At 47.8% G+C, this 57,671-nt stretch carries 46 protein-coding genes and 1 pseudogene (1 of these 47 only partly in view); 29 read left to right on the forward strand and 18 right to left on the reverse strand.

Translation table 11 applies throughout. The features are described from left to right. Window positions 1-520, reverse strand: partial view of a Fic family protein gene (locus MJ595_RS08475; protein ID WP_263082022.1) — the beginning only. The gene continues 563 nt to the left of window position 1, outside the view; the window shows 520 of its 1,083 coding nt (coding positions 1-520); the start codon lies at window positions 518-520; its stop codon lies off the left edge, out of view. Between the two features lie 454 nt (window positions 521-974). On the opposite strand from MJ595_RS08475, the gene MJ595_RS08480 reads away from it, so the two are divergent. The 6 genes from MJ595_RS08480 (at window position 975) to glgX (ending at window position 10,777) form a co-directional block, all read left to right on the forward strand. Then, window positions 975-1,268, forward strand: a complete 294-nt coding sequence (locus MJ595_RS08480) for a hypothetical protein (protein ID WP_263082023.1) — start codon at window positions 975-977, stop codon at window positions 1,266-1,268. A 311-nt stretch (window positions 1,269-1,579) separates the two neighbouring features. Beyond that, window positions 1,580-3,223, forward strand: coding sequence for a phosphoglucomutase (alpha-D-glucose-1,6-bisphosphate-dependent) (gene pgm, locus MJ595_RS08485; RefSeq protein WP_263082024.1), 1,644 nt, complete (start codon window positions 1,580-1,582; stop codon window positions 3,221-3,223). Window positions 3,224-3,415: 192 nt separating this feature from the next. After that, window positions 3,416-4,639, forward strand: coding sequence for a glucose-1-phosphate adenylyltransferase (gene glgC, locus MJ595_RS08490; protein ID WP_263082025.1), 1,224 nt, complete (start codon window positions 3,416-3,418; stop codon window positions 4,637-4,639). Continuing rightward, window positions 4,629-6,077 (forward strand): glycogen synthase GlgA, encoded by a 1,449-nt coding sequence (gene glgA / locus MJ595_RS08495; RefSeq protein ID WP_263082026.1) that lies wholly within the window; start codon window positions 4,629-4,631, stop codon window positions 6,075-6,077. The genes glgC and glgA overlap by 11 nt, the downstream gene beginning before the upstream one ends. Before the next feature lie 160 nt (window positions 6,078-6,237). Then, a complete protein-coding gene (gene glgB / locus MJ595_RS08500) occupies window positions 6,238-8,451 on the forward strand; it encodes a 1,4-alpha-glucan branching protein GlgB (protein WP_263082027.1) in 2,214 nt (737 codons plus the stop codon). 139 nt (window positions 8,452-8,590) lie between these two features. After that, window positions 8,591-10,777, forward strand: coding sequence for a glycogen debranching protein GlgX (gene glgX, locus MJ595_RS08505; RefSeq protein ID WP_263082028.1), 2,187 nt, complete (start codon window positions 8,591-8,593; stop codon window positions 10,775-10,777). A gap of 262 nt (window positions 10,778-11,039) precedes the next feature. On the opposite strand, the gene dtd is transcribed toward glgX, so the two are convergent. Both dtd and pip read right to left on the reverse strand, forming a co-directional pair. After that, on the reverse strand, window positions 11,040-11,477 hold the full coding sequence (gene dtd / locus MJ595_RS08510) for a D-aminoacyl-tRNA deacylase (RefSeq protein ID WP_263082029.1): 438 nt from the start codon (window positions 11,475-11,477) through the stop codon (window positions 11,040-11,042). Window positions 11,478-11,571: 94 nt separating this feature from the next. Next, on the reverse strand, window positions 11,572-12,528 hold the full coding sequence (gene pip, locus MJ595_RS08515) for a prolyl aminopeptidase (RefSeq protein ID WP_263082030.1): 957 nt from the start codon (window positions 12,526-12,528) through the stop codon (window positions 11,572-11,574). A gap of 616 nt (window positions 12,529-13,144) precedes the next feature. On the opposite strand from pip, the gene MJ595_RS08520 reads away from it, so the two are divergent. Continuing rightward, a complete protein-coding gene (locus tag MJ595_RS08520) occupies window positions 13,145-14,125 on the forward strand; it encodes an oxidoreductase (protein WP_263082031.1) in 981 nt (326 codons plus the stop codon). A gap of 34 nt (window positions 14,126-14,159) precedes the next feature. Here MJ595_RS08520 and MJ595_RS08525 read toward each other — a convergent pair whose 3' ends face one another. Next, entirely contained in the window at window positions 14,160-15,101 is a 942-nt protein-coding gene (locus tag MJ595_RS08525; protein ID WP_263082032.1) for a LysR family transcriptional regulator, read from the reverse strand. A 69-nt stretch (window positions 15,102-15,170) separates the two neighbouring features. Continuing rightward, the gene (typA, locus tag MJ595_RS08530; protein WP_263322476.1) at window positions 15,171-16,985 is read right to left on the reverse strand and encodes a translational GTPase TypA; all 1,815 of its coding nucleotides are present in this window, start codon (window positions 16,983-16,985) and stop codon (window positions 15,171-15,173) included. 439 nt (window positions 16,986-17,424) lie between these two features. Between typA and msbA the strand changes: the two genes are divergently transcribed. Next, window positions 17,425-19,203 (forward strand): lipid A export permease/ATP-binding protein MsbA, encoded by a 1,779-nt coding sequence (msbA, locus tag MJ595_RS08535; protein WP_263082033.1) that lies wholly within the window; start codon window positions 17,425-17,427, stop codon window positions 19,201-19,203. A gap of 35 nt (window positions 19,204-19,238) precedes the next feature. Further along, on the forward strand, window positions 19,239-20,705 hold the full coding sequence (gene hldE, locus MJ595_RS08540) for a bifunctional D-glycero-beta-D-manno-heptose-7-phosphate kinase/D-glycero-beta-D-manno-heptose 1-phosphate adenylyltransferase HldE (protein ID WP_263082034.1): 1,467 nt from the start codon (window positions 19,239-19,241) through the stop codon (window positions 20,703-20,705). 42 nt (window positions 20,706-20,747) lie between these two features. On the opposite strand, the gene MJ595_RS08545 is transcribed toward hldE, so the two are convergent. From MJ595_RS08545 to MJ595_RS08555, 3 genes are all read right to left on the reverse strand, one after another. Continuing rightward, on the reverse strand, window positions 20,748-21,536 hold the full coding sequence (locus tag MJ595_RS08545) for an aldo/keto reductase (RefSeq protein ID WP_263082035.1): 789 nt from the start codon (window positions 21,534-21,536) through the stop codon (window positions 20,748-20,750). 7 nt (window positions 21,537-21,543) lie between these two features. Then, complete coding sequence (locus MJ595_RS08550; RefSeq protein WP_263082036.1) at window positions 21,544-22,782, reverse strand: FAD-dependent oxidoreductase; 1,239 nt, start codon at window positions 22,780-22,782, stop codon at window positions 21,544-21,546. 72 nt (window positions 22,783-22,854) lie between these two features. After that, window positions 22,855-23,802, reverse strand: coding sequence for a CNNM domain-containing protein (locus MJ595_RS08555; RefSeq protein WP_263082037.1), 948 nt, complete (start codon window positions 23,800-23,802; stop codon window positions 22,855-22,857). 306 nt (window positions 23,803-24,108) lie between these two features. Here MJ595_RS08555 and waaA point away from each other — a divergent pair, with 306 nt between their 5' ends. Next, complete coding sequence (gene waaA / locus MJ595_RS08560; RefSeq protein ID WP_263082038.1) at window positions 24,109-25,389, forward strand: lipid IV(A) 3-deoxy-D-manno-octulosonic acid transferase; 1,281 nt, start codon at window positions 24,109-24,111, stop codon at window positions 25,387-25,389. Between the two features lie 51 nt (window positions 25,390-25,440). On the opposite strand, the gene MJ595_RS08565 is transcribed toward waaA, so the two are convergent. Then, a complete protein-coding gene (locus tag MJ595_RS08565) occupies window positions 25,441-26,820 on the reverse strand; it encodes a TolC family outer membrane protein (RefSeq protein ID WP_263082039.1) in 1,380 nt (459 codons plus the stop codon). A 275-nt stretch (window positions 26,821-27,095) separates the two neighbouring features. Here MJ595_RS08565 and MJ595_RS08570 point away from each other — a divergent pair, with 275 nt between their 5' ends. The 3 genes from MJ595_RS08570 to MJ595_RS08580 all read left to right on the forward strand — a co-directional run bounded on the left by MJ595_RS08570 (window position 27,096) and on the right by MJ595_RS08580 (window position 28,931). Further along, window positions 27,096-27,557, forward strand: coding sequence for a DUF1249 domain-containing protein (locus tag MJ595_RS08570; protein WP_263082040.1), 462 nt, complete (start codon window positions 27,096-27,098; stop codon window positions 27,555-27,557). 282 nt (window positions 27,558-27,839) lie between these two features. Next, the gene (cpdA, locus tag MJ595_RS08575) at window positions 27,840-28,622 is read left to right on the forward strand and encodes a 3',5'-cyclic-AMP phosphodiesterase (RefSeq protein WP_263082041.1); all 783 of its coding nucleotides are present in this window, start codon (window positions 27,840-27,842) and stop codon (window positions 28,620-28,622) included. 96 nt (window positions 28,623-28,718) lie between these two features. Beyond that, complete coding sequence (locus MJ595_RS08580) at window positions 28,719-28,931, forward strand: hypothetical protein (protein ID WP_263082042.1); 213 nt, start codon at window positions 28,719-28,721, stop codon at window positions 28,929-28,931. Window positions 28,932-29,002: 71 nt separating this feature from the next. On the opposite strand, the gene MJ595_RS08585 is transcribed toward MJ595_RS08580, so the two are convergent. The 6 genes from MJ595_RS08585 to lgt form a co-directional block, all read right to left on the reverse strand. Next, window positions 29,003-29,767, reverse strand: coding sequence for an alpha/beta fold hydrolase (locus MJ595_RS08585; protein ID WP_263082043.1), 765 nt, complete (start codon window positions 29,765-29,767; stop codon window positions 29,003-29,005). Window positions 29,768-29,894: 127 nt separating this feature from the next. Next, window positions 29,895-30,677, reverse strand: a complete 783-nt coding sequence (locus MJ595_RS08590; RefSeq protein ID WP_263082044.1) for a hypothetical protein — start codon at window positions 30,675-30,677, stop codon at window positions 29,895-29,897. Between the two features lie 210 nt (window positions 30,678-30,887). Beyond that, window positions 30,888-32,141: an ISL3 family transposase gene (locus MJ595_RS08595; RefSeq protein ID WP_263082045.1), complete on the reverse strand. Its 1,254-nt coding sequence runs from the start codon at window positions 32,139-32,141 to the stop codon at window positions 30,888-30,890. A 98-nt stretch (window positions 32,142-32,239) separates the two neighbouring features. Continuing rightward, complete coding sequence (locus MJ595_RS08600) at window positions 32,240-32,626, reverse strand: hypothetical protein (RefSeq protein WP_263082046.1); 387 nt, start codon at window positions 32,624-32,626, stop codon at window positions 32,240-32,242. 219 nt (window positions 32,627-32,845) lie between these two features. Beyond that, a complete protein-coding gene (locus MJ595_RS08605; RefSeq protein WP_263082047.1) occupies window positions 32,846-33,679 on the reverse strand; it encodes a thymidylate synthase in 834 nt (277 codons plus the stop codon). A 48-nt stretch (window positions 33,680-33,727) separates the two neighbouring features. Then, the gene (lgt, locus tag MJ595_RS08610) at window positions 33,728-34,570 is read right to left on the reverse strand and encodes a prolipoprotein diacylglyceryl transferase (RefSeq protein WP_263082048.1); all 843 of its coding nucleotides are present in this window, start codon (window positions 34,568-34,570) and stop codon (window positions 33,728-33,730) included. Between the two features lie 393 nt (window positions 34,571-34,963). Between lgt and MJ595_RS08615 the strand changes: the two genes are divergently transcribed. From MJ595_RS08615 to MJ595_RS08645, 7 genes and pseudogenes are all read left to right on the forward strand, one after another. After that, window positions 34,964-36,886 carry a PrkA family serine protein kinase gene (locus MJ595_RS08615; protein WP_263082049.1) on the forward strand — a complete coding sequence of 641 codons (1,923 nt, stop codon included), beginning with the start codon at window positions 34,964-34,966 and terminating at the stop codon, window positions 36,884-36,886. Window positions 36,887-36,981: 95 nt separating this feature from the next. Beyond that, complete coding sequence (locus tag MJ595_RS08620) at window positions 36,982-38,265, forward strand: YeaH/YhbH family protein (protein ID WP_263082050.1); 1,284 nt, start codon at window positions 36,982-36,984, stop codon at window positions 38,263-38,265. Continuing rightward, on the forward strand, window positions 38,258-39,778 hold the full coding sequence (locus MJ595_RS08625; protein ID WP_263082051.1) for a SpoVR family protein: 1,521 nt from the start codon (window positions 38,258-38,260) through the stop codon (window positions 39,776-39,778). Before MJ595_RS08620 ends, MJ595_RS08625 begins: the two co-directional genes overlap by 8 nt. A gap of 49 nt (window positions 39,779-39,827) precedes the next feature. After that, on the forward strand, window positions 39,828-40,496 hold the full coding sequence (locus MJ595_RS08630; protein ID WP_263082052.1) for a hypothetical protein: 669 nt from the start codon (window positions 39,828-39,830) through the stop codon (window positions 40,494-40,496). A 96-nt stretch (window positions 40,497-40,592) separates the two neighbouring features. Continuing rightward, on the forward strand, window positions 40,593-41,894 hold the full coding sequence (locus tag MJ595_RS08635; RefSeq protein ID WP_263082053.1) for a GMC family oxidoreductase N-terminal domain-containing protein: 1,302 nt from the start codon (window positions 40,593-40,595) through the stop codon (window positions 41,892-41,894). Window positions 41,895-42,164: 270 nt separating this feature from the next. Continuing rightward, a pseudogene (locus MJ595_RS08640) lies at window positions 42,165-42,353 on the forward strand (cold-shock protein); the annotation flags it as partial. A 306-nt stretch (window positions 42,354-42,659) separates the two neighbouring features. After that, window positions 42,660-43,199, forward strand: a complete 540-nt coding sequence (locus MJ595_RS08645) for a DUF2726 domain-containing protein (RefSeq protein ID WP_263322477.1) — start codon at window positions 42,660-42,662, stop codon at window positions 43,197-43,199. A 332-nt stretch (window positions 43,200-43,531) separates the two neighbouring features. Here the strand turns inward: MJ595_RS08645 and argS are convergent, their stop codons facing one another. Further along, complete coding sequence (gene argS / locus MJ595_RS08650) at window positions 43,532-45,274, reverse strand: arginine--tRNA ligase (RefSeq protein WP_263082054.1); 1,743 nt, start codon at window positions 45,272-45,274, stop codon at window positions 43,532-43,534. A 373-nt stretch (window positions 45,275-45,647) separates the two neighbouring features. On the opposite strand from argS, the gene MJ595_RS08655 reads away from it, so the two are divergent. The 4 genes from MJ595_RS08655 to MJ595_RS08670 all read left to right on the forward strand — a co-directional run bounded on the left by MJ595_RS08655 (window position 45,648) and on the right by MJ595_RS08670 (window position 48,802). After that, window positions 45,648-46,241: an SPOR domain-containing protein gene (locus MJ595_RS08655; RefSeq protein WP_263082055.1), complete on the forward strand. Its 594-nt coding sequence runs from the start codon at window positions 45,648-45,650 to the stop codon at window positions 46,239-46,241. A 109-nt stretch (window positions 46,242-46,350) separates the two neighbouring features. After that, window positions 46,351-46,893 (forward strand): ATP-dependent protease subunit HslV, encoded by a 543-nt coding sequence (gene hslV, locus MJ595_RS08660; protein ID WP_263082056.1) that lies wholly within the window; start codon window positions 46,351-46,353, stop codon window positions 46,891-46,893. A gap of 106 nt (window positions 46,894-46,999) precedes the next feature. After that, on the forward strand, window positions 47,000-48,337 hold the full coding sequence (hslU, locus tag MJ595_RS08665) for an HslU--HslV peptidase ATPase subunit (protein WP_263082057.1): 1,338 nt from the start codon (window positions 47,000-47,002) through the stop codon (window positions 48,335-48,337). An 87-nt stretch (window positions 48,338-48,424) separates the two neighbouring features. Continuing rightward, on the forward strand, window positions 48,425-48,802 hold the full coding sequence (locus tag MJ595_RS08670) for a DUF971 domain-containing protein (protein ID WP_263082059.1): 378 nt from the start codon (window positions 48,425-48,427) through the stop codon (window positions 48,800-48,802). Between the two features lie 187 nt (window positions 48,803-48,989). On the opposite strand, the gene MJ595_RS08675 is transcribed toward MJ595_RS08670, so the two are convergent. Then, on the reverse strand, window positions 48,990-49,361 hold the full coding sequence (locus MJ595_RS08675) for a hypothetical protein (RefSeq protein WP_263082060.1): 372 nt from the start codon (window positions 49,359-49,361) through the stop codon (window positions 48,990-48,992). A 250-nt stretch (window positions 49,362-49,611) separates the two neighbouring features. On the opposite strand from MJ595_RS08675, the gene MJ595_RS08680 reads away from it, so the two are divergent. Together MJ595_RS08680 and MJ595_RS08685 are read left to right on the forward strand one after the other, a co-directional pair. Next, entirely contained in the window at window positions 49,612-50,892 is a 1,281-nt protein-coding gene (locus tag MJ595_RS08680) for an L-serine ammonia-lyase, iron-sulfur-dependent, subunit alpha (RefSeq protein WP_263082061.1), read from the forward strand. 18 nt (window positions 50,893-50,910) lie between these two features. Further along, complete coding sequence (locus MJ595_RS08685) at window positions 50,911-51,567, forward strand: PAS domain-containing protein (RefSeq protein WP_263082062.1); 657 nt, start codon at window positions 50,911-50,913, stop codon at window positions 51,565-51,567. Window positions 51,568-51,695: 128 nt separating this feature from the next. Here the strand turns inward: MJ595_RS08685 and MJ595_RS08690 are convergent, their stop codons facing one another. Beyond that, window positions 51,696-54,341, reverse strand: coding sequence for an Eco57I restriction-modification methylase domain-containing protein (locus tag MJ595_RS08690; protein ID WP_263082063.1), 2,646 nt, complete (start codon window positions 54,339-54,341; stop codon window positions 51,696-51,698). Window positions 54,342-54,457: 116 nt separating this feature from the next. On the opposite strand from MJ595_RS08690, the gene ubiE reads away from it, so the two are divergent. The 3 genes from ubiE to ubiB all read left to right on the forward strand — a co-directional run bounded on the left by ubiE (window position 54,458) and on the right by ubiB (window position 57,529). After that, complete coding sequence (gene ubiE / locus MJ595_RS08695) at window positions 54,458-55,219, forward strand: bifunctional demethylmenaquinone methyltransferase/2-methoxy-6-polyprenyl-1,4-benzoquinol methylase UbiE (RefSeq protein ID WP_263082064.1); 762 nt, start codon at window positions 54,458-54,460, stop codon at window positions 55,217-55,219. Beyond that, window positions 55,216-55,863, forward strand: coding sequence for a hypothetical protein (locus tag MJ595_RS08700; RefSeq protein ID WP_263082065.1), 648 nt, complete (start codon window positions 55,216-55,218; stop codon window positions 55,861-55,863). The genes ubiE and MJ595_RS08700 overlap by 4 nt, the downstream gene beginning before the upstream one ends. Before the next feature lie 73 nt (window positions 55,864-55,936). Further along, window positions 55,937-57,529, forward strand: coding sequence for a ubiquinone biosynthesis regulatory protein kinase UbiB (gene ubiB, locus MJ595_RS08705; protein ID WP_263082066.1), 1,593 nt, complete (start codon window positions 55,937-55,939; stop codon window positions 57,527-57,529). Window positions 57,530-57,671 lie beyond the last annotated feature (142 nt).

A 57,671-nucleotide genomic window follows, 5' to 3' on the forward strand; every position in this document is an offset into this window, starting at 1 on the left:
ACAAATTGCTGTCATTAATGTAAGTCACCAGGTTGGCCATGAGTGACTCAACTATTTCCGGGGTTTGTGGCGGGGTATAGATCACTTCGCCAGTATGCATATTCTTGAGTTCAGTACCGGGCAGCTTGCGGAAACCTGCCCGGTTCTCTTCCAGTGCCTGCTGCATATCGAGGATATCCTGAAGCCTGAGCAACCCTGTTGCTTTGACTGTTTTAAACCCGAGGTTAAGGGCTGCAACGTAGCTTTTGACCTCTTTGGCACCGAGACTGTAGGTGCTGCCTGCAATATTGTCATCCCTGAACAGTTCATCATGGGTGGTGACGATATTTTCCACTTCAGAACTGTCTTTTGCCTCTTGCAGAGCCAATGTGCTGACCAGGATGGCTTCATTGGGAATGGAGCGCACAATGCCTTTCAGTTCTGCAAGGTGACGATGGGCCCTGGCCAGCTGTTTCAAGACAGCCTGTGTTTCCAGTTGTGTCTCCTGATCCACAGGAAGGTGGGTTGGCTGATAGGTCACTGGCTCTCCAGATAGCTATGCGTTAGTGGTGTTTTCTGTACATGTCAGCACGATATGTATAGAAAATGAGGTTTTTCTATATCTATTCATATCAACATGTATAAAAAAACATTGTTTTCTATACATGTTTTATCAAAGTATACAAAATTGCCCTCTTTTGTGTATATATCATCTCCATGGACTTCCCTGTACCGGCTGCAAGACAACGCTATACCGAGAGCAGGCCCGTACTCACGGAAAAGCTGTCCATAATATCCTTAATTGCCATGGGAACGATTTTGTCCCTGTTGGTATAAAGGGGGGGCTGGACGGCAATCATATCCCTGTCAAAATGAATGGCATGCCCCTGGCCCGAACGGGTCTTTGCATAACCGTTTTTCCCTGCCAGTCATCTGTCAAAATTTCACTTTCTAAATAGATCGCCATAGACGTTGTAGATGAAACGGTGGGATTCATGGGCAACAATCAGATCGAAATAGCGCACATCGAATTGATCCATAATGTTCATCATGCCGGGGTAGGTGGCAATGAGTATGCGGGAGTTGTCCTGGTATTTTTAATCCGTTCTGCCTACCACATAAATGGGATCATTAATAAACTCGTTGTAAGCATTACGAACCTGTTTGCGCAATGCTTTCCGGTCGCACAGGAACAGTACCCGCTTGGCCCTGCGGGCATCCAGCAGCAGTTTGGCAAGGGTAAAAACCTGCACAGAATGTCTGGATACTTCATTTTTTGGGTAGGATAATTTTTTCTGCTTAGCCGGGAAAATATGAAACTGTTGATCAATACTATCTGGTATCCCGAGGGCTATCAGGATTTTATTATTCCGGAGAAGTGATTTCTTAAATAGGGGTGGATTCAGGTAAAACGCCCTAGTATATACACATATCACTGCTTTATAAATCCGTATTTTTAATCGGTGATTTGCTTATAAATAGGCGGTATTTTATAGATCTACTGACGTGTAGTCCATTACTTTCCTGACATGTTCTGATCGTGTCTGTGATAATCGCTCCCGTTTGTTGTTAACCTTTGTGCTTGTTCTGGGGATAACCTATGCATCCGCTTGCCGGTCAGCCTGCGACCGATGACCTTCTTGTTAATATTCCACGTCTGGTCAGCGATTACTACACTGTAAGTCCTGAGCCGGAAAATGATGCTCATAAGGTGGCATTTGGTACTTCAGGGCATCGGGGAAGCTCATTCAGATCAACATTTAATGAAACCCATATTCTGGCCATTAGCCAGGCAATTTGCGACTATCGGCACAAGCAGGGCATTACCGGTCCCCTTTATGTGGGTATGGATACCCATGCGCTGTCTGAGCCTGCCTTGATCAGTGCTGTAGAGGTATTTGCCGCCAATGGTGTGGACGTTGTGATTCAGCAAGGCAGAGGTTATACACCCACACCTGTAATTTCCCATGCCATTGTCAGCTATAACCGGGCTAATAGCCGCAAAGCGGATGGTGTGGTGATTACACCGTCCCATAACCCGCCTGAAGATGGCGGTTTTAAATATAACCCTCCCCATGGTGGGCCTGCCGGGACAGAGGTTACCCGGTGGATTGAGCAGCGGGCTAATGACTTGATTGCTGATCGGCTGGCTGCGGTGAAAAGAACAACATTTGCCAGGGCCATGGCGTCAGGAGCTGTTAAGGAATATGACTATATCACCCCCTATGTTCATGATCTGGAGCAGGTGGTGGATATGGCGGCTATTCGTGAAGCCGGATTGAAAATTGGTGTGGATCCGCTGGGTGGTTCCGGTCTGCACTACTGGGAACCCATCGCTGAACACTACGGCTTAAACCTGGAAATGGTTAGCCGGAAAATTGATCCAACGTTTTCTTTTATGCATGTGGATAAGGATGGCAAGATCCGTATGGACTGCTCTTCCGCCTGTGCCATGGCTGGCTTAATCAAGCTCAAGGATCAGTTTGATATTGCCTTTGGTAATGACCCTGACTTTGATCGTCATGGCATTGTTACCCGACAGTTTGGGCTGCTGAACCCTAATCATTATCTGGCGGTTGCCATTGATTACCTCTATCGCCACCGTAAGGGTTGGCCGACACAGGCTCGGATCGGCAAAACCCTGGTATCCAGTGGCATGATTGATCGTGTAGCGGGAGGACTTGGACGACAGATCGCTGAAGTACCCGTGGGCTTCAAATGGTTTGTGGATGGCCTGGCCACAGGTGAGATGGCCTTTGGTGGTGAAGAGAGTGCCGGGGCAGCCTTCCTGCGCAGGGATGGTAAAACCTGGTGTACTGATAAAGACGGCTTCATTCTGGCATTGCTTGCGGCAGAAATTACCGCGGTGACGGGCAAAGACCCGGGTGAACATTATCAGTCACTGACTGAACGTTATGGGGCTCCTGTCTATCAACGTATTGAGGCCCCTGCCAATGACCAGCAGAAAAAAATATTGGCGGCATTAAGTCCTGATCAGGTTAAGGCAGATAAGCTGGCTGGCGATCCTATCAAAGAAAAACTGACTCATGCGCCAGGAAATAATGCAGCTATTGGTGGCCTGAAGGTTGTCACCGATAACGGCTGGTTTGCGGCTCGTCCTTCCGGTACCGAGTCTGTTTATAAGATTTACACAGAAAGCTTTGAGGGAGAGCAACACCTTCAGAAAATTCAGGCTGAAGCGAAAGCGATTGTGTCTGAGGTGTTTGAGTCTGCTTCAAAATAATAAGTATCCGTTCAGGCTGTATTCATTGATTTAAACAACAGTTATTACAGCCTGAAATGGGGGGACTTTGTCCAATTTTTGGGCAAATGTACTCTAGTACAGCACCCTACCTAAAACATAAATATCCGTACGGGTGCGCTGTTATAAAAAGTTAAATAATTAAACGAAAATTAAAAAATCGGGAGTATTAACATGTCATCAGTATTATCCATGATACTGGCTGGGGGCGCAGGAACACGGTTGGCACCGCTGACAGAGCAGCGAGCGAAACCCGCTGTACCCTTTGGGGGCCAGTACCGGATTATTGATTTTGTATTGAGTAATTTTGTGAACTCCGACCTTCACAAAATTTATCTGGTTACACAGTTTAAATCACACTCTTTAAGCAAGCATCTTCAGCGCTGCTGGCGAATTGCGGGACTGTCTGACAAGTTTATTGATACCCTGCCTGCACAAATGTGGACGGGAGGGGATTGGTACCAGGGGACAGCGGATGCTATTTATCAGAATATCCACCATATTGAGTCCCATAATCCGGATATGGTCTGTGTATTTGGCGGTGATCATATTTACACCATGGATGTCCGGCAGATGGTCACCTACCACGAGCAGAATAATGCCGATCTGACCGTTGCTGCCATTCCGGTACCTGTTGATCAGGCCCACCAGTTTGGTGTTATCGAAGTTGATGACAATGGACGTATGATTGGTTTTGAGGAAAAACCTACATCCAATCCCAAAACCATGCCAGGCAATCCCAATTATGTGCTGGCTTCTATGGGGAACTATGTCTTTAACAAAGAGTGTCTGGTTCGAGAGCTTAAAGCCAATAGTGAGGATGCGGGGTCGTCTCATGATTTTGGTAAGGATATTATTCCGTCCCTTTATCCAAGGGCGAAGGTGATGGTCTATGACTTTACCACTAATGTGATTCCCGGCGATCACAATGATGGTTACTGGAGAGATGTTGGCACCATTGACTCCTACTGGCAGTCTAATATGGATTTTCTGTCTGAAAAACCTCCGATTAATTTGCATAACCAGCAGTGGCCTATTAACACCTATATACCGCCTTATCCACCTGCACTGATTGCCTATGACCGGGAGATACGTGCAGGCCAGATCAACAATTCCATGGTGGGTACGGGTTGTATTTTCAATGATGTCTTTATGGATAACTCTGTGGTTGGATACAACGTGGCTATGGGGAATAAGGCCAGCATCTCTGACTCTGTTATTTTGCCCAATGTAAAAATTGGTGAGGGTGCCGTGATTCACAGGGCAATCGTTGATAAACGGGTTGAAATTGCACCAGGCGCTAAAGTAGGTGTGAACCTGGAACAAGACCGCAAACGATTTACTGTGACTGATTCGGGATTGGTTGTAGTACCAAGAGGAATGAAGGTTGGCTTCTGAACTGAAGATTCTTTTTGCCGTCTCTGAACTGGCAGGTATTGTTAAAACCGGGGGGCTGGCCGATGCGGTTGGCGCCCTGGCGCCTGCCATGATTAAGCAGGGGCATGATGTGCGTGTGATAATGCCGGCTTACCGGTCAACATTCACAAGCCTCGACTCTAAGGTTATTGCCTGTGGTGAAGTGGCAATTAATTACCATCAGCGGATAGGCTTTGCCCTGAGGCAAGCCTGTTTTGATGGAATTGTCGTTTATTTGATTGAGCACAATGATTATTTTCACCGGGCCGGGCTTTATGGTGAGCACGGCCAGGGTTATGGCGATAATAGCCAGCGTTTTGCTTTCTTCAGTAAGGCAGTGCTGGCAGCCTGTCAGCTGATTGATTTCTCGCCTGATGTGATTCATTGCCATGACTGGCAAACAGCATTATTGCCCTATTATTTGAAAGTGGATGAGTGCAAAACACCCTTTTTCAACAACACCGGCACGGTACTGACCATTCATAATGCGGCCTACCAACAGCATACCGGCAGCCATTTAATGGATGAGCTGGGCATCGCCTGGCGCTATTTTAATGCGGCCTGTTTTGAAGACTGTGGGCAAATTAATTTGCTCAAGGGCGGTATCGCTTTTGCGGATAGAGTAACAACGGTCAGTCCAACCTATGCTGAGGAACTGTTAACCGAAGAAGGCGGTCATGGTTTGGTTGATAGTTTCCGGCGTCGGCACCGGGATCTTTACGGTATTCTTAATGGTTGTGACTACCGGCACTGGGACCCTGCCACTGATGAATTAATTCCGGCAACCTTTTCCAAAGAGGTTATGCAAGGGAAAGCCGTCTGTAAAAGCGCATTGCAGGATCGACTGAATTTACCCGTGGATGATGGCAAGCCTGTTTTTGGCCTGGTTAGCCGGTTGGCGGATCAAAAAGGCTTTAGTTTTTTAATGCCTGCCTTGCAGCGTATTCTTCGTGAAAATATACAGCTGGTTTTACTGGGGTCAGGAGACAGGGCGATTGCGGAAGAATTGCAATGGTTCGCTGAGCGGTATCCGGACAAATGTCGTTTTATCAATGGTTTTGATAATGGCTTAGCGCACTGGATAGAGGCGGGCAGTGACTTTTTCCTGATGCCATCGCTCTTTGAACCCTGCGGTCTAAACCAGATGTATAGCCTGAAATATGGCACCTTGCCTATTGTCAGGGCTGTTGGCGGCCTGAAAGACACGGTGGAGGCTTATGGTGACAAAGGCGAGCAAGGAACGGGGTTTGTTTTTGAACAACCCTGTGCGCCTGATTTAATAGCCTGTCTCTATCGAGCTCTCAGGGTTTATGGGGATGCCCGGATATTTAGACAGTTGCAGCAAAATGCCATGAGCCAGACCTTCACCTGGGAAGAGTCTGCCGCTGCTTACTGTGACATCTACCACTCAATCAACTAAAAAGGAGCCTTAACGTTGGGAGTTAACCAGTACCGGGAAGCTATCCATACGGCTCTCGAGTAAGCTGAAACACCCGTATGCATTCCCGGCATATGCCGGGAGTTAGGTGCAGAGGTGGATACGAAAGTTTTGCAGTGCTGTGACTACCAATAGCCTGATTATGAATATTGCTGTAACGCCACATTCCTCAATTAATGAGCTGGAGCAGGTATTGTGTGCCTGTCCTTTTGATTTCCTGGGCCTGCACCAAAACCCTTCAGGAAAAGGGTTGGTGGCACGTGTTTGGCGACCTGATGCCCGATCAGTAAAGTTAAGGGAATATCCTTCTGGCAAGCTTTTGGGGGAAATGGCGTCCAGAATCCCGGGTCTCTTTGAGTTTCATCTAACCAGACGACGAAAGCTGTTTAATTATCAGCTGGATATTTGTACAGAAGATGGCCATAGCTACCGGATTCTGGATCCCTATCAGTTTGGTCAGTACGTCCTGAAACAGGACGATATTGATTATGATAATTTGCACCGTCATTTAGGTGCCCATAAGAACACCCATCACTTCAATACCCGTCGAACTGCAACAGGTGTGCTGTTCCGGGTATATGCACCTCATGCCCGTTCCGTCAGTGTGACTGGCAGCTTTAATAACTGGGATGGTCGTATTCATCCCATGGCCAGTGCTGATGACGGAATCTGGCGTCTTTTTGTTCCGGGGCTGAAGCCCGGAGAGCTTTATAAATACGAGATCCATGATCAGCAGGGTAATCAGCTGCCCCTGAAGGCTGACCCTTTTGGTGAATACGCTGAACAATGGCCCGGCCTGGCTTCCATTGTCTATGACAGGGATCGTTATCAGTGGAAAGATACTGGCTGGCTGGAAAAACGAAAGGATGTTCAGGGCTATGATAAGCCTATTTCGGTTTACGAAGTCCATGCCGGTTCCTGGAAACGAAAAGAAGAGGGTGAGTTTCTTAATTACCGGGAATTGGCTAAGGAGCTGGTGCCTTATGTCAGAAAAATGGGCTTTACTCATATCGAGTTGATGCCCATTTCTGAACACCCCCTTTATGATTCCTGGGGCTATCAGCCCGTGGGGATGTTTGCGCCTACCAGTCGTTATGGCAGTCCCGATGACTTTAAGTATTTTGTGGATCACTGCCACCAGGCAGGGATTGGCGTTATCCTGGACTGGGTGCCTGCCCACTTCCCCAATGACGACCACGGTCTTGCTAATTTTGATGGTACGGCGCTTTATGAGCATCCTGATCCACGCAGAGGCTGGCATCCTGACTGGAAAACCTGCATTTATGACTTTGGCAAACCCTGGGTCCAGGATTTTCTGATCAGTAATGCCCTGTACTGGCTGGATGAATACCATATTGATGGTTTGCGTGTTGATGCTGTGGCTTCCATGCTCTATCTGGATTACTCCCGTAACTATGGGGAATGGGAGCCTAATATTCATGGGGGGCATGAAAACCTGGAAGCCATAGCTCTGTTAAAACGGTTCAATGAAACGGTTTACCGCTGTCATCCGGATGTTATGACCATTGCCGAAGAGTCAACCAGCTGGCCTGGCGTTTCCCGCCCGCTTTATGAGAATGGCTTGGGCTTTGGCTATAAATGGAATATGGGTTGGATGCACGATAGTCTGGGCTTTATGAAAAAGGCACCGGAGCACCGGCAACACCACCATGGTCAAATGACCTTTAGTACGGTTTATGCATGGAGTGAAAACTTCATTCTTTCTCTTTCCCATGATGAAGTTGTCTATGGCAAGGGGACATTACTGACCCGAATGCCTGGGGATGACTGGCAAAAATTTGCCAACCTCCGGGCTTATCTGGCCTTTATGTATACCCATCCCGGAAAAAAACTGCTGTTCATGGGGGGAGAATTAGGAACCTGGCATGAGTGGAATCATAATGGCGTGCTGGACTGGCCATTGCTGGAACAGCATGAAGGCCGTCATGCCGGTGTTCAGTCCCTGGTTAAAAAACTGAATAAGGTTTATCGGGATTTACCTGCCCTGCATGAACAGGATGTTAATCCGGAAGGTTTTTACTGGCTGGTTGATAATGACAGTGCCCAAAGTGTCTTGGCCTATGCCCGAGTGGACAAAAAGGGGCAGTCTGTGGTTGTAATCAGTAATTTGACACCCGTCGTTCGTACTGATTATTGTATCGGAGTGCCTGACTCCGGTGGTTATCAAGAAGTTTTGAACACTGATTGGACTGAATTCAGTGGAAGTGGCGTGACAACAGGCAAGAGCCTGATGACACAGCCTGTTAGCATGCATGGTCAGGAGCAGAGCCTGAGCTTGACCTTGCCGCCGCTGGCAACGGTGATTCTGATGCCTTATCAGCAATATAAAAAATAAAAAAGATTGAAAAACAGCCTGGGGCTGGATTGCTAAAAGGCATACTGATGGACACAGGGATGTGACATCAAAGAGCGCCTTATGCGGCGTAATACCATGCCAGGTCCGGGTGTCCGGGCCTGCTGCAAAGGATATGTATATGACCTGTCATCATATTTGCCCCTCTGAAAACCCTTTATTGGGAGCCCATTATCATCCCTCGTATAGGCCTCTTGGCTGTGATCAGCCTATCAGCGGTGTACAGTTTGCAATAAAGTCATTTCATGCCAAACGGGTTGAACTTTGCCTGTTTGATGACCATGGGGTTGAGAAACGAATCGAGATTCCCTGGTGTAAAAATCATACATGGCATGTTTTTATTGAGGGAATTAAACCTGGTCAGCGCTATGGCTACCGTGTCCATGGTCCCTGGAATCCAAGGACAGGGATGCGCTTTAACCCATCAAAGCTGCTTGTTGATCCCTATGCCCGAAAGCTGGATGGTGAGGTTCAGTGGACGTCAGCGCTGTATGACTATAAAAAGGGGGATAATGGACAGTGGTTATATAGCTATGAGGATAGCGCTCCATATGTACCCAAGTCTGTGGTTGTTTATGACGACTTTCAGTGGGGCGAGATTCTTCGACCCAAATATAGCATGGCGGAATCCATAATCTATGAGCTGAATGTTCGTGGTTTTACCATGACTCACCCTGAAGTACCGGAGCATTTAAGGGGGACTTACCTTGGGCTTTGTCACCCACCAGTGATCAAGTACTTAAAGGAGCTGGGCATTACTGCCGTAGAGCTGTTGCCGGTCACCAGCTTCGTCACAGAAGAGCGTCTGGCGAAACAGGAGCTGAAAAATTACTGGGGCTATAATCCCCTGGCTTTTATGGCACCAGAGAGCAGCCTTGCTGTTAAAGACCCGGTGTCAGAATTAAAGACCATGATCAGGTGCCTTCATGAAGCGGGGATCGAGGTTATATTGGATGTGGTTTATAACCATACCGCTGAGGCAGGTAATGATGGCCCGGTGCTGAGTTACCGGGGCTTGGATAATACGGAATACTATTTACTGGATGGCCGGGATCCCACCGTATCTATCAATCATTCCGGTTGTGGCAATACCCTTAAAGTAGAACAGTCAACAGTTATGAAACTGGTTCTGGATAGTCTAAGGCACTGGGTTGAAGAGTACCATATTGACGGCTTTCGCTTTGACCTGGCTCCGGCTTTGGGAAGGCGACACTGGCACTTTGATCAGAACTCTTCCTTTTTCCAGGCACTGGATCAGGATCCAGTACTGTCGGGTGTTAAATTAATAGCGGAGCCCTGGGACCTGGCACCTGATGGCTATCAGGTAGGTAATTTCCCCGAACCCTGGTCTGAGTGGAATGATCGGTATCGCGATTGTATTCGGGCATTCTGGCGTGGTGAGCACGGGCTGTTGGGACAGATTACCGAGCGGCTTTGTGGTTCATCAGATATCTACCGTGGTCGGGGGCGTCAGCCATCAGCCAGTGTTAATTATATATGCAGTCATGATGGGTTTACCCTGAATGATTTAGTGTCGTATCACCATAAGAAAAACCATGCAAATGGTGAAAATAACCGGGACGGTGATAGTCATAACTTTTCCTGGAACTGTGGTCATGAAGGCGAGACCGATTGCCCCGGGATTTTGCAGTTAAGGGAGCGTTATAAGCGCTCTATGCTGGCGACGCTGTTACTCTCCAACGGTGCTGTGATGTTTCAGGCAGGGGATGAATTTGGCAATGGTCAAGCAGGGAATAATAATGTCTATTGCCAGGATAATGAGACCGGATGGCTCGACTGGTCATGGTTACATGGCTCAAGTGATCGGCATCGGCGTAATAAACGGCTTCAGGCATTTACCTCCGGGCTGATCAGGATTCGCCGGGAAAGTGCCCGTTATAGTTGGGATCACTTTCTTAAAGGGATAGAAGAAGACCCTGAAAACTATGAGGTGCTTTGGCGGCGGCAAAGTGGCGAACTGATGAGGCCGGGAGACTGGAGTGATCCGGCTCGACAGACACTGTGCCTGCACTGGTTGGGTGATATGGGGGAACCCTGTGACTGTGATTTTCTGATATTGCTCAATGCCTCTGATTCTCGGCAATATTTCACGCTACCGGAGGAAGCTCCTTTCAGAGAGCGGCATCTGGTGATGGATACGGCGGCAGAGGATGCCTTTAAACTTAGCCCCCTTTCCAGTGAGCAGGGGTGCACTGTTGAAGCCCATAGTCTGGTGGTGGTTCAGGACTACTGCCAGCCATGCTGCCCGGGGGACGTCCAAATCCCTGTTATATTAAGTCGTAAATGATGTATTGGTTGCAGCCTGGCCTGGCTGCAACTATCTTTCTGGTATCTCGGTTTCCATGAGGTAAATGACTATGTCTCAGCAAGGGCGTGGAGGCATGGGAAGCCATAAGCACGGTATATCAGGGAAGAGTCAGAAAAGTCCCAGGCTCCGGTTTTTAATGAAGCTGGAAGCTGAACACAGTGCCCAAAAAAGGAAAAAGAATACCTGTGTTTACTCTTCACTCACAGAGTTGATGCAACACAGGCGTGATAGATGATTCTGTTTATACCTCCAGTATAAACGTCACTGGGCCATCATTGAGTAAGGATACCTTCATATCAGCTCCGAACTGTCCGGTTGCCACCTGGTCATGGGAAGCCTTGGCCCGGGTAATAAAATAATCATACATGGCCTTTCCATGTTCGGGGCTGGCCCCGGAGCTGAAGCTTGGGCGCAGGCCCTTACGGGTATCTGCCACAAGAGTGAACTGGGATACAACCAGCAGGCTGCCGCCCGCATCCTTTAGACCCAAATTCATTTTTCCCTGCTCATCTTCAAAAACCCGGTATTTCAGAATTTTCTCCAGGAGCTTGTCAGCCCTGGCCTGATCATCATCTTTTTCAACACCCAGTAGTAAAAGAAGCCCAGGGCCTATTTCACCAATTATTTCACCGTCAACCTTGACGTTGGCATGCTGGACTCGTTGAATCAGGCCGCGCATAAAAAAGTGACTCCATAAAGCGTAGCGGTTACTAAAGCGCGCCTTTCACAGAAACATCAAATCACGGGTTTCTATCCGGGCGCGGTTTAGAAGTCTATGGCTTTTCAAATTTTTGGGCAAACTGGTCTGTGGCCCGCACCAGGGCGTCAATAATTCCGGGTTCGATGGCCACATGGCCGGCATCGCGGATAACCTGTAGTTCTGCCTCAGGCCACTGCTCCACCAGGGCAGTGGCATTATCCAGGGGGCAGATCATGTCATAACGGCCATGGATAACAACGGCGGGAATCCTGGCAATCATTTTCATTCTGGACAAGATCGGCTTATCCTGTAGCCAGGCTTTATGTTTGAAATAGTGACACTCAATGCGGGACAGGGATAAGGCAAGATGGGGGTCTGAAAAATGATCCATCACATCCTGGTTTGGCCTCAGGGTGGCAATGCCTCCCTCCCATGCGGACCAGTGCTTGGCTGCGTTCATGCGAGCCAGTTCATCTTCGCCAAATAGACGTTTATGGTAGGCTTCCACCATATTGTCCTGCTCAGCCTCAGGTATCAGCTCAATAAAATGTGACCAGTTGTCCGGAAATATTCTGTTGGCACCACTCTGGTAGAGCCACTGGAAATCCTGCTCCCGACCCAGGAAGATGCCGCGCAGAACCATTGCCATGACGGTTTTGGGATGTTGCTGGGCATAAACCAGGGAGAGGGTTGAACCCCAGGAGCCTCCGAACAGAATCCATCGTTCTATTTTCAGGAATTCACGGATGGTTTCTATATCAGTGACAAGTTCGGCTGTTGAGTTGTTTTGGAGTTCAGCATGGGGTTTTGAGCGATTACAGCCCCGTTGATCAAACAGGATAATGCGGTAGCGCTCTGGATCAAAAAATCGACGGTCTTGCTCACTACTGCCAGCGCCCGGTCCCCCATGAACAAATAAAACGGGAATGCCATCGGGCGTTCCACATTCTTCAAGGTAAATGTCATGAATGGCATCCACCTGAAGTCGGTGGGTCGCATAAGGCTTGATGGCAGGGTACAGAGTGTGCATGGGCAATCCTTCAGAAGAGCACCGACAACAGGTGTATTATGAACTTATTTTGATAAAACAGTGCAGCCTGCTTTGTGACTACAGTCTAGGGGGCGTTCTCATGGCTAATTGAGAACGCCCCCTAACAGTCTTCAAATCTCTGAATCCCTGTCAACTTTTTCTTGTAACTTTTTCGTATCTGTTGACATAACTAAAGGTAGAAATTGATACAGCCGCCATCAAGCCTATGCGCTCTATGCATACCTATTGTGAAAAAGTTTCATTATGTTCATGTCTTTTTACTGATTAGACTTACTAGGGGCTGTTGACGTTTGATCGTGAGCTCAGTGGCTCGTAAAGCGGTTTTCCGCAATACCCAATGGGGCACACCGGGAGGACTGGTGCAGGCATAGTTATTCTACGTCAAGCCAGTCCAACGCAGTCGGAAAGCCGCTTTACGAGCCACCCGAAGGGCCAAAACCAGCGATTCCGTGCCGTCGTTGCAGTAGCTTGAAAGACGTGAGTATTCCTGCGCTACTGCGTCTAGCCACGAAACCGCTGGTTTTGGCTGAGCACACGAGCAAACGTCAACAGCCCCTAATCTATTATTTTTTGTAGTTCCGGATGGAGCATGACGATGTTTAAAGCCCTGGTTCTTGAACAGGAAGAAAAAGCCACTCTGGCACATGTGCGGGAGCTTGATGAGACCTCTTTACCGGAAGGGGATGTTCTTGTTGAGGTTGATTATTCTTCCCTGAATTACAAGGATGGCCTGGCCATTACGGGGAAAGGCAGAATTGTACGTCAGTTTCCTATGGTTCCCGGTATCGACCTGGCAGGAAAAGTGACTGAATCCGGCGACAGCCGTTACCAGCCAGGTGATCAGGTGGTACTGACCGGCTGGGGTGTGGGCGAAAATCATTGGGGCGGAATGGCAGGAAAGGCCCGCCTGAAAGCAGACTGGCTAGTACCCTTACCCGGCAACCTGGATGGTAAAAAAGCCATGATGGTTGGCACTGCTGGCCTGACAGCAATGCTGTGTGTGCAGGCTTTAGTAGATGCTGGTGTTAAGCCTGAAGACGGTGAGATTGTTGTTACCGGAGCCAGTGGTGGCGTGGGTTCTACTGCCGTGACCTTACTGGCAAAAATGGGGTATCAGGTGGTTGCCGCCACCGGTCGTGGAGAGCAAAATTACGATCTACTGAAAGCACTGGGTGCCAGCCGGATCATTAGTCGTTCCGAGTTGGAAGAGCCAGCTCGCCCTCTGGAAAAGCAGGTCTGGGCAGGGGCTGTTGATACTGTGGGCAGTAAGGTATTAGCCAAACTGCTAGCCCAAACCAAGTACAATGGTGCTGTTAGTGCCTGCGGTCTTGCTGGTGGATTTGATTTGCCCACAACCGTTATGCCTTTTATTTTGCGCAACGTGAAGCTTCTGGGTGTTGACTCTGTGATGTGTCCCTTTGAGAAGCGTCAACAGGCCTGGGCTAAACTTGCGGATCTGTTGCCAGAGACTTTCTATCAGCAAGCTTGTCAGGAAGTAGAGCTTGACCAGGTGCCGGAATATGCCCGTCAAATTATTCGTGGTCAGGTGACAGGCCGGGTTGTTATCAAACTATAAGGGAGTAGAAGCCTACACAACTCTCCATTAACCATCAGGCAAGCCCCATATCATGAATGCGTTTGTCAATCAGGCGACCGCATTCTTCCTTGATCAGTGACCGAAGCCAGATTTGTGAAGCGGAGTAATCACAACGGGAATGCCAGATCAGTGAGTAATCAAAGGGCTTAAACTCGAAAGGCAAGGGTTTTATCACCAGGTTGTATTTATCCGCAGCGAGATAGGCTAAATCTGCCGGGACAGTAATCAATAATGGCAGTTTGTCAGTAATCGCCAGGGCGGCTTCAAGGTGATAGGTTCTTAAGACCATTTTACGCTCGGGATGGTCTTGCAGGGCATTATCAATCAATGCCTTGACGCCATCACTAATGGCGATCATGGCATGGGGATAAGACAGGTAGTCATTCAGGGTGAGCGGCAGAAAAGCCTTGGGATGATTTTTGGAAAGCAGGCAGAATACACTGACAAGGCCCAATGTATCCCGGTTTAAAGGCTCAACGGGTCCGCAAGGGCGACACAATGCCATATCACAATTGCCATGGGTTAGCTGTTCCAGCAACTGGTGATGTTGCAGTGGTTCAAATTCCAGGGAAATCCCGGGTGCTTCGTCATAAATACGGGGAAGGGCAAATGGCAGAATGGTCTGCATGGCATAGTCGGTGGTAGCGATGATAAACCGCTGGGTGCAAAGATCCGGTTTAAAGTTGTCCGGTGTCAGTGCGATTCGGATGGCTTCCAGGGGTGACTGAAGGGTTCTGCTTAGCTCAAGGGCGCGCTCTGTTGGAATAAGCTGTTGACCCTGACGGGTAAACAGGGGGTCGTCCAGCAGTTCCCTTAATCGCCCTAGCACTCGACTCATTGCCGACTGGCTGAGGTTGAGTCTGACAGCAGCCCGGCTAACGCTGCCTTCCTCCAGCATAATTCGGAGTGCTATCAGCAGGTTTAAGTCCCGCCGGTACAGTTCTTCCAATTCCACGCTATCCCCTAAAAAAACTGGCGGATGAACCGCCAGTTTTTATTATTTTTCCAGAAAAAACGACAACTGCTACTTATTGCGGCTTGCCCGCTTGCGCTCGTGCTCTTTCAGGAATTTTTTACGCAGTCGAATATGGTTAGGGGTTACTTCAACCAGTTCGTCATCATCAATAAATTCCAGTGCCTGCTCCAGGGTATGACGAATAGGCGGCGTCAGCATAATATTTTCGTCAGTACCGGACGCACGAACGTTGGTTAACTGTTTGCCTTTAGTAGGGTTAACGGTCAGGTCATTGTCACGGTTGTGCAAACCGATAATCTGCCCTTCGTACACATCAACGTTTGGATTAAGGAATATACGACCACGGTCCTGAAGGTTCCAGAGTGCATAACCCAGTACCTTGCCATTGACCATGGAAACCATAACCCCGTTTTGACGGTGGGATACTTCGCCCCCTTTTACCGGGCCATAGTGGTCAAAGACGTTGGTGAGAATGCCGCTGCCAGAGGTCATGGTCAGGAACTGGGAGCGGAAACCGATGAGTCCACGGGCAGGCATGACGTAATCCAGGCGAACACGTCCCTTGCCGTCGGGTACCATGTTGTTCAGGTCGCCTTTACGCTTGCCGATCTCTTCCATAACCGAGCCCTGGTGTGCTTCTTCCAGGTCAATGACAACGTGCTCGTAGGGTTCCTGCATGACGCCGTCAATTTCACGAACCACCACTTCAGGCCGGGACACCGCCAGTTCATAGCCTTCGCGACGCATGGTCTCAATCAGTACAGACAGATGCAGTTCACCCCGGCCGGATACCTTGAACTTGTCGGCATCATCACCCTGTTCAACGCGAAGGGCTACGTTATGCAGCAGTTCCTTTTCCAGTCGGTCCTTGATGTTCCTGGAGGTGACAAACTTGCCATCCTGACCGGCAAAGGGCGAGTCGTTAACCTGGAAGGTCATGCTAACCGTAGGCTCGTCCACAGTCAGTGCAGGCAGTGCTTCAACCTTGGCCGGATCGCATAAGGTATCGGAGATGTTCAGGTTATCAATACCGGTAACACAGATAATGTCCCCGGCACGGGCTTCTTCGTTTTCAACCCGTTCCAGACCAAGGTGGCCCATCACTTTCTGGATCTTGGCATTGCGCTCTTTGCCATCGCTGGCAATCAGTCTGACAGGAGTGCCTGGCTTGATAATGCCACGGGTCACCCGGCCAATACCGATAACACCTACGTAACTGTTATAGTCCAGGGCACTGATCTGCATTTGGAAGGTGCCATCCACATTGACATCGGGAGCCGGTACCCGTTCCGTGATCATTTCGAACAGCGGGGTCATGTCCTCAGACATATTCTCCGGATCGTCTCCGGCAATACCATTGAGGGCAGAAGCGTAGATAACCGGGAAATCCAGCTGCTCTTCAGTGGCACCCAGTCGGTCAAACAGGTCAAAGACTTCATCCATTACCCAGTCAGGACGGGCACCAGGACGGTCAATCTTGTTGATAACCACAATGGGCTTCAGGCCCTGCTCAAAGGCTTTCTGGGTAACAAAACGGGTTTGTGGCATAGGACCATCCACCGCATCAACCAGCAGCAGCACAGAGTCCACCATGGACAGAACCCGCTCCACTTCACCGCCAAAGTCAGCGTGTCCGGGAGTGTCTACAATATTGATATGGTAATCCTGCCAGTTAATGGCAGTATTCTTGGCCAGGATAGTGATGCCCCGCTCTTTTTCCTGGTCATTGGAGTCCATGATTCGCTCAGCGCCCTGATCCTTTCGACCCAGAGTCCCTGATTGTTGCAGGAGCTTGTCAACCAGGGTGGTCTTACCGTGGTCAACGTGAGCGATAATGGCTATATTTCTCAGTTTTTCAATCACTTTCATTCTCTCAATTCAGCGCCTTTAAAGACAGCATTCCAAATATGTAGCGGCCTCTCAATAGTGGCGCCTGGTATTATACCGCTCACTGCTTCTAACTGCGGTTTCCGCCACCCATTTGAGCGGCTGGATCTGCGTTGGAATTCCTCGCAATAGAGCCACTATTACTCGTCATTCCGCCTAGTCCAGCAGCCCAAATGGGTTTGCTCAATACCGCAGTTAGAAACAGTGAGCGGTATTATCAGCCCTCACAGACCTGATAATCTCTTTTGAATTTGCAGGAAGGGTACTTACGGAGCATCCACCTGGGTTTACAAAAGCCGCCAATCTTAACCCATACAGAAAAAAAGCAATATGCTAGAATGCATCTTTCGCCTATTAAACACAGTTGACCTGCTGAATCCGGCCGGTTGAGCGTATTCTGAATTATTCATTAATTATGTCTGAATCAACCCAAGCTGGCAGTCTGCAGATTTACCTGCGACTGTTGAGCTATGTGAAGCCTTATTCAGGGCTGTTCGCCCTGAGTATAGTGGGCTATATCCTGTTTGCCCTTTCCCAGCCAGCTGTTGCCAAGTTGCTGGAATACTTTGTTGAAGTGCTGGATGGCACCAGCAGTCTCCAGATTTACTGGGTACCGCTGGGGATGCTGGGGCTTGCCTTTTTCAGGGGTATAGGCTCCTTTCTTGGCAACTACTATCTGGCCAAGGTCTCCATGTCTGTGGTCCATGACCTTCGCTGCCTGATGTTCAACCATATGGTTGAACTGCCTAACAGCTACTTCGACAACAATAACTCCGGCCACCTGATTGCCCGTATTACTTACAATGTGGGTATGGTGACCGGCGCTGCAACGGATGCCATCAAAGTTGTGATCCGGGAAGGGCTGACGGTGATCTTTACCATGGGCTATCTGTTCTACACCAACTGGAAGTTAACCCTGGTATTTTTTGCGGTGACCCCGCTGATTGCTTTTGTGGTGGGTTCCGCCAGCAAGCGTTTCAGGAAGCTGAGCAAGAAAGTCCAGTTTTCCATGGGGGACTTGACCCATGTAACCTCTGAAACCATCAATGGTTATCGGGTGGTCAGGGGCTTCGGTGGTGAGGAGTATGAGAAAGGGCGTTTTCATGCAAGCAGTGCCAGCAATACCCGTCAAAACCTGAAAATGACCCGGGCCTCTGCCGTCCACACGCCTACCCTGCAATTCCTGGTATCCTGCGCCCTGGCGGTATTGCTATATGTGGTGCTATGGATGCGTGGCGATGCCACCACCGCCTCCTTGATCGGTTTTATTACCGCGGCCTTTCTGCTACCCAAGCCAATTCGTCAGCTCAGTGAAGTTAACGCCAATATCCAGAAGGGCATTGCTGCAGCGGAAAGCATTTTCGAAATGGCAGACGAGGCATCGGAAAAAGATTTCGGCCAGTTTGCCACAGAACGTGTGCAGGGGCGCATAGAGTTCCGTGATGTGGGCTTCCGTTATGACAATGCCGACCGGCCTGCACTGGAGAATATCAATTTTACTGTAGAGCCAGGCCAGACGGTTGCCCTGGTGGGTAAATCCGGCTCTGGTAAAACCACCCTTGCCAGTCTGGTTCCCCGGTTTTATAACCACGGGGAGGGGGACATTATTATTGATGGCAATCCCATTAATGATTATAAGCTCAAGAATCTCCGCAGGCACATAGCCCTGGTTAATCAGAACGTGACCCTGTTTAATGACACCATAGCCCGGAATATCGCCTATGGGGATTTGGGTGAAACAAAGGAAGAGGATATCCGGATAGCCGCTGAAGCTGCCCATGTTACAGAGTTTGTTAAGGATTTACCGGAGGGTATGCACACACTGGTGGGTGAAGATGGTGTTCTGTTATCCGGTGGGCAACGACAGAGACTGGCTATCGCCCGGGCCATCTTGAAGGATGCGCCAATCTTGATTCTTGATGAGGCCACTTCTGCCCTGGATACCGAGTCTGAACGGCATATTCAGGCAGCTCTGGATGAAGTCATGAAAGACCGAACCACACTGGTTATTGCCCACCGGTTATCAACCATTGAAAATGCTGACAAGATCATTGTGATGGATCATGGCCAGATTGTGGAGAGTGGTACCCATGCCGGGTTACTGGCAAAAGGAGGCCACTATGCAAAATTACACAAAATGCAGTTCCAGGAAGAAGCCACTTCTCAGGGCGTGGAACTGGAAAGTATCAGTTAACACTGACAACGTATTAAATTGATTGGAAGAGCTCGATGAAACTGACTCTCCCCCGCTTTGACCAGGCAAAGGTGCTGGTTATTGGCGATGTAATGCTGGATCGCTATTGGCATGGAGCCACGTCACGGATATCTCCTGAAGCGCCTGTGCCTGTGGTTCGCATTGGCCAGATAGAGGACCGTCCAGGTGGTGCCGGTAACGTAGCACTTAATATTGCCTCTCTTGGGGCTCCGGCATGGCTGGTTGCCGCCACTGGCGATGACGAGGCGGCAGGTATTTTGCAGACCCGCCTTAAGGCTGCCGGTGTTTATTGTGACTTTGCCAGAATTCCGGGGATTCCAACGATCACGAAACTGCGGGTCATTAGCCAGCACCAACAATTAATTCGTTTGGATCATGAAGAACCTTTTGAAGGGTTAAGCCCGGATATCATTGAAGCAAAGGCCTCCGAGCTGATTGGGGAGGTTGGGGCTGTGATCCTTTCCGACTATAACAAAGGTTCCCTGAAAGGCTACCAGCAGTTAATCAGTATGGCCAAAGCCCAGGGCGTTCCGGTGCTTATTGATCCCAAGGGGACGGATTTTAGCCGCTACCGCGGGGCTACGGTAATTACCCCGAACCTCAGTGAATTTGAGACAGTGGTTGGGCGTTGCAAGGATGAACAGGAATTGCTGGCAAAAGGCCAGAAGCTACTGCAGGAGCTGGATCTTGAGGCATTACTGATTACTCGCAGCGAACATGGCATGACCCTTATCCGGAAGCAAGGGCCTGAACTGCATCTTCCTGCCAGGGCCCGGGAAGTATTTGATGTGACCGGAGCCGGTGATACGGTGATTTCCGTTTTAGCCTCTGCTCTGGCAGCAGGCAGCGACCTGCCACAGGCGGCTGCTTTGGCCAATATTGCCGCTGGCCTGGTGGTGGGCAAACTCGGTACTGCAACCATTAGCATGCCTGAACTCCGCCGTGAGGTTAACCGCGAGCTGGGTGCTGAGCGGGGTATGGTTTCCATAGGGCAGCTAATGACGGCCGTCGAAGATGCCCGTGCCCACGGGGAAAAAATTGTCTTTACTAATGGTTGTTTCGATATTATCCATGCGGGGCATGTGGGATATCTGGAGCAGGCAAGGCTTCAGGGTGATCGCCTGATTGTGGCGGTTAACAGTGATAGTTCCGTCAAGAAACTAAAAGGCGATGGGCGTCCAATAAATCCTGTAGATCGCCGTCAGGCGGTATTGGCTGGACTGGAAGCTGTGGATTGGGTGATCTCCTTTGATGAGGACACTCCTGAAGGGCTATTACAGCAAATCAAGCCTGATGTCCTGGTTAAGGGAGGAGACTACTCCCTTGATGAAGTGGTGGGCGCTGACATTGTTCATGGTTATGGTGGCGATGTTAAGGTACTGGCATTTCTGGATGACTGCTCCACTACGGCTATTGTGAATAAGATTCGCAAAGAGCGGGAAAAGAAGTCAGAACAGAATTTGCCCATCACCTCTGATTAACCTGATTCGCACAGCCTACCCTGAGGTAGGCTGCTACCCGGGTCAGTTTTGTAGAACCTGGTACACTTTTTCAACATTCTGTTTTAGATGTTGAGGATTTATCGTACCAATAATCGCAGCGGATACTGCCGGATGGGAAAATACCAGCTTCATGCTTTCATAAACCGGGTCTTTCCCTTCAAGACAGGCATGACCACTGGCCAGAGCTTTCTTAATCAGAATACCCTTGTTGTTTGACTGGGCATAGTCAAGAACCGGCCTTTCAGCCTGTTCATTCAGGTTATAAGTCACCATGGCAATATCGGACCGTTCAAGGGCCATAATGCCGCCCTCAATGGTTTTGGTGGACATGCCGGATGCTTTGATCAGGCCCTCTTTTTTCAGGTCTTCCAGCACCTCAAGACAGCCGTACTGCTGAATAATATTGACATCATCACCGGAAGAGTGGAGTAAAACCATATCAATATAATCGGTATTCAGTCGTTTAAGGCTGCGCTGGATGCTGAAACGGATATGTTCCGGGGTGAAGTCAAAGCGAGATTGCCCATTTTCAAACTCTTCCCCCACCTTGCTACAGATCACCCAGTCCTGTCGTTTATTTCCCAGCAGCTTACCTAATCGCTCTTCACTGGAACCGTAGGCAGGAGCCGTATCCAATAAATTGATGCCCAGTTCTCTGGCCAGCTGTAGTAATGCTATTGCCTCACGGTCATCAGGTATCTTGAAGCCACTGGGGTATTTGACCTGTTGATCCCGGCCCAGTTTTACAGTGCCGAACCCCAGTGGTGAGATATTGATATCAGTACCCGCGATTTTTTTTTGCTCAAGCATAATTGATTCAGTCGAGATGACTACTCCAAAAAGGGTTGGTTATTGTTGGGGTTGGTAGTTCATGGGGCAAGGCAAAATCACTGTTCCCGGAGGGTTGTATGTCAGCCTTTTTCAGCATTTTTATCACTTCATCAGAGAGGTTTGGAGCCAAAGCCAGTTTCGTTGGCCAGGTGACAATGCCATTACCGGCTGCCTGACAAAATGCAGCATCTGGCCTGAACAGTGAACTCTGTTTGGGTTCCGCTCTATTGACTTTGAGTGTACCCCATTCGGCCTGATCCAGATTCACCCAGGGCAGCAAGGCTTTTATTTCCTTTTGGGCAGTTCTGATCTGCTCTTCCGGTGTGCGGTTATTGCCATCTTCGGCAATTTCTCCCCCTAAGTACCACACCCATCGGCCCTCTGTGTCCGGGTGGCTCGTTACGGTGATCCGGGGAACCGGTTTAGTGCCTATACAGTGGGCAAATATGGGTTCCGGATGACGGTGTCTCACCATAACCATATGCAGGGGACGAACCTGCATGCGGGGTTCTTTAATTCCCCATAGGCGCATTAGGTTGGCAGTCCCCTCACCGGCAGTGGTGATATAACGACTGGCCTTAAGTTCAAATTTTTTGCCTTCCTGCTCAATCTCAATATGCTGTATTTCCCCATTATGGGTTACTAGCCGGGTGTCGTTATCCCAGTCCACTTTAATTAAGCGGTTTTCCAAGCCTTTGATCAGGGCACTAACAACCGTAGGAATGTCCAGTACAATCTCATTGAGCTGGTAGACTTTGCCCCTGAATCCCTGGTGGCGGAAAATGTCCGGGAATTGCTCAGGCTTGAGCTGGTCAACCCTTCCTCGCAGTGCTTTGCTGGCAAAAAAGGAGGTTAGTCTGGAACCCAGTCCGCCGGGTGACCACAGATAATGGTGTTGGCTGAGGATCTTAGAATCACTGAGATCCAGCTCACCTTCGCCAGCCAGTGCTTTTCTCCAGCGATCAGGCATTCCAGCGATGCACTGGGAGGCTTTGGTTAAATTTCCGGAGAGCGTATATTTGGTGCCACCATGGATAATTCCTTGAGACTTAACGGTCTGACCGCCACCCAGGGTATCATTTTCAAGCAGAACGGCCTTATAGCCCTGTAGGTTGAGAGCGCGGAATAACCAGAGTCCGGCAATGCCGCCACCGATGATTACTGTATCGACATTAATGGTTTGTGTCATAAATAGGGGGAATAATTTACCGAAAAATTCGGCCAAGTATAGTCCTGAAAGAAGAGGGGCAACAATGGGTAGTAGCAAGGTCTGCTTCTGCTCCGGCAAGAAAAGCGATTAAGCGGACTTTTGCAGAACGGCCCGATAGATCTGCTTGGCGGTGACAAACTTGCTTTCTTCCGGAGTGTCTCCGGGCAAAATCGCAACAGAGGCTCTTTCTGACCGGAACTTTTCCAGTGCTTCCAGAAGAGTGGTTTCAGGTGCCATAAATATGGCCTGCCGAGCCAGGTCGCCGATTTTCATGGATCGCTCGCCATTGATCATGGCCTTGGCCAGGTGGCGATAAAGCACTATGCCGTTGGCTCTGCCCTGGGATATAACAATGTAGCGCTTAAAAGGGGATTGTTTAACCTTGTCATAGATGGCTTCCACCGTTGCATCTGCGGGTAGCCAGATCATTGGGCCGGAGTCCGATAACAAGTCAGCCAGCTTTCGGTCATGAATATTTAGGGCATGTTCTGCAATAAAGCTTTCTTCACGGCCAATAACACCATTTGAACTGTAGTATTTAATAATACTTCTTAAGTCGTCCCGGGTAATTTCGCTGGGCTTCTTACAACGTAGCATCTTCGCCCAGACCAGAGTTCCCCAGAGTAAAGGCTTTAAAAGAGTGCAAATCACCCGAATGGTGGGAGCCAGGAACTCCAGCACTTTACCGGCTATTTGAACTGCCAGCAGCTTGGGTAACAGTTTGGCGAAGACCAGCATGCAGTAGGTGAGAAGGCCTGTAAAAACAGCCAGGCCAATGCTATCCAGTTTCTGGGCGGCCAGGGCGCCCACATAAGAGCTGCCCGCTATGCTGATCAGCGTGGTGAGCAAAAGTATTGAAGAGAGATGTTCGCTTTTATTATGGATAATAAACTTAATATCTTTTTCATGGGCAGGCTGCCTTTGTAAAATTCTGGCTAGCCGTAAATCATCAACACTGATAATCGAGGATTCAATAATTGAAAGGAATGCGGTGACAAGAATAATGCTTGCAGCAACGACAACAACCAGCAGCATTGTGCTCCTCCTTGAGCAATAAAATCAACAGGGTAGAGCTATTTCATATCGGCAGAATTCTAGAAAGGTTCAGTACAATATGGGTATACTTGAAACCGCTGGCATTAACTTCTATTGCAGAAAGCTAATACATTTTAAAATAAAGCGCCAAACTGATATAGGCTCACCTTAATCAGTATAGGTTGGTTTATGCATTTGAGACGGGTTATGACCAATTAAATCCGCCCTGATTTAAAATCGTCAAAGTTCCGGCATAAAACGGTAAAATACTTATTATTTCCAATCACCAGAGGCTCGTAAAACCGTATGAACCGGTTTTTGTACACCTTACTCCTGTATTTATTGACACCCTTCATTCTGCTTAAGCTGTTATGGCGATCCCGGAAAGCTCCTGCCTATGGTCGTCGCTGGTGCGAGCGGTTTGGGTTTTTCAGGCCATTACCTGCAGATAAACCGGTGATCTGGGTTCATGCGGTCTCTGTGGGAGAAACCATAGCCAGTGCTCCCCTGGTTAAGGCTCTGATGGAAAGGTATCCGGATTATCGCTGCCTGGTAACAACCATGACACCCACGGGATCAGACCGGGTCAAAGCCATTTATGGAGAAACGGTTGAGCATGTTTATATCCCCTATGACCTGCCGGGCGCACAGGAACGTTTTTTGAACAGGGTTAATCCGGAAGTGGCTATTTTTATTGAAACAGAGCTCTGGCCTAACACTATTGCTGCCTGTCACAAGCGAAATATTCCGGTGATTATTGCCAATGCCAGGCTGTCTGAGCGTTCAGCGAAGGGGTATAAAAAGCTTGGCAGCCTGACCCGAAGCCTGATGAAACAATTATCTGTGGTGGCCTGTCAGAATAAGGAAGATGGTCAGCGCTTTATTGACCTGGGATTACCGCCGGAAAATCTGGAAATTACGGGCAGTGTTAAATTTGATATCTCCGTTGATAAGGGTATTCAGGAGGAAGCACAGCAACTGAAAAAGCAGTGGCAACAAGGTTTGGATAGAAACTGTCGTATATTTATTGCTGCAAGTACCCATGATGGGGAAGATCAGGCTATTCTGGATGCCTTTAAACAGCTCAGGGAACAGTATCAGGATCTGTTACTTGTTCTTGTCCCAAGGCATCCTGAGCGCTTTGACTCTGTTTACGAGCTGATTAAGCAAAATGGCTTTGTGGTTGCCCGTCATAGCCAGGGAACAGCGCTATCGGCAGATACCCAGGTGGTGCTGGCTGATACCATGGGTGAGTTACTAAAGCTGTGTGGTGTGGCTGATATTGCCTTTGTGGGTGGGAGCCTGATAGAACGGGGCGGGCATAATATTCTGGAACCTGCGGTTTGGGGGATACCGGTGTTATCAGGTCCCCATGTCTTTAACTTCAAGGATATCTGCCAGTCTCTGGAAAAAGCTGGTGGCTTGATCATTGTTGATGATGGGGAGCAGCTGGTTACAGCAATCAAAAAACTGCTGGATAATCGGGAGTATCTGGAAGCTACGGGGAATAATGGCGAGTTATTTATTGCCCGGAACAGAGGTGCACTGAAAAGATTGCAGGCTATTATTGCGGGTTATCTTCAGTAGAAGTTATCAGCTTTTCTGCCGTTACAGAAAAGCTGATAAGAATAGCTTGTTTTATTTGCTGCCTGTATCAGCCAGGGTGATCCAGCCATTCAGGTCTTGCAGATCTGCAGGGCTGAGGGTGCCCGCCTGTTGTTTGAGCTTCAGGGTGTTAATGATAAAGTCATAGCGGGCATTCAGGTAATCCCGCTGGGCAGCAAACAGTTTCTGCTGGGCATCAAGGACATCGGTAATATTTCGGGTGCCCACCTCATAGCCGCTTTGTGTGGCTTCCAGGGCGCTTTCAGAAGAGACAATACCCTGCTTGCGCGCTTCTACCCGATCCACATCGGCATTGACGGTTCTGAACAGATTACGGGTGCCGGCATTGGTTTCCCTCAGCAGCTTATCAAAATTTTGCTGGGACTGTTCCATCTGATAAGTGGCTTCACGAACCTGGGAGCTGGTGGCTCCGCCAGAGAAGATAGGCATGGAGAACTTCACACCGAAAACGGTGGAGTCACCGCGACCGGTTAATAAGCCATTCTTATACGGCTGATCTTTTATAGAATTAGAGTCACTGGATGAGTAGTTATAACTGGCAAATGCATCCACTGTGGGTGCATGCCCGGATTTTTTGGCCCGAATGTTTTCTTCGGAGGCCAGTAAACCTTCTTTGGCAGCCTTCAGACCCAGATTGTTGGCTATGGCATTATTAGCCCACTCTTCTGCCACCGCTGGGGTAGGCTGAATGACTGGCATGTTTTTCTTCAGCTTGCCAATATCATTAATGCTTTCATTGGTGATCGTGCGCAGGTTTTCATAGCTCACAGACACCTGGTTATCGGCCAGGATTCGGGCTACACGGGCATTGTCGTAAGCCGCCTGGGCTTCCAGTACATCGGTTTCTGCGATCAGGCCAACATTATAGCGCTCACGAGCCTGGTCTAACTGCTGCTTCACTGCTTTTTCTTCTGCCTGGGCTGTCATCAGGCTGTCCTCTGCCCGCAGTACATTAAAGTAAGCTTCAGAAACCCGGAGAATCAGGTGTTGCTGTTCATAGGCGAACTGATATTCGGCTTGAGTGCTGATAGCTTTGGCCTGGCCATAGTTAAACCAGCTGCCCAGATTAAACAGTGGCTGGCTCAGCGTGGCTCCCCAACCGTGGGAGTTGTAGTTATCATCTTTATCACTGGCATTGGTTACTTCAGCATTGGTTTTGTTGTACTGGGTATTAGCGGACAGGTTCAGGCTTGGCAGCAGGGCAGCCCGGGTTTGCGGGGCTTTTTCCATAAGGGCTTTCATGCCCGCCTGGGCTGCAGCCAACTGGGCATCATTTTTAAGTGCCAGATTGTAGACGTCCAGCAGGTTGTATTCTGCGGTGGATGCCTGCACATTCATCACTGCACCAGCGAGTGTTGCCAGCAATAATGCTTTACGATGAGTTCGTGGCATATTTTGTATTCCTTAATGAAGAAGCTGCTGATCCGGCTGATGATGGGACTTTCAACGCCCCGACTCAAGGTGATCGGGGAAAATTTACACTAGTTTACCGGTGGCTTAAAGCCTTCAGCCTGACATGAACGCGGTGGATGTAATGGGAGGATATACTGTTCTGATCTGCCTTAAAACACAAGATTGTTTATTGCAACGGATTGTTCCCGATACCCTATTTATTAGTGGTATTGGGGTGATTGTTATATTCAAAATGCCTGGGCTATGATTAGGTCATGTCTAAGTCTCTCCACAAAGCGGCCTATCGGGTCGATCTGGTCAGCCAGCACGGGTTGTGTGAAGTGAACTATGCCCGTCTGTTGAAGCTGTTGCCGGATTTCCTTGAACAAGACTATTACCAGCTTTCTGTGACCCACGGGGGAGAGCATGGGGAACATGCCAGTGAGGTGGCGGTCAGAGTTCTGCAAAGGGCACCTTATACAACGCTCATCAGTTTGGGAATGAGAGCTTCATGGAATCAATGGGTGAGTTTACCGGAACTGGAAGTGCGCCTTTATCATGACGTGCGGATGGCAGAAGTGGTTATGGCTCAGAATATCAGGCGTTTTCCCTTTGTTACCGAATATCCGAATAAGCATATGCTTCCTCCCAATGAAAAGGATATGTTGAATCAATTCCTCTCTGAGTTATTGAGTTTTTGTATGAGGGGTGGGCATATTATGGAGCGTGTTTTATAGGGGCTGTTGAGGTTTTATCATGTGCTCAGCCAAAGCCAGCGGTTTCGTGGCTAGGCGCAGCAGCGCAGGAATACTCATGTCTTTCAAGCTGCTGTAACGACGGCACGGAAGCGCTGGCTTTGGCCCTTCGGGTGATTCGTAAAGCGGCCTTTCGACTGTGTTGAACTGGCTTGACGTAGAATAACTACGTGCTGCGCCAGTTCGCCTTGCGTAAGGCCGCTTTACGAACCACTGAGCTCATGATAAAACCTCAACAGCCCCTAGCTAGAGCTTCTTCAAATAATGAAACGTTGTGCACGAGTCATCCAGATTTCGGATACCCATCTTTTCGCTGATCCGGATCGCCTTTTGTATGGTGCGAATCCCTATAAAAACCTCCAGGCAGTATTGAATGCCATACAAAAAAATAATCCAGAGGTTGATGCGATTGTGGTATCCGGTGATCTTACCCAGGATGAAACACTGGCTTCCTATCAATGGCTAAAGTCCTCCCTGTCTTTGCTGGAAATTCCTTTCTACTGGCTTTGTGGTAATCATGATGACCAGGCTGTCATGATGCAGTGTTGCCCCCAGGCGATGGTAAAACGGGTGGAGGTGAATGGCTGGCAGCTTTTGTTGCTTGATTCCCAGATTCCCGGTGAAATTCCCGGTGAGCTGGGTGATGATGAGTTGGCCTGGCTAGCGGAGCAGTTGGAGCAGTACCCCAAGACCAATACACTGATAGCGGTACATCATCATCCCTGCCCGGCAGGCAGTGCCTGGCTGGATCAAATAAACCTGCAAAACGGCAAACAGCTGGAGGATTTGATATCCCTGCATGGTGGGGTCAGGGCAGTGGTCCATGGCCATATTCATCAAGCGTCAAAAAAATGGCTGGGTAACACCCCTTGTTACTCTGTGCCTTCCAGTTGTGCTCAATTCAGGCCAGAAAGTCATGAGTTTGCCATTGATGATTCCAGGCTACCGGGCTATCGGGTACTGGATCTGTTTGACGATGGAAGCCTGGAAACCCATGTTTTTCGGGTAGATTCTGCTGAAAATCCCCCTGTTGATTCTAATGGATAATAGCGGTGCTTCTGTATATCAGGTTTTTTTATTACAAAATTCTCTGCCAGTTTCCTAAATTTATTACATAGAAGTAGTAAAAAAGGACTTTGAGTTATGGCCAGGGATGGGGCTAAGTGGTACCACGATGAGGAGGAATTGCTTTCTGACGAGGGCCACGCACTGAGAAAACAGCGATCCGCCAGGGATAGGTGTAAGAAACGAAAAGCATCGACTATTCGGCAAGGTATAGATCACTACTACACAAAAAAAAATCAGCATGGCGGTTATGATGAGTTTGATGATCCGGATGATTCACTCTACCACTAATTAATTTGTAAATATGTACAAAGACAAACAGGGCACCACCGGGAGCAATATCGGTGGTGCCCTGTTTGCGTTTAATTCATAAGAAAACGGCTGATAGATCTTGATACCAGTTCCGGCTTTTGAGCGTGAAGCCAGTGACCTGTTTCTGCAACCACCTTAACGGATGCTTTTGGAAAAAGAGCCAGAACCTGCTCCCGATGTTCAGGGAGAATATAATCAGAATCAGCACCCTTTAAAAAAAGGGTCTCACCGGAAAAACCTGTTTTAGCGGATTGACCTTTCATAATTTCCGGATAGTTGGTTTGTATGCTGTCCAGATTTATCCGCCACTGGAAATGACCACTTTCATCCCGGTAAAGATTTTTCAGCAGAAACTGCCTGATATCCTTTTCTTTAATAAAAGGTTGAAGGGTTTGTTCTGCATCAGAACGGCGGTTTATTTCCTTCAGGTTTATGGCGGCCAGGCCTGCCAGTACATCATCATGCCTGGGGGCATACTCCACAGGAGCGATATCCATAACAACCAGTTTTCTGATTCGATCCGGAGCAAGCAAGGCCACTGTCATGGCGATTTTGCCGCCCATTGAGTGCCCCAGCAAGTCGACCTGTTTCAGCGCCTGATCATCCAGATACTCTAAAATATCCTCAGCCATTGCCGTATAGTCCATGGTGTCGCTATGGGGAGAGCGACCATGGTTGCGTACATCCAGCCCATGAACCCGAAACTGGTCCGAAAGGTTCCTGTTAATGGCCCCCAGGTTTTCCTGGGAGCCAAATAACCCGTGGATACTGACCAGCTCAGAACCCTGTCCCTGCCGTCTTGCATAAAGTTTCATATACAGATTGTTTAAACGTGCTTTTTTGTCAATGTGGCTGTTAATTCTACCTTAGGTGGATTGAGCGGGTGTATTTTTTGATAGGTATCCAAAAATTTCCCGGTTAGCTTCCTTGAGATATTGCTTTTTACCAAAACTTCCATGACCTGGATTGTGTTGTGGCTGTTTGTTGAGGTGTTGCTGTTGTTTTTTGTAAAGGCAGGGTTTCCTGCTGTTCGATATCCTCTTTGTTGGGATGTCCTCTGAAAAACGTACGTATTTTTGAAATCCGTGTTTCTTTTTTAGGGGTTGACTCAGTTTCTGCAACCGCTTTTTTTGCCCATTTGGAAAGCTTAAAATAGTAGTAAATATCGAAATAGTACCACTGTCTTTCTGGCTCTGGCTCTGGCTCTGGCTCTGGCTCTGTGTCTACTTGTTTAGAAGATGGTGATTCATCTGATTTTTTTTGGCACTTGCAGAGCGTAAAAAATGATGGGCATGACATCCCACAGCTGCTTGATTGTTGTTGCTGCTGTGTATCAATCTTGGAACTTTGTGCTTTTTCATCCTGATGGGGAATATCCTCAAGACTTGTATGCCTTGACTGGATAAAAGTAACTACTTTAGATTTTGTAGATTCTATCTTTTTTCTTGTGGATTGGATCATTTTGTTGACACAGCATTGATGGAGGCAATTTAACAAGAATCCTCCAGTACAACCACAAACTAAAGGAACAATAAATGTCCACTTGCTAGGAGAACTTGCAGATTTGATGGCCTCATTCAAAGCCGTGACTGCTTCGATAGCATTAACCTGGTTATTCGATAAAAGCTTTATTGCTGGATTATATTCTTTTAGCCTTTGTATAGCATAACTTAATTCAGATTCTTGATCTCCTGTTTCGGCTGCATAAGCAGTGATACAGCACATAGAAAATATCGCAAACCAAAGAAGTTGATAAGAGGTATTATTTGAACTGAAGTGGTTGTTTGGTTTGAGTTGAGTTTTTTGTAGTAAATTATGAATAGGGAAAATTTCTCCTATAGTGATATGGGAGCGCCCATTGTTTATAGATGCTTCTAAAGTATTAGTGAAAATGCCAAGTAAGCTTGTTGTTGGAGTATCATAATTTTCGCCTCGTCAGCAAAATCTGTGGGTCACTTGCGGCTCAGGCAACTTACCAAGTGCGTGATATAAAGCTATTTCCGCACATCTGTAGGTTCTGTAGCCGTAAGCTTTTCTCGTAGTCACTTTTACTTTGGTATTTAACCCTTCGACAATTCCGCTGGAATATGCTTTTTTTGCCTTGAACCAGTTCAGGATTAAGGGGTGGTGTCGCCGGACGGTTTTGGCAACTTTCTTCAGTGGTTCTATTTTTGACCGCATCACCCTTGTACACCAGCGATCCAGATATTTTCCTGCCCAGAAAGGGGAAACGTATGTCCAGAAAGTCTGGAACTCTTCTTTGAGGAGGTAAGCCCGAACACTTTTCAGGTTGTACTGCAACAGTGTGCTCAGCTTTACTTCCTCTTTCTCAGTCAGGTTTTCCTTACGTTTGAGCAAACACCAGCGAGTCTTTTTTAAAACGGGTTCATAACCGTCAGCCTGAAGTTGTTTGTGTTCAGACGCCCTGACTTCATCAATGGCTTTATTCAACATGGCAACAATATGAAAGCGATCCAGAATGTGCAACGCCTGACTGGCAAACTCTGAAATAGCTTTCACATAAGGCTTCCACATATCAGAGCAGATATACTCCAGCTGCTGACTCCTTTCTGAACCAAAGAGGGTAAAGAAGCTGCGAATGGTCGCTTCACTACGGCCTTCTCCAACCCATAATAGCCGGGTCAATCCCCGGTCAATCTGGTAAACAACCGTCAGATACTTATGACCAATTTGATAAGCCACCTCATCGACACCGATCGCTTTTATGCTGTCCAGTGAGCGATGCGCCTTGCCCCACTCAACCACGTACTCCACCGCCTGGAATACCTTTTCCCATGACGTATGGAAGGTAAACGCGACTTCTTTCCAGGAAAGCTTTCTGGCCCAAGATGCCAGAAATTGCATATAGGCCTTGGTCAGCTCTTTTTTACCTTCAGCCCATGGAACCTGCTCAACCTTTACACCACATGTCTTGCAGTTGACACGGCGCATTCTATAGAGCAAGAAAACTCTAATGCCCCATAGCGGGACGAACTCAAAGCGACGCTCTTTAAGGTGGTCGTAACCAGACGCTGGTTTTTGGCAACCTGAGCATAGTGCATGACTATTCTGGCGCGGGACGACGGTGACATTGAATACTTCAGTGCCCTGATAATAGGCAAGTTTTACATCCTGATAAACAAATGACTTGAGTTTGTGGATCTTATTGAGGATAGTTTTAATCAGCATCAGTGGTCGCTTTTGTTGTTTTTCTGTCCTTCAACAAAAAAATATCAAAAGTTGGCTGCTGATGCATTTACTCCGAAATCACTCATTTTTACCCACAGTTATCCCTGAAGAGCCAAATTTTCATCTTCAAATAGATTCGACATAAAAAGTACCATCAGGAAGTGTCGAATGTTTTTTTTATCTTGGCTTATGGGGGGATGATAAGATTGACTGTTAATAGAAAGCTGTGCCATTTGATCTTCAATATTTTCTCTTGGTTTATTGTATGCATGCCAGTAGTCAATTACCTCTTGTACCGTTAGATCTTCTATTGCTTTGAATGCTGACTGAAGAGAAGGAGGGTGCTGTTGTTTAGTCGTATCTGTTTCATCAGAATTTGCGTTTGGGAAATTAATAAATAAGAGTAAAGATAATATATAGGATAATAATTTCACTTCTGATATTTTATTTTCATTGTAGATGTGTATGGTGTTTTTTGTCAGCATTGTGGTTTCCGCTAAATTGAAAAATAAAATAGATATTAATGTTTGCTAACAGTGTATTTTAGTAGGGCTATATGAATTTTACTGAATTTTATATTTTATAAGAAACTATGTTGACAGGGTTTTTGTTATATTTATTTCGGCTATTTAAGAGTTCTATTGATGCGGTATGCTAAACATCCTGCATCAATAGAAAGTAATGCTCTATAATTTATAATTTTTTTAAATAGCCACTGCCGCCTTTATATGGGGGTGAGCCTGATAGTCAACCAACGCAAAGTCGTCAAAGGTGAAGTCAAAAAGGTCAGTAATAGCCGGATTGAGTTTCATTCTGGGTAAAGGGTAAGGCTCTCTGGATAGTTGCTCCTCAGCCTGTTCCAGGTGGTTAGAGTAAAGATGGGCATCACCAAAGGTATGGACAAAATCTCCCAGCTCCAGGTCACACACCTGGGCAATCATCATGGTTAATAATGCATAAGAGGCAATATTAAAGGGAACCCCAAGAAAAATATCAGCACTGCGCTGATAGAGCTGGCAGGATAGCTTGCCATTTAACACATAGAACTGGAACAGGCAGTGGCAGGGAGGTAAAGCCTGTTTACCCATAGCTGCATTTTCTGAGGGAGAATGAGTGACATCCGGCAGGACGGTTGGATTCCAGGCACTGATAACCAGACGTCTGGAATCAGGGTTGGTTTTGATTTCATTGAGTAGCCACTGAATCTGGTCTGTGACTTCACCATTAGGCCCTTCCCAGCTGCGCCACTGTTTACCGTATACCGGACCCAGGTCGCCTTCCGGGGTTGCCCATTCATCCCAAATACGTACACCATTTTCCTTGAGATAGCCTATATTGGTATCGCCCTTCAGAAACCAGAGTAGTTCATGGATGATGGAGCGTAGATGGCATTTTTTGGTGGTGACCAGAGGAAACCCCTTGGACAGGTCAAAGCGCATCTGGTAACCAAAGACACTGTAGGTGCCAGTTCCTGTGCGGTCTGATTTAAAGGTGCCATGCTCTTTTACATGGCGCAGCAACTCCAAATACTGTTTCATTAAGTGGTTACCTCTTTGTGGCTGTTCATTCGATATTTCATAGTAGGATTATTTGTTTTTGTGGCGCTTTAACCAGGCCGCATCGTCAATATTAATGCCGTTATGCAATGGATTATTTTTGTAAGCATACATAATAAAACCAATGCCCAGAAGAACCATCGGTAATGACAGGATTTGTCCCATGGTTAGCCAGTCAAAGGCAATAAAGCCCAACTGGGCGTCAGGTTGCCTGACAAACTCCACTAAAATTCTTGCCAGGCCATAGACCAGGAGGAATACACCGGATACGGCCATTCTTGGTCGTGGTTTTGAGGAGAACCACCAAAGGATGGCAAAGAGTGTAACGCCCTCGAGGGCAAACTGATAGAGTTGTGAGGGGTGGCGGGGTAGTTGGCTTGGGTCTCTGGGGAATACCATGGCCCATGGTACATCGGTGACCCGACCCCAGAGCTCGCCGCCAATAAAGTTACCTAAACGGCCTGTACCCAGGCCAATAGGAACCAGGGGGGCAATAAAGTCAGTAATCTGGAAGAAGCTTTTATCGAGTTTGCGGGCATACAGGCACATGGCCAGCAGTACCCCTAGTAGCCCTCCGTGAAAGGACATGCCGCCTTCCCAGATATGGAAGAGCCAGAGAGGATTTTGTAAAAAATAATCAAAGTTGTAAAAAAGAACATAGCCAAAGCGTCCGCCAATAACAACGCCCATAGCGCCATAGAAAACGATATCGCTGACTTGCTCGGGTTTCCAGAGTCTAGCGGAATTTTTTGCCCTTAATGTCCCCAGCCACCAGGCACAGGCAAAGCCAACCAGGTACATCAGTCCATACCAGTGGACTTTAAGCGGCCCCAGGCTAATTGCCACAGGGTCAATATCGGGATACGCAATCACAGCATGATTCCAAAATAAATAATGAGTAAAACAGATATTACCAGAGTATCAGAACCCTGAAATACCATGAGAGTGTTGATTAAAAGTGGATGGCCTGGGTAGAAAGAGGTTGTCTGGGGTTAAATGATCAGCTTTGAGTCAAAGGACTTTAAAGTTGTTTGGTATTTAAGCGACACCATTGATAAATGTCTTTTTCTATAGACTTTTTCGTTTAGACCCTCTATAACGTATTTGTACGTACTGGGTATGGTTCTCATGTCGTAAAAAACAGCGTCATAAAATAGAATAACCCCTGGTACCTAAATAAACATAATGACTGTTGAAATCAGTCTTGGATAATTAGACAGCAGTACGCCTAATAAATATTCATAAATCGGGCGGGGGGAATCAGCCATGTCAATATTCGCGCATTTTCAACAAAGATATGAGTCTGTTCAGCAGGAGGAGATGAGCCTGCAGGAATACATGGATCTGTGTAAGAAAGATCCCAGTGCCTATGCTAATGCGGCAGAGCGTATGCTAATGGCCATTGGAGAGCCCGAAGTCGTTGATACCTCCAGGGATCCAAGGCTCAGTCGTATATTTTCCAATAAGCTGATTAAACGTTATCCGGCGTTTGAAGACTTTTATGGAATGGAAGAGGCCATTGAGCAAATTGTCTCCTACTTCAAACATGCTGCTCAGGGACTGGAGGAAAAGAAACAGATTCTTTATTTACTGGGGCCTGTTGGTGGCGGTAAGTCCTCCCTGGCTGAGAAGCTCAAGCAGCTGATGGAAAAAGTACCTTTCTATGCGATTAAGGGGTCGCCAGTATTTGAGTCACCTCTCGGGCTGTTTAACCCGGATGAGGATGCGGGCATTCTGGAGCAGGAATACGGTATTCCCCATCGCTATCTGCGTTACATCATGTCGCCGTGGGCCGTTAAACGACTACACGAATATGGTGGTGATATTTCCAAGTTCAGGGTGGTGAAACTTTACCCTAGTCGTCTCAATCAGATAGGTGTTGCGAAAACAGAACCAGGTGATGAAAACAACCAGGATATTTCCAGCCTGGTGGGTAAGGTTGATATTCGACAGCTGGAAGAATTCTCTCAGGATGATCCGGATGCTTACAGTTTCTCAGGAGCACTCTGTCGTGCAAACCAGGGTCTGATGGAATTTGTGGAGATGTTCAAGGCGCCCATCAAGGTATTGCACCCGCTGCTGACTGCAACCCAGGAGGGTAACTACAATAGTACCGAAGGTATGGGAGCCATCCCCTATGAAGGTATTGTTCTGGCGCACTCCAACGAATCAGAGTGGCAAACATTCAGGAATAACAAAACCAATGAAGCCTTCATTGACCGGGTTAATATCGTTAAGGTGCCTTATTGCACCCGTGTCAGTGAGGAAATAAGGATTTATGAAAAGCTGCTGGAGCACAGTTCTCTAAAAAATGCACCCTGTGCACCGGATACTCTGAAGATGCTGGCACAGTTTTCAGTGTTGTCTCGTGTTAAAGAGCCTGAAAACTCCTCCATCTTTTCCAAGATGAAAGTGTATGATGGCGAAAACCTGAAAGACACCGACCCTAATGCCAAGCCTTTGCAAGAGTATAAGGATTTTGCCGGTGTCGATGAGGGTATGGATGGCCTTTCCACCCGCTTTGCCTTCAAGATTCTGTCCAAGGTGTTTAACTTTGATGCATCAGAGGTGGCAGCTAACCCCGTACACCTGATGTATGTCCTTGAACAACAGATTGAGCAGCAGCAGTATGCAGAAGATGTGCAGGAACGTTATCTGCGGTTTATCAAGGAGTTCCTGGCACCTAAGTATGTGGAGTTCCTGGGTAAGGAAATCCAGACGGCCTATCTGGAGTCTTACTCTGAATACGGACAGAATATTTTCGACCGTTATATCACTTATGCTGACTTCTGGATTCAGGATCAGGAGTTCCGTGATCCCGATACCGGCCATATCCTTGATCGCTCCGCTCTGAACGATGAACTGGAGAAAATTGAGAAACCGGCAGGCATTGCCAATCCCAAGGACTTCAGGAATGAGGTGGTTAACTTTGTCCTGAGGGCGCGTGCCAATCATCAGGGTAAGAACCCAAGCTGGCTCAGCTATGAAAAAATGAGAACAGTGATAGAGAAGAAGATGTTCTCCAATACAGAGGACCTGCTTCCGGTGATCTCCTTCAATCCGAAAGGCTCACAGGATGACCAGCGCAAGCATAAGGACTTTGTGGACCGTATGGTAGAACATGGCTACACCGAAAAGCAGGTTCGTCTGCTTTCTGAATGGTATATCCGGGTTCGTAAGTCTCAGTGATATTAGGTTAGCCCTCTTATGAGGGCTAACACCTATCCCTCTGTTCCTAATAATCACTAGAACAAAAGCATAGTTGTTCCAGGAGAGAGCGTCCCATGAGTATAATTATTGACCGGCGCCTCAACTCAAAAAAGAAAAGTACGGTCAACAGGCAGCGTTTTCTGAGACGCTACCGCAGCCTGGTCAAGGAGGCAGTCCAGGATGCTGTCGATCAGCGTTCTATTACAGACGTTGAAAGTGGCAGCGATATTCATATCCCCAAGAAAGACCTGTCAGAGCCTTTCTTTCACCATGGTGAAGGTGGCAAGCATGATCAGGTACATCCTGGCAATAAAGAATTTAATACCGGTGATCGTATCCAACGGCCATCCGGTGGCGGTGGACAAGGCGGTGGTGATGGCAAAGCCAGTAATAGCGGCTCTGGAGCCGATGACTTTGTTTTCCAGATTAACCGGGACGAGTTCCTGGAATATCTTTTTGATGATCTGGAACTGCCGAATCTTGTCAGCAAAGAGTTAAAGGACAGTACAGAATATAAACTGAAGCGGGCAGGCTTTACTTCTGCCGGGTCGCCGGATCGTTTGAATGTGATTCGTTCACTGAGGGCCGCCCATGCACGACGTATTGCACTGTCGGGTAAAGATAGAAAAAAAATCCGCGCCCTGAAGAAAGAACTGCGGGAAATGGAAGTCAGCCCGAATGACACCGACCAGCGTCGTGCAAAAGAACTCAGGGAAGAAATAAAAGCGCTCAATGTTAAGTTGAAAAAATTACCGTTTATTGATGAATTTGATCTCAAGTTCAATAATCTGGTGAAAGTTCCACAGCCATCCAGCAAGGCCGTGATGTTCTGCATCATGGATGTCTCCGGTTCCATGACCCGTGAGATCAAGGATATGGCCAAGCGGTTTTTCCTGCTGCTGTATCTATTCCTTGAGCGGAATTATGAAGCCGTTGATGTGGTCTTTATTCGTCATCATAGCGAAGCCCGTGAATGTGATGAGAATGACTTCTTTTATGCCAGGGAGACCGGGGGGACTGTGGTATCCACTGCCCTGAAACTTGCCGATGAGGTGATAGAAAAGCGTTACTCTCCCAGTGAGTGGAATATTTATGTGGCCCAGGCTTCAGATGGTGATAACTGGGAGGCTGACTCAAGCAAGTGCCGGGAAATTATTACCAGCAAGCTGTTACCGCGTACCCAGTATTATTCCTATGTGGAAATAACAGACCGGCATCATCAGAACCTTTGGCACGAGTATAAGTTGATCGAAAAAGATCATCCCGGCCACTTTGCCATGCAGCAGATTCGGAATCATGGCGATATTTACCCTGTATTTCGTCGCCTGTTCGAAAAAAAGGAGGTGCAAAGTGCCTAAGCGTAAGCCTTTATCCAAAGGATCTGAATGGACATTTGAGCTGATACAGGAGTATGACCGGGAAATTGGCCGGTTAGCGGAAAAGTTCAGGCTGGATACTTATCCCAATCAGATTGAAGTGATCAGTTCCGAGCAGATGCTGGATGCCTATGCATCTGTTGGTATGCCACTCATGTATCACCATTGGAGTTATGGCAAGCAGTTTCTGAAAAACCAGCAGAACTATCAACGGGGGCGGATGGGGCTGGCCTATGAGATTGTCATCAATTCCAACCCCTGTATTGCCTATTTGATGGAAGAAAATACCATGCCTATGCAGGCACTGGTGATTGCCCATGCCTGTTATGGCCATAACTCCTTCTTTAAAGGTAATTACCTGTTCCAAACCTGGACAGATGCCGACTCCATCATTGACTATCTACTGTTTGCCAAAAACTATATTGCCCAGTGCGAAGAAAAGTATGGCATTGATGCGGTGGAAGAATTGCTGGATGCCAGTCATGCCCTGATGAACCAGGGAGTTAACCGATACCAGCGACCACGCCCTATTTCCGCTGAAGAGGAGAAGGCCAGGGCTCGGGAGCGTGAGGAGTACATCCAGAGAAGTCTGAACGATCTCTGGCGAACTATTCCGGTCAGGGAGCAGGAGAAAGAGCTTCAGGTAAAACGTTTCCCGGAACACCCTGAGGAAAATATCCTGTACTTTATTGAAAAGAGCGCCCCACTGCTGGAAACCTGGCAAAGGGAAGTCATTCGCATTGTTCGCAAGGTAGCGCAGTATTTCTATCCACAGCGGCAAACCCAGGTAATGAATGAAGGTTGGGCTTCCTTCTGGCACTACCACCTCATGCATGAAATGTATAAAGAGGGACTGGTAACCGAAGGCTTCATTATGGAGTTCCTGCATTCGCACTCCAATGTTGTCTTCCAGCCTGAGTTTGATGATCCTCGATACAGTGGTATCAACCCTTACACATTGGGCTTTAATATATTCCAGGATATTCGCCGGATCTGTGAGAATCCTACCGAGGAAGACCGTTATTGGTTCCCTGATATTGCTGGCGGTGACTGGTTGGAAACGGTGCATTTTGCCATGAAGAACTTTAAGGATGAGAGCTTTATCCTTCAGTTCTTGTCGCCTAAAGTGATGCGTGATATGCGCCTGTTCTGTATCAATGATGATGAAGGGAATCCATATCTTGAGGTGAATGCAATCCATGATGAATCGGGTTACCGGGCACTCAGGGAATCGCTGGCAGCCCAATATAACCTGGGCAACAGAGAACCCAATATCCAGGTTTATAATGTGGATGTGCGGGGGGATCGCTCATTAACCCTCAGGCACTATATGCACCAGCAAAGACCTCTGGATTCGGAGAATACCCGGGAGATTCTCAAGCATGTCCATCGTCTCTGGGGATTTGATGTCCGGTTGGAATCAGTGGATGAGGAAGAAAAGGTCAAGACTATTTATGGGTTGCCGACTTCTGAAGAAGAGGCTATGCCTGCCTGAAATAGCGCAAGTCTGAATATCTGATAATCATTAGCCAAGGATGGCAGTCATGTCAGCAGGAAAAATTCCTTCTAATCTTTCTATTGAAAAAATCTCATCGGAAAATGGGTTTGGCAAACCTGACAGGAATGCTGATGACACCTCGTCAAGTGTCAAGAAAAAAAACACATCAAGCAAAAAACTTCCATCTGGCACTTATTCTGAAGCGACACCGGCTAAAAACCTTGTGGAAAGGGCCACAAAAGAACTAAAGAGTGCTTTTTCTGAGGGGCTTAGGAAGTTAACACTTAAACCGGTCTATAAATGGTCTGCCAAGTACAACATTGCTTCTGGACAGATGAAGAAGCTACTTAACCTCCATGGCCTTATTAAAGCGGCAGCAAAAAATGCAAAAAAGCTGATACCTATCCAAAGTCGGAAAGTGTCAGACCCGGGGTTTAAGAAATTTATGAAAGAAGCTGAAAAGCTGGTGATAAAAAATAACCCCCATGCAAAGTCGGCCAAGAAGGAAAAGAAGAAAAAAATTACCCGTGCTGACAGGCGCTATAAGAGAAAATACGGTCACAGTGATACAGAAGACTATGGTGATACGGCGGCAGCTTCCTTAGGTGAAAGTAGCCATAATTCAGTGGATAGAAAAATCAATGAAACCTCCGGGCTGGATAGCACCAAGCGGGAAAAGGTATTTGGCCCGGCTGATGTCCGCAAGTCTAAATAGCCTTTGTCTTCCACTTGAATTTCACCAACGGAGTTGTGGTTTTCGTGTTCACCGGGTTGCTCTCTGCCATAATCCGCCTTTTATCGAGGTTTTGGTATGGATTTGGGCGAGCATTATGATGTCATTGTTGTTGGAACAGGCCCTGGTGGAAGTACGGTTGCCAAAGAGCTGGCATTAAAAGGGCTGACTGTTCTGATACTGGAATGGGGCAAGACCTTGCCCATAAAGGGAACATTTAGGCAGATGGCACAGATGGGAGCCGTTCCTGGCACATCCCTTCGACTAACTAGTGGCATGGTGCCCGTTATCAGGGGGGTAACTCTTGGGGGGAGTTCTGCCCTTTGTTATGCCACGGCTTTTGATCCTCCACCATCACTGTTTGATGCCTATGGTGTGGACTTATCTACAGAGCTGGCAGAAGCCCATAATGAATTAACTATTGGTCATCTCAAGGATGAGCTCATCGGTCCAATGGCACGGAGAATTATGCGGGCAGCTCAGGCTGGAGGCTATAACTGGCAAAAACTGGATAAGATTATCCAGCAGGCTAATTGTCGTGCAGGTTGTTGGCGCTGTACTTATGGATGTCCCTATGATGCCAAGTGGAGTGCGGGACAGTTTGTAAAGCAGGCTGTTGATCACGGTGCCAGGCTGATCACTGAGGCTAAGGTGCAGAAAGTTCTTAAGAAAGATAGCAGGGCTAAAGGTGTTGAATTTATTCATCGTGGTAATGTCTATCAGGCATTTGCAGATAAAATTGTGATTTCCGCCGGGGGGTTGGGTAGCCCGGTGATTTTAAAGCAGTCGGGTATTGCTTCTGTTGGCAATGGGTTATTTCTGGACCCCGCAATTGCAGTGATGGGAAAGGTGGGGGCGGTTGAGATCCGGCCTGGAGAGAGGCCCGGTTGTGAAGTGCCGATGGCCGCAGGAATGTTGTGCGAACAGGAAGGCTATATGCTGGCTGATATGGCATTACCTCCAGCATTGTTTCGGGTCTTTACTATGATGGCGGGCCGTCTAGATAATCTGTTGTGCCATAACAGTACGGCAATACTCATGGTGAAGGTACGGGATAGCCTGTCTGGCTCAATTGGGCTAAGGGGGCAAATTTCAAAAGGGTTGTCAGTGGATGATAAAAGCAAACTGAGAGAGGGTTATGAGTGTGCCCGGGCTGTCCTGGCCTTATGTGGCGCGAAAAAAATATACAAAAGTGGGTATTTTGCTGCTCATCCAGGGGGGACGGTTAAACTGGGGCAGTGTGTGGACTCCAACCTGGAAGCAGAGGTTTCTGGCCTGCATGTCTGTGATGCCTCTGTGATTCCTAAGGAGTGGGGACTGCCTCCGGTCTTGACCCTGATTTGCCTGGGCAAGCGGCTGGCCAGGCATCTTTTAATATAAGGAGGGGTAAAAAAAAGCTATCCAGGCTTTAATTGAGTCCTTTCGGGCTGTTAAGATGGATCAATATAGTTTTATAATGAAGTTGCCTTTATAAAAAAGCAGGTGATCATCCATCGCCGGGATAAAAAAGGCGCAGTGACATGGACGACACCATTGAAAGAAGTCTTCGAAAAATAAAATAACAGGGGTTGCAGTTTCCTGGCAGTTCCTCCAATGTGAAAAACGTAGGAATAGCGCTGTATGGAAGCGACCAAGAAGGAAATGGAAGCTATGCTGGTAGGTACAGTGAAGTGGTTTAATAATCCCAAGGGATATGGATTCATTCAGGCACAGGAAGCCACTGATGACCAAGATGTTCTGATACATTACTCAGTTATTGAAATGGAAGGGTTTAAAACCCTTAAGGCGGGTCAAATTGTCAGTTTTGACATTGGCCAGGGACCTAAAGGGCTGATTGCCACACGAGTTATCCCTGATAATGGCAGTGGTGCCGATGCTCCTCAAGCCGATTTGGAATCTCAGCAGGAAAAAACACTGCCAGCCTGAGTGTGCCAACGGCACTTATCACCAGCTGGCAGGGGTTTGTTTAGTCTGCAACGATGACTGAATAAGGGTTATGTCACTCTTGTTTGATACAGTTGTGGACTAAACGAGATTTTAAGCAAGCGGCTAATAAGGTAAGCTTGTTTTTCTTTCTGCTTAAATTATGAAGGTCATTCGGTGCTTTCGGGTAACCCATTCCTAACTATCGCCAGTTTTTCAGTAGTGGCGATATTGATTTTATTGCTTTGTGTCAGGCTTTTTCCATCATCGATAAGATGTAAAAGTCCACTCTTCAGTCCGGCCAGGCGAGCTTTTCTAGGGCAGCTGGATATGGCTGTCAATAGTCATCTGGCAGTGTTTCCTGATATGTCGGCCTCAACAGTATTCACCGGGGGCAAGCTGGGTAGGGGACGTACTTACCTGAAGCGTCTTGGTGGAACATCCTTTGACTATGTGCTCTGTGATCGGAAAACGATGACCGTTGTCTGTGCTGTGTCCCTTGGGAGTCCAAAAGGGTTTTCGGGTGAACAAAAAAAATTAAAAAAACTATGCGAATTGGCAGAACTGCCTTTGCTGGAATATGGCGATAAACCTTACCGCAATGTGCCTGCTTTGCGCCGCCAGATTTTTTTAGCCTGCGGTATTAAAGAACACGGTCTGCCTATGAATATCAGCGAAGAAAATAACTCGTCTTCCGCTAGGGAAGAGCAGGGACGAGGCACGGAAAAGATGGAGTGTGAAGAGATTTCACGTGTTCTCTAGGGGCTGTTGACGTTTGCTCGTGTGCTCAGCCAAAACCAGCGGTTTCGTGGCTAGACGCAGTAGCGCAGGAATACTCGCGTCTTTCAAGCTACTGCAACGACGGCATGGAATCGCTGGTTTTGGCCCTTCGGGTGGTTCGTAAAGCGGCTTTCCGACTGCGTTGGACTGGCTTGACGTAGAACAACTATGCCTGCACCAGTCCTCCTTGCGGAAAACCGCTTTACGAGCCACTGAGCTCACGATCAAACGTCAACAGCCCCTAGGAGCTAATAAGGAATAGGGAGTTGAACTCCTCTATTCCTTAGGTGGTGCAATCCTTGCCTTTCGTTACATTACATCTGCTCTACGGTTTCAATACCGAGCAGATCCAGACCTTGCTTGAGAACCCGGGCAGTGATGGAGCAGATTTGCAGCCTGCTATCGCGGACTTCTACTGCAACACCGTCCTTATTTACCGGACATGCTTCATAGAATTTCATGAAGGCACCTGCCAGGTCATAGAGGTAACTGCAGAGCTGGTGAGGCATACCTTCTTTGGCAACAGAGTCAAGGACTTCACTAAGCTGATTGACTCTCAGGGCGAGATCGCGTTCAGCCGGTTCTGTCAGGGTAATCTCTCCGTTCAGGTCACTCTCTGTGATACCCGCCTTACGGAAGATGCTCATGATTCTGGTGTAGGCATACAGCAGGTATGGTGCGGTATTGCCCTCAAAGGACAGCATGTTATCCCAGTCAAAGATGTAATCGCTGGTTCTGTTTTTCGACAGGTCAGCATATTTCACAGAGCCCATTGCCACCGCCTTGATAACACGAACTTTCTGTTCTTCATCCAGGTTGGTTGATTTGCTGGCAATCACCCGGGCAGCTCTCTCCTCGGCTTCATCCAGCAGGTCGGCCAGCTTGATAGTGCCACCGGTACGGGTTTTAAAGGGTCTGCCATCCTTACCCAGCATCATGCCGAAAGCGTGGTGCTCGAGCTCTGTATGCTCACTGGCAAATCCGGCCTTGCGAACAATATTGAAGATTTGATCAAAATGTTGTCCCTGGCGGGCATCAACATAATAGAGGATGCGGTCGGCATTCAGGGTGTGGCAGCGGTGACGAATGGCTGCAAGGTCAGTAGTGGTGTAGAGGTAACCGCCATCAGATTTCTGGACAATAACACCCATGGGTTCGCCCTGCTTGTTCTTGAATTCATCCAAAAACACCACCTGGGCTCCCTGGTCTTCTGTGAGCAGGCCTTTTTCCCCAAGTTCCTTGATGATCACTGGCAGGTTGTCGTTATAGGCACTTTCTCCCATAACGTCAGCCATGGTCAGGGAAACATTCAGGCGGTCGTAGGTTTCCTGGTTGTGAGCAAGGGTCACATCAACCAGTTTTTTCCAGAGCTTGGTGCAGTACTCATCACCAGCCTGAAGCTGAACCACGTACTTACGGGCTCTTTCAGCAAATACCTGGTCTTCGTCAAAACGTTTTTTTGCTTCGCGGTAGAAGGTTTCCAAGTTGGAAAGTTCCATACCCAGGGTTTCCTGGTTCTCTTTTTCCAGCTCTTCAAGGTGGGCAATTAACATACCGAACTGGGTACCCCAGTCGCCCAGGTGATTTTGACGGATCACCTTGTGTCCCAGAAATTCCAGAGTCCGGACAGATGCATCACCTATAATGGTTGAACGCAGGTGCCCAACGTGCATTTCTTTGGCGACGTTAGGAGCAGAGTAATCCACAACAACGGTTTGCTGCTCTTTGGCTTTTTCTACACCTATACTGTCTGATGCCAGTGCTTCTTGCAGGCCTGTTGCCAGCCAGGTGGGGCTCAGGTAAATATTTATGAACCCGGGACCGGCAATTTCTGTTTTTTCTGCAATGCCGTCCAGCTGCAAGTGGTCGATGACCTTTTGAGCCAGTTCTCGCGGAGGAATCCCCATTTTTTTTGCCGCTGCCATAACGGCATTGCACTGGTAGTCACCAAAGTTGGCTCGAGCACTGGGGCGAACCATGGCTGGAGTATCGGAAGGGGCCCCTGCTGCGATAAGCGCTTTGATGACTTGATCTTCAAGCAGCTTGAGAATATTCATGGATGAGTCCTTGATTGAAAACTCGCTTTAATTTCACTCTGGTCAGCCCTCGCTGCCATTGCATGAAGGCCACTAAGTCATCTGCTGTTGTTCCAGATGCATTATTGGCCAGGCTTCTGGACAGCAGCAATAATATATAGCTGGTTTGGAAGACAGGTGGGTTACTGCTGTCGAATTAAGTAATGAAGAAAGACTATTGTTCTGGGATGTGGCTCTTCATAAAGAGGAATGCTATCGAAAAACATAAGAGTCCTCAATATAAGGGGGTTTAAAAATATATGTAAAAGTAATTTACATAGGGTATTGACGGTAGCCTTGTGACACTGGTGATAATAGTGTATGCAAGATTAATAACCCGGATACTGAATGAATCATGAGTAAGCGTCCAACTTCAAGGCGTGGTGCCAGCAAGGCAAAAAAAGACGGGAATTCCTCATTTCCTCTGTCGGGTCTGCCAGGCTGGCTCTGGCTGATAACAGGGTTGGCAGTTGGCTTCTTTGTCGCGTTTTTATTCAGGCTTAGTCCTGATGCCGTTGATATCAGGGAAGTTGCAGGTCATCCTGTTCCGGCAGAGCAGAGCCGTGAACCTGAAGCGGTGTTTGATTTTTATACACTACTGCCCGAATCTGAAGTGATATTGCCTGGTGATAATGGCGCAGTTGTTGATCCTGTAAAAAGAGATATTACCAAGCCGCAGCAAAAGGTCGGCATTACCCAGGAAAACAGTACTGCCAGCCGATACCTGCTTCAGGCGGGATCTTTCAGGAGTTCGAAGGATGCCGACAGATTAAGGGCTCAGCTGCTTTTGTGGGGCTTGAATCCCAGGGTTGAGAAAGTGAATGTGGGCAATGAGGAATATTGGCACCGCGTTCAGCTGGGGCCATTTGATGATAAAAACACATTGCACGGTGCCCAGAAGATTCTGGCAGATCATAATATGGATAGCTTATTGCTTAAGATGCGATAGAAAGCAAGATAGAAAAACGAGAGAGAACTTTTTTAACCGCTGCCCTTGATTATTTTCCACCTCCCCCAATATTGAGTCGAGTACTTTCAGATTCTTTAAGGAGCCCGCCTTGGAACAGTATCGTGGCACAACCATTCTGTCTGTCCGTCGGGAAGGCCGAGTGGTGATCGGTGGCGATGGCCAGGTCTCACTGGGAGATGCCGTCATCAAGGGAAATGCCCGCAAGGTGCGCCGCCTATACAATGGCAAGGTTATTGCCGGGTTCGCTGGTGGTACCGCTGACGCATTTACTCTGTTCGAGCATTTTGAAGCCCAGCTGGAAAAACACCAGGGGCAATTAGTACGCTCAGCTGTGGAGTTGGCCAAAGAGTGGCGTACTAACAGAGCTATGAGCCGACTGGAGGCCATGTTGATTGTTGCAGACACGTCTGCATCATTAATTATCACAGGTAATGGAGATGTTATGGAAACCGATGATGGCATTCTTGCCATTGGTTCTGGTGGTTTCTATGCTCAGTCAGCCGCTAAGGCCCTGTTACAGAATACTGAATTTTCTGCCCGTGATATTGTCGAAAAAAGTCTGACTATTGCGGCGGATGTTTGTGTTTATACAAACCAGAATCGTGTTATTGAAGAACTGCCAGCTTCCTGAGCTGACGGTTTGATGCAGCCAAATTAAAAAGCTGTTATCAGCCCCGGAAGGGTTTATCCGGGAAGGGCTGATGACAGCGCTTTTACAAATAGTCGAGTTTCCAGATATGTCTGATATGACACCTCGTGAGATAGTCCATGAGCTGGACAAGCATATTGTTGGGCAGAATGATGCCAAAAGGGCAGTAGCCATTGCCCTGCGTAATCGCTGGCGTCGGATGCAGCTTAGTGAAGAGCTGCGCAATGAGATTACGCCAAAGAATATTCTGATGATTGGTCCTACCGGGGTTGGTAAGACCGAGATTGCCCGCCGCCTGGCGAAGCTGGCCAATGCGCCTTTTATCAAGGTCGAGGCCACAAAATTCACGGAAGTGGGTTATGTGGGTCGCGATGTGGAATCTATTGTCCGCGATCTGATGGATGCAGCCATCAAATTGCTGCGTGAGCAGGAAATCGAGCGTGTACGCGACAGGGCGAAGGATGCAGCGGAAGAGCGAATTCTGGATGCCTTACTGCCTCCTGCGCGGACTTTCGGTGAAGAATCCCAGCCTCAGGACAATTCCACCCGTCAGGTTTTCCGCAAGAAGCTCCGTGAAGGTCAGCTGGATGACAAGGAAATCGAGATCAGTGTCAAGGAAGCTGCTATGGGGGTTGAGATCATGGCGCCTCCTGGCATGGAAGAGATGACTAATCAGCTGCAAAGCATGTTCTCTAACCTTTCCGGTGGAAAGGAGAAGACACGCAAGCTGAAGGTTAAAGACGCCCTGAAACTGGTTCAGGATGAAGAGGCGGCCAAGCTAGTCAATGAAGATGACCTCAAGGTCCGAGCCATTGATGCGGTTGAACAAAATGGCATCGTCTTTATTGATGAAATTGATAAAGTAGCCAAACGTTCCAGCGGCTCCAATGCGGATGTTTCCCGTGAAGGGGTTCAGCGGGATCTGTTGCCTTTAATTGAAGGCTGCACCGTATCCACCAAGTACGGTATGGTCAAGACTGATCATATTCTGTTCATGGCTTCCGGTGCTTTCCATCTGGCCAAGCCTTCTGACCTGATTCCTGAATTGCAGGGTCGTTTGCCCATCAGAGTTGAATTGAAAGCACTGTCCACTGAAGATTTTGTGCGTATTCTGAAAGAGCCTGATGCATCCTTAACGGAGCAGTACCAGGCTCTGATGAATACGGAAAAGCTGAAGGTAGAGTTCGCTGAAAGTGGTATCCGTCGAATTGCTGAAGTGAGCTGGCAGGTCAATGAAACCACCGAGAATATCGGTGCCCGTCGTCTTCATACAGTAGTGGAGCGTCTACTGGAAGAGGTTTCCTTCAGTGCTGCCGATATGGCTGAAAACCAGGGGTGTGAGGCTCTGGTGATTGATGGGAATTATGTGGATCAGCACCTGGGTGAACTGGTACAGAACGAAGATCTGAGTCGTTATATTCTCTGATTGTTCTCGCTGTTTTCTGCCTTATCATCGGCCATCTGTGGAAGCAGGTGGCCGATTTGTTTTTATACCCATGGAGATGTCATAGATATGAGTCGAAAAGTTCCGGCAAAACTGACGTTGCATAAGGTGTCCAAAGAGTTATCTGTAGATTATGGTCAGGAGGAGTCTTACCGGCTTCCCGCTGAATTTTTACGGGTTCTGAGCCCTTCTGCGGAAGTGCGAGGCCATGGCCGTCCTGTGCTGCAAACAGGCAAGTTGCATGTGGGGCTTTCACAGGTTGAAGCCGTGGGGCACTATGCTATCAAATTGATATTTGATGACGGTCATGACTCCGGAATTTATAACTGGGACTATCTCTATGATCTCTGTTCTAACCGTGAAGCTCATTGGGATAACTACCTGAAACAGTTACACGAAGCTGGTGCCAGCCGGGATCCTGATGCTTCTGTGGTAAAACTGGTTTGATCTGAACTCAAACAGGTGTTCATAGGGTGTCGAATATTTCTGGCTTATTGGGCAATTTTTGTGCAAGGTGCAATGTCGGGAGCATAGTTGTAGCTATGTGACCAGAGTTGCAACGCAGGGGCAGTTGTCGGGAGTTTCTGAATAATAAGTCAGGAAATATGGTGCCATATGAAAATACAGCGCTTAATTACAAAATAATACAGCAGCTATTATTTTTTTCTTTTGTCTTATTCTTATGATGTTGAGACCGGGGTTTATTATCTTTCGGTTGTGGCGAACTATCACTGCTAACCAATGACGGGCTATCACCAACTTCGATTAAAATAAGTAATGTATCTTCAGCTAAGTATTTACCTATCTCAACAGCAGAATGAGATGCAAATTGATGATAACCATAAGGTGTATTCATTTTGCACACAGGTCGAAAAAAACAGACATTTTTAGGATCAGGTCTAAAGCTATAAGTCCAGTGTGTTTTTCCTTCTTTTTGATCAATGAGTGTCATACTTACCTTTTGGGTAAATGGCCATTCAAGCTCAACATCTTTATCTCCTGGCATTACTGCAAGAAATAATGATAAGTGAGAGCCTTGCTGAGTGCGCTGCAAGTACTTCAGTTAATGAATAAATGTACAACATGTGTCAGGCAAATAAATTTGCGTATTCCTTGCATTTTTTGGTTTTTGTTGAAAAAGAATCCGGTTTTTGCAACTATTGCTTAAATTTTTTTGAGTGTTAAGAACAATAAGCCGGTGTCAACTTTATAGCATGCTGCCGGTTCCCTGAAATCAAAGTCTCCGGAGTTCTGCCTTGAAACCACAGTGGTCGCAATATATAAAAATTATTAACTCAGTTGTTAAGCCTGCCCTGGGCTGTACTGAGCCTATTTCAGCAGCCTTGGCTTCGGCGTTAGCTGTTGAGACCCTGGGTGCTCCGCCAGAAAAACTAACCGTCAGAGTTTCCGAGAACCTGTATAAAAACGCCATGGGCGTGTTTGTGCCAGGAACAGGGCGTAAGGGACTCTATATTGCAGCGGCAGCTGGTGCTGTGGCGGGTGAACCGGGTAAAGGGCTGGAAGTTCTTAAAAATATTACTGAAGACGATGTTATTAAAGCCCAAAGGCTCATTGATGAAGGGCGGGTTGAGGTTAACGCGGTTGCCTCTGATGTGTTTATCTATTGCCAGGCCATAGCAGAAGCACAAGGTAATAGTGCCAGGGTGGAAATCAGTGGTGGGCATACCCGTGTTGTGAGCAAGGCGCTCAATGGCAAGACCGTGTTTAGCCTTGACCCATGTGATTCATGTGCCGGAAGTACCGAGTGTGTCTGTGATGGCGTTGATATCAGTATTAAGGGCATTTATGAGTTCGCTACGGAGGTGGATGCCCGGGCGATTCTTTTTATGAACCAGGCGGCTGAGCTGAACTGTGCGCTCTCCAGAGAAGGCATGTCCAATGAATATGGACTGCAGGTGGGTAGAACCATGAAGGAACATATGGGGCAGGGTGTTCTCGGTGAAGACCTTTGCAACCGTATTGTGATGCATACTTCGGCAGCTTCTGATGCCAGGATGGGCGGCGCTCCCCTTCCTGCCATGAGTAACTACGGCAGCGGCAACCAGGGTATTGCGGCCACTGTGCCGGTTGTGGAGATGGCACGTTTCAGGCAAGTGAGTGAAGACGTGCAGGCCAGGGCGCTGGCCATGAGCCATTTGATGGCTATTTACATTAAGTCACACTACCCACCCCTGTCCGCATTTTGTGGTAACTCAGTGACCAGTGCAGCCTCGGCTTTTGCCATGACCTATCTTAGTGGTGGCTCTTTTGAGCAGTGCTGCCATGCCATGCAAAATGTAATGAGTGACTGCTCCGGTATGGTGTGTGATGGGGCCAAGTCAAGTTGTGCAATGAAAGTAGCGACATCCTCTGGTGTTGCAATCCGGTCATGCCTGATGGCACTCAATGGCTCAGCAGTCAATCAACAGGGCATCATCGCAGGCGATGTAGAGAATACTATAAAGAATGTAGGTCAGATGATCAGTTCGGGCATGTCATCAACCGATGAAACCATTATCAACATTATGAGAGCCTGACAGATTACGTGGTGAACAATGGGTTTGATTAATTTAACACCGGCTGATGAGGCGATTCTTGAAGCCATGAAGCCGGTTGTTGAGGGTATTGCCGCTATGTCCGGCGGCCATACTGAAGTGGTGCTGCATGGTCTGGATAAAAGTAATCCCTGTATTGTCAAGGTTGCCAACGGACACGTCACAGGTCGCTCTGAGGGAGCGCCTGTCACTGACCTGGCTATGGGTAAGCTGCTGGAAGGACAGGATGTAACACCCGGTTATTACACCCGGACAATAGATGGGAAACTGCTTCGGTCTGTGACCACTATTATTCGTAATGGCGATGGACTCGCTATTGGCATGCTTTGCATTAACACAAACCTGGATGCTCCTTTTCAGGAGGTGGTAGGAGCTATGGTTCCGCATCCAACCTCTATGCCCTGCCGTGATGATAGCCCTGAGAATTTTGCCAGGAACCTGGATGAACTGCTCCACAGGGCAGTAGCGCGAACCCGTGCTGCGGTTGAAGCCGATGAGCAGACTCTACCTTCATTAAAAAACAAGGTGGTCATTGAACAGTTATTGAAGCAGGGTATATTTGAGCTGAAGGAAGCCATTCAATTTGTTGCTGACTATCTGGGCATTAGTCACCATACAGTCTACCGCCACCTGCGAGAGTTAAAGGGGCGGGATTAGGCGCTAAGTTTATTGACTCTTTTAGGTCACTATTTCTGTAATTTCGGTAGGCTAGCTGATTCCAGGCAAGATAAAGTTGCGTAATATTTCAGCTAGCCTATCTCAATTCTTTCTTATGATGGTCTTTATTAGTGTGGCCCTAAAAACCTATCCCCGTTAAAGTGGATCATATGTGTGGGTGAATCTGCTGTCCAAACCTCTGTTTCCCAGGAAATAGCAGAACAATATTTAGCCATCGTTTGCCGGTCAGGAAATGCAGTGACATAGACTAACCCGGGCTTAGCCTTTTTGAACAGCCTGGAAAGCTCTCCATATCTTTTGCCATCAACAGGCCCATGGGATGTAACGGACTCAATTAGCAATAACCAGTCTTTTTTAGCCCAATAAAGAACCACATCAGGTAATTTACCCTTTCGATCAACTACAACTCCCAGCTCTTCAAGCCTTTTCTTTTTGAAAAAGTCTTCCTTGGCTCCAGTATCCCCGAGATAAATAACCTCTGCTCCAGGTGCAAACACAGGCCCAAATTTAACCACAATATCATGAATAAGTTGGCTATGATCACCAGGACTCAGCTTAATCTCTGTGCCATCATCCAGCGTTAATGGAATCATCTGTTTTTCACGTTCCATTGCATATTGTGCTGCAAGGGTTTCACGTTGGCTTAACCAATTCGATAAAGCTCTGTCCCATTGGCAGGTTCCAAAAGTAGCTAATACTTGGCGCAGTGCTTCCGCTATTTGATAGCAGGCTTTTGGCGAGTTGACTGGGCGATCCGGTTTATCTGGGTTATATAAGCACAGACCACCATCTACAAACTGATGGAGTGTCTGTCTTCTGAAAGTCTCGCGGGTGTTGGGTGCATATTCCTTTCCGTAAATATCACGGCACCAGTTCATAATGGGGGTAACCCCAATCATTGGATTGGCAAGATCTGTCCATAGTCCATTAGGTTGTAGGTTTAATAATGCCAGAAGAGTTAAAGCAGAGCGTTCATTCTGCTGCTCTCTCGGCATCCCTAGCAGAGTTAGAATTTCAAGCGCCTGATCAATCTTTTTTTGTGCAGCGAGTGTGGTATCTTCTTCTCCTGTCATTGCAACTACTTCCATCTCAATTAAGTTATCAATATCAACCTGGGTTAAGGGTTTCTTTGCTGCTTGGCCTCCTATGCGCCTGAGGACTTCTGCACTGGGGTAGTGAATATTGCGCAGATCAGTGGCGTTGACCTGAGTATGCCCTCCAAACAGCCGATAATAGCTATCCAGTAACGAGCTGTTAAGGTAAATAAAAAGTCCAGTGGCTAAATGTTTATCTATGCCTCGTTTGTTACAGTGGAAGACATTGAGCTTGTTATCAAAGCCAATAAGTTCGCCGGGTAGTGAACTATCATAAAAAGTGGCAACAATTCTGCGTTTTTCTTCCTTGGAGCTAAACCGTTTAACTACGATAAAGTTGCCACTATGTTCCCATAACCATGATTTTGATCGATCAGATATCTTTATGGCATTGGGCTTTTTGGAGTTTTTTGGCCACTGCAATACACCGTTTAAGTGTATGGGATAGATTAGCGGCACAGCGCCAGCTTCTATATTGTCACGTAAGTCTTCCTTTAATCGAAAATCAACCACGGGACCGGTGGATACTTTGATTCCAAGATCATCAAGCGTATGAGTAAAGGTCGAAATACGATCAATAACTTTTTGATCTCTCTCGTTTGCAGCAATATGGATAAACTGTTCGTTATCCTCAGGGTTAACAATCTGTTCGAAAGCCACTGTCCGAGTCGTCATATCCGTGGCAGTGACAGAACCTGATAACCTGTCAATATGAAAGTCTGCCAATGGACTTGTTGTAATGACAACGTCTCCCTGTTTGGCGCCTTTCACAAGGTGAACAATAATATTTTCTTGTAATACCTTATCATGAGAAAAAGCATTTACCCTGCTGTCAAACAGGTGGATATGACGAATAGCCGTATCCCTTAGGATCATTTTTCGAAATGATTGATAATAGGCTCCATTGCAAAATGAGCGAGGAATAATGGCAACTAACTCACCATTTTTAGCCAATTGTTGTATAGCAAGGGCAACAAAGCCTGAATAAAGGTTAACTGTCTCAATGCCAGCTTTTCTCAAAGCTAAACGATGGGAACCAGTAGCAGGAATTTTTTTATAGGGTGGGTTCATTATGACATGAGAATACCGTCCTTTCTCTGCCTGCTGGCTTGAAAGAATGAAATCCCTGAGGGAAAACTCCATATTTCCATCAATGCTGACCTTATTCATCATGCGGGTACAGAAAGAAAGCGTTTGCTCAATATGGAATTTGATCTGTGGCTCAATATCCAGTGCAGAAATATGAAGGGACTGGACGCCTCCTCTACTGATGGCTTCATCAACAAAAGCGGCGGTTAGAGATCCTGGCCCACAGCCAGGGTCGAGAAGTCGTACCTGACCACTGATGTTGTCAAATAACGATGCCATGTAAAGGCTCGTTGGTGCTGCTGTAAAAAACTGGCCAAGTGATGATTTCATTCCGGGATTAAGCTGGGAGTTAGCCTTAACTCGCAAGTCATCCGCTTCCGCAAGAATACTCAATAGTTTTACTCGATCTGCATAGAGGTTGGGCCCAAATACGGCCAGAAATAGAGTTATTATGACCCACTTTAACAGTCGCCCGAAGTACAAAATAGACCTCTGTTGACACTCTGATTCCTGGTGGCGGATCATCCAAAGATAGAATACTTTGACCTTACTGCCTTTATGCCTTGTCACACAAGCTTTATGGGAAGCTCTTACACCCGCTGTTTTTTCCCATTACAATGAGCAGGTTTTTTGATGCCGCTGTACAGTATAGTGGTGGAATAACCAGTTTTTCGGGGAGGGTTTCAATGGCCGGTAGTGAAAAAGAGGGTGGATCAACTCATTTTGGATACAGGCAGGTTCCCCGGGGAGAGAAGGAAAACATGGTGGCCGGTGTTTTCCATTCTGTGGCAGACAGTTATGATGTGATGAATGACTTGATGTCATTTGGCATACACAGGATCTGGAAACGCTTTACTATAGAGCTGTCAGCTGTGCGTGCCGGGCAGCAGGTTCTGGATATTGCCGGGGGAACCGGAGACCTGGCCAGGCAATTTGCCAGACTGGTGGGCGATACCGGGCGGGTGGTGCTGGCTGATATCAATGACTCCATGCTTAAGGTGGGTAGAAACCGTCTTCTCGACCAGGGGATGACAGGGAATATTGATTTTGTTCAGGCCAATGCGGAGTGCCTGCCCTTTGCAGATAACACCTTTGACTGCATTACCATTTCATTTGGCCTCAGAAATGTCACCGACAAGGATGCTGCACTTCGTTCTATGTGCAGGGTATTAAAGCCCGGTGGACGCCTGTTGATTCTGGAGTTCTCGAAAACCAATAATCCCCTGTTAACCAAAGCCTATGACGCCTATTCATTCAGTTTGCTGCCCGCCATTGGCAAACTGGTGGCTGGCGATTCCGGGAGCTATCGCTACCTGGCTGAAAGTATTCGGATGCATCCTGACCAGGAAACGCTGGAAAACATGATGAAGGGTGCAGGTTTTGTGAATACGGGCTATCACAATATGACGGGGGGGATTGTTGCCCTCCATAAAGGAATCAAGCCTTGATAAAACCACCTTTTATTGGTGGCGGGTTGTTCGGTGACCCTGCCATAAAAACAGCAGTGCTTGCCCTTCTGGAAAAGCAGCTCAATGCCATTATCGGGTTGGACCCTGTTATTGTGCGTCAGCTTGGTGTCATGGAAGGACGGATAGTGGAGATACACTGTCTTGAACCCGACGTTCAATGCTACCTCTACCTGGAAGCATCGGGGGTCAGGTTGGCTGGCTACCATGAAGGAAGCGTTGATGCGTCGATAAAGGGAACTTTGGTGGCGTTTACGGAGCTGGCTTCAAACCGGGCGTTGGATATTGGTGATGTGGCCGGTCTGGAAAGCGGGGGGGATCCAGATATTCTGGAACAGCTTAGCCAGGCACACCGTTCGGCAGAGCTTGACTGGGAGGCATTGCTTTGTCGGTGTTTCGGGGATGTTGGCGGGCATATGCTGGCACAAGGCTTTCGCTTTGCTTCCAGGCAGGCTGAAAAGGTGCGGACCGTGGCGGCAGATAATCTGGGAGAGTATTTGCAGGAAGAACTCCGGTTGTTGCCTTCACGCAATGAACTGGAGGCTTTTTCCTCTGATGTTACCGAGTTGCAGTATGCAGTGGATAACCTGGAACGGTTAGTAAATAATGCAGCTAAAAAGCCTTAAGTCTGGATCGTTATTATTGCCGGATAATAGCGGCTCTTCTCAGTAAAATGACCGGGAATCAGGGGTATAGCAGTTGACCCGTTTGTTTAAGATTATCAGTGCCATTGCCTGCAACCGGTTGGATAACCTGGTTGAACCGGATCGGTTGCCTTTGCCATTAAGAATATGTCTTCGGCTGTTGCCCTGGCGCTATTTGATAAAAAATGATGCACCCAGAGGTGTACGGTTAAGGCTGACAATGGAGGCTCTGGGCCCCATTTTTATCAAGTTTGGCCAGATTCTTTCCACACGCCGGGATCTCCTTCCTGATGATATCAGCGATGAGCTGGCTAAGTTGCAGGACAATGTGCCTGCTTTTTCGGCAGATCAAGCCATTGATATCATTGAAAAAAGCCTCGGCAGTGATGTGGGTACGCTGTTTGAGCGCTTTGACCGGCAACCCCTTGCCTCCGCCTCTGTAGCCCAGGTGCATGGAGCCCGGTTGCATTCCGGTGATGAGGTGGTGGTGAAGGTGATCAGGCCTGGTATTCACCGGGTGATTCGTAAAGACCTTCAATTAATGTACCTTTTTGCCAGGGTTCTGGTCAGGCTGTTCAGGGATGCCCGGCGTTTAAGGCCAATGGAGGTTGTCTCTGACTATGAGAAAACCATCCTGGATGAGCTGGATCTGCTCCGGGAGGCGGCAAATACATCCCAGCTAAGGCGGAACTTTTTGGCCTCACACCTACTCTTTGTTCCACAGGTGTATTGGGATTATTGCCGTCATCCTGTGATGGTGATGGAGCGGATTCATGGTATACCCATATCGGATATCGAGACTCTCCGGGCCCGCGGTACCGATATGAAGAAACTGGCCGAGAGAGGGGTTGAGATTTTCTTTACCCAGGTCTTTCGTGACCGGTTTTTTCATGCTGATATGCACCCGGGAAATATTTTTATTGATGTGGACAATCCGGCGGAACCCCGCTACATCGGCATTGACTGTGGCATTGTTGGTACACTGGAACCTGAAGATCAGCGTTACCTTGCCAGTAACCTACTGGCTTTTTTCCGGCGTGATTACCGCAAGGTGGCCCAGCTGCATATTGACTCAGGCTGGGTGCCGAAGGAGACCAAGGTGGGGGAACTGGAAGCAGCTATCCGAACTGTCTGCGAACCCATTTTTGAGAAGCCCTTAAAGGATATCTCTTTTGGTCAATTGTTGGTAAGGCTATTTCAAACAGCCAGACGTTTTAATATGGAAGTGCAGCCCCAGTTGGTACTGCTTGAGAAAACCCTTCTGAATGTTGAGGGCCTGGGCAGGCAACTCTATCCGGAACTGGATCTCTGGAGTACGGCACAGCCATTCTTGGAAGAATGGATGAAGGATCAGGTGAGGCCATCAACTGTAGTGCGCTCACTGAGGGAGAGCAGTGCTGACTGGCTTCTCAATGCTCCCGGGTTGGCCCATCAGGCTGTTGCCAGTCTGAGGCTGGTGGCAGAGCAGCAACAGCATTTGGCTGAGCTGCAGTCAGAAGCGAAAAAACGTTCCGGACGAGTGCGGGTGCTGGGGGTTGGACTGGTTGTTATAGCTGCCGGTGCCCTGTTATTTCCTGCGGTGGCCTCAACCCTGTCAGCACCCGGAATTCTGTTGGGAGGGATTGGGGTTTGGTTATTAGCGCAGTAGTAGTCTGCAAGGTAACTGAAACCTGAAATATCCGGGCTGGGCTGTTTTTTTGATCAAAGCTTACTGGGACGGCATGAGCCGAATGATAGTTACGGAGAAACCTGATAAAGAATAGTATGGAATTTCTGTAATATATCTGTTA

This window comes from Endozoicomonas sp. Mp262, from assembly GCF_025643335.1.
Lineage (GTDB): Bacteria > Pseudomonadota > Gammaproteobacteria > Pseudomonadales > Endozoicomonadaceae > Endonucleibacter.

What these genes read in the sequence shown, in the direction of transcription:
- MJ595_RS08590 (WP_263082044.1), bottom strand. Translation starts at nt 30,677, where the DNA reads ATGTGCTGTATCACTGCTTATGCAGCCGAAACAGGAGATCAAGAATCT.
- hldE (WP_263082034.1), top strand. Translation starts at nt 19,239, where the DNA reads ATGAAACTGACTCTCCCCCGCTTTGACCAGGCAAAGGTGCTGGTTATT.
- MJ595_RS08675 (WP_263082060.1), bottom strand. Translation starts at nt 49,361, where the DNA reads ATGCCAGGAGATAAAGATGTTGAGCTTGAATGGCCATTTACCCAAAAG.
- hslU (WP_263082057.1), top strand. Translation starts at nt 47,000, where the DNA reads ATGTCTGATATGACACCTCGTGAGATAGTCCATGAGCTGGACAAGCAT.
- glgC (WP_263082025.1), top strand. Translation starts at nt 3,416, where the DNA reads ATGTCATCAGTATTATCCATGATACTGGCTGGGGGCGCAGGAACACGG.
- MJ595_RS08600 (WP_263082046.1), bottom strand. Translation starts at nt 32,626, where the DNA reads ATGCTGACAAAAAACACCATACACATCTACAATGAAAATAAAATATCA.
- MJ595_RS08620 (WP_263082050.1), top strand. Translation starts at nt 36,982, where the DNA reads ATGAGTATAATTATTGACCGGCGCCTCAACTCAAAAAAGAAAAGTACG.
- MJ595_RS08595 (WP_263082045.1), bottom strand. Translation starts at nt 32,141, where the DNA reads ATGCTGATTAAAACTATCCTCAATAAGATCCACAAACTCAAGTCATTT.
- MJ595_RS08685 (WP_263082062.1), top strand. Translation starts at nt 50,911, where the DNA reads ATGGGTTTGATTAATTTAACACCGGCTGATGAGGCGATTCTTGAAGCC.
- ubiE (WP_263082064.1), top strand. Translation starts at nt 54,458, where the DNA reads ATGGCCGGTAGTGAAAAAGAGGGTGGATCAACTCATTTTGGATACAGG.
- MJ595_RS08630 (WP_263082052.1), top strand. Translation starts at nt 39,828, where the DNA reads ATGTCAGCAGGAAAAATTCCTTCTAATCTTTCTATTGAAAAAATCTCA.
- glgX (WP_263082028.1), top strand. Translation starts at nt 8,591, where the DNA reads ATGACCTGTCATCATATTTGCCCCTCTGAAAACCCTTTATTGGGAGCC.
- cpdA (WP_263082041.1), top strand. Translation starts at nt 27,840, where the DNA reads ATGAAACGTTGTGCACGAGTCATCCAGATTTCGGATACCCATCTTTTC.
- MJ595_RS08480 (WP_263082023.1), top strand. Translation starts at nt 975, where the DNA reads ATGGGCAACAATCAGATCGAAATAGCGCACATCGAATTGATCCATAAT.
- msbA (WP_263082033.1), top strand. Translation starts at nt 17,425, where the DNA reads ATGTCTGAATCAACCCAAGCTGGCAGTCTGCAGATTTACCTGCGACTG.
- MJ595_RS08615 (WP_263082049.1), top strand. Translation starts at nt 34,964, where the DNA reads ATGTCAATATTCGCGCATTTTCAACAAAGATATGAGTCTGTTCAGCAG.
- MJ595_RS08635 (WP_263082053.1), top strand. Translation starts at nt 40,593, where the DNA reads ATGGATTTGGGCGAGCATTATGATGTCATTGTTGTTGGAACAGGCCCT.
- MJ595_RS08565 (WP_263082039.1), bottom strand. Translation starts at nt 26,820, where the DNA reads ATGCCACGAACTCATCGTAAAGCATTATTGCTGGCAACACTCGCTGGT.
- pgm (WP_263082024.1), top strand. Translation starts at nt 1,580, where the DNA reads ATGCATCCGCTTGCCGGTCAGCCTGCGACCGATGACCTTCTTGTTAAT.
- MJ595_RS08520 (WP_263082031.1), top strand. Translation starts at nt 13,145, where the DNA reads ATGTTTAAAGCCCTGGTTCTTGAACAGGAAGAAAAAGCCACTCTGGCA.
- MJ595_RS08585 (WP_263082043.1), bottom strand. Translation starts at nt 29,767, where the DNA reads ATGAAACTTTATGCAAGACGGCAGGGACAGGGTTCTGAGCTGGTCAGT.
- waaA (WP_263082038.1), top strand. Translation starts at nt 24,109, where the DNA reads ATGAACCGGTTTTTGTACACCTTACTCCTGTATTTATTGACACCCTTC.
- pip (WP_263082030.1), bottom strand. Translation starts at nt 12,528, where the DNA reads ATGCACACTCTGTACCCTGCCATCAAGCCTTATGCGACCCACCGACTT.
- MJ595_RS08655 (WP_263082055.1), top strand. Translation starts at nt 45,648, where the DNA reads ATGAGTAAGCGTCCAACTTCAAGGCGTGGTGCCAGCAAGGCAAAAAAA.
- MJ595_RS08670 (WP_263082059.1), top strand. Translation starts at nt 48,425, where the DNA reads ATGAGTCGAAAAGTTCCGGCAAAACTGACGTTGCATAAGGTGTCCAAA.
- argS (WP_263082054.1), bottom strand. Translation starts at nt 45,274, where the DNA reads ATGAATATTCTCAAGCTGCTTGAAGATCAAGTCATCAAAGCGCTTATC.
- MJ595_RS08545 (WP_263082035.1), bottom strand. Translation starts at nt 21,536, where the DNA reads ATGCTTGAGCAAAAAAAAATCGCGGGTACTGATATCAATATCTCACCA.
- MJ595_RS08570 (WP_263082040.1), top strand. Translation starts at nt 27,096, where the DNA reads ATGTCTAAGTCTCTCCACAAAGCGGCCTATCGGGTCGATCTGGTCAGC.
- MJ595_RS08605 (WP_263082047.1), bottom strand. Translation starts at nt 33,679, where the DNA reads ATGAAACAGTATTTGGAGTTGCTGCGCCATGTAAAAGAGCATGGCACC.
- MJ595_RS08555 (WP_263082037.1), bottom strand. Translation starts at nt 23,802, where the DNA reads ATGCTGCTGGTTGTTGTCGTTGCTGCAAGCATTATTCTTGTCACCGCA.
- glgB (WP_263082027.1), top strand. Translation starts at nt 6,238, where the DNA reads ATGAATATTGCTGTAACGCCACATTCCTCAATTAATGAGCTGGAGCAG.
- MJ595_RS08580 (WP_263082042.1), top strand. Translation starts at nt 28,719, where the DNA reads ATGGCCAGGGATGGGGCTAAGTGGTACCACGATGAGGAGGAATTGCTT.
- dtd (WP_263082029.1), bottom strand. Translation starts at nt 11,477, where the DNA reads ATGCGCGGCCTGATTCAACGAGTCCAGCATGCCAACGTCAAGGTTGAC.